The organism is Enterobacter sp. EGD-HP1 (assembly GCF_000733275.2).
Taxonomy (GTDB): Bacteria; Pseudomonadota; Gammaproteobacteria; order Enterobacterales; family Enterobacteriaceae; genus Enterobacter.
Genome location: NZ_AVOP01000037.1, coordinates 56,401 through 113,079, shown reverse-complemented (window position 1 = coordinate 113,079; position 56,679 = coordinate 56,401). Strand labels below are relative to the sequence as shown.

Annotated in this window: 56 protein-coding genes (1 of these 56 only partly in view); 33 read left to right on the top strand and 23 right to left on the bottom strand. The window is 55.2% G+C overall.

The genetic code is table 11. The annotated features are described in order from the left end of the window. Positions 1 to 1,171 carry the 3' portion of a glycoside hydrolase family 127 protein gene (locus N037_RS22965; protein WP_032643745.1) on the top strand. The gene continues 779 nt to the left of window position 1, outside the view, so the window shows 1,171 of its 1,950 coding nt (coding positions 780-1,950); its start codon lies beyond the left edge, outside the window; the stop codon is at positions 1,169 to 1,171. Between the two features lie 108 nt (positions 1,172 to 1,279). On the opposite strand, the gene N037_RS22960 is transcribed toward N037_RS22965, so the two are convergent. After that, entirely contained in the window at positions 1,280 to 2,020 is a 741-nt protein-coding gene (locus tag N037_RS22960; protein WP_032643744.1) for a MipA/OmpV family protein, read from the bottom strand. A 117-nt stretch (positions 2,021 to 2,137) separates the two neighbouring features. On the opposite strand from N037_RS22960, the gene N037_RS22955 reads away from it, so the two are divergent. After that, positions 2,138 to 3,103: a LysR family transcriptional regulator gene (locus tag N037_RS22955; protein ID WP_072164047.1), complete on the top strand. Its 966-nt coding sequence runs from the start codon at positions 2,138 to 2,140 to the stop codon at positions 3,101 to 3,103. On the opposite strand, the gene aldB is transcribed toward N037_RS22955, so the two are convergent. From aldB to N037_RS22920, 7 genes are all read right to left on the bottom strand, one after another. After that, positions 3,100 to 4,638, bottom strand: a complete 1,539-nt coding sequence (gene aldB / locus N037_RS22950) for an aldehyde dehydrogenase AldB (protein WP_023309928.1) — start codon at positions 4,636 to 4,638, stop codon at positions 3,100 to 3,102. The genes N037_RS22955 and aldB overlap by 4 nt on opposite strands. 86 nt (positions 4,639 to 4,724) lie before the next feature. Further along, positions 4,725 to 5,876 carry an L-threonine dehydrogenase gene (gene yiaY, locus N037_RS22945; RefSeq protein WP_032643742.1) on the bottom strand — a complete coding sequence of 384 codons (1,152 nt, stop codon included), beginning with the start codon at positions 5,874 to 5,876 and terminating at the stop codon, positions 4,725 to 4,727. A 157-nt stretch (positions 5,877 to 6,033) separates the two neighbouring features. Next, on the bottom strand, positions 6,034 to 7,899 hold the full coding sequence (gene selB, locus N037_RS22940; RefSeq protein ID WP_032643741.1) for a selenocysteine-specific translation elongation factor: 1,866 nt from the start codon (positions 7,897 to 7,899) through the stop codon (positions 6,034 to 6,036). Continuing rightward, entirely contained in the window at positions 7,896 to 9,281 is a 1,386-nt protein-coding gene (gene selA / locus N037_RS22935; protein ID WP_032643740.1) for an L-seryl-tRNA(Sec) selenium transferase, read from the bottom strand. The genes selB and selA overlap by 4 nt, the downstream gene beginning before the upstream one ends. Before the next feature lie 103 nt (positions 9,282 to 9,384). After that, the gene (locus N037_RS22930) at positions 9,385 to 9,993 is read right to left on the bottom strand and encodes a glutathione S-transferase (protein WP_023334048.1); all 609 of its coding nucleotides are present in this window, start codon (positions 9,991 to 9,993) and stop codon (positions 9,385 to 9,387) included. A 90-nt stretch (positions 9,994 to 10,083) separates the two neighbouring features. Beyond that, a complete protein-coding gene (locus N037_RS22925; protein ID WP_023334047.1) occupies positions 10,084 to 11,220 on the bottom strand; it encodes an HlyD family secretion protein in 1,137 nt (378 codons plus the stop codon). A 2-nt stretch (positions 11,221 to 11,222) separates the two neighbouring features. Then, on the bottom strand, positions 11,223 to 11,579 hold the full coding sequence (locus N037_RS22920) for a DUF3302 domain-containing protein (protein ID WP_023334046.1): 357 nt from the start codon (positions 11,577 to 11,579) through the stop codon (positions 11,223 to 11,225). 659 nt (positions 11,580 to 12,238) lie between these two features. On the opposite strand from N037_RS22920, the gene N037_RS22915 reads away from it, so the two are divergent. The 9 genes from N037_RS22915 to trmL all read left to right on the top strand — a co-directional run bounded on the left by N037_RS22915 (position 12,239) and on the right by trmL (position 22,320). Then, positions 12,239 to 14,146, top strand: a complete 1,908-nt coding sequence (locus N037_RS22915) for a PTS mannitol transporter subunit IICBA (protein WP_023334045.1) — start codon at positions 12,239 to 12,241, stop codon at positions 14,144 to 14,146. A gap of 97 nt (positions 14,147 to 14,243) precedes the next feature. Continuing rightward, on the top strand, positions 14,244 to 15,392 hold the full coding sequence (mtlD, locus tag N037_RS22910; RefSeq protein WP_032643739.1) for a mannitol-1-phosphate 5-dehydrogenase: 1,149 nt from the start codon (positions 14,244 to 14,246) through the stop codon (positions 15,390 to 15,392). Further along, positions 15,389 to 15,979 carry a mannitol operon repressor MtlR gene (mtlR, locus tag N037_RS22905; RefSeq protein ID WP_032643738.1) on the top strand — a complete coding sequence of 197 codons (591 nt, stop codon included), beginning with the start codon at positions 15,389 to 15,391 and terminating at the stop codon, positions 15,977 to 15,979. Before mtlD ends, mtlR begins: the two co-directional genes overlap by 4 nt. Before the next feature lie 58 nt (positions 15,980 to 16,037). Next, the gene (locus tag N037_RS22900; protein WP_023334044.1) at positions 16,038 to 16,400 is read left to right on the top strand and encodes a YibL family ribosome-associated protein; all 363 of its coding nucleotides are present in this window, start codon (positions 16,038 to 16,040) and stop codon (positions 16,398 to 16,400) included. Between the two features lie 272 nt (positions 16,401 to 16,672). Continuing rightward, entirely contained in the window at positions 16,673 to 18,328 is a 1,656-nt protein-coding gene (gene lldP / locus N037_RS22895) for an L-lactate permease (RefSeq protein WP_023309919.1), read from the top strand. After that, positions 18,325 to 19,098: a transcriptional regulator LldR gene (gene lldR / locus N037_RS22890; protein WP_023334043.1), complete on the top strand. Its 774-nt coding sequence runs from the start codon at positions 18,325 to 18,327 to the stop codon at positions 19,096 to 19,098. The genes lldP and lldR overlap by 4 nt, the downstream gene beginning before the upstream one ends. Further along, on the top strand, positions 19,095 to 20,282 hold the full coding sequence (gene lldD, locus N037_RS22885; protein ID WP_032643737.1) for a quinone-dependent L-lactate dehydrogenase: 1,188 nt from the start codon (positions 19,095 to 19,097) through the stop codon (positions 20,280 to 20,282). Before lldR ends, lldD begins: the two co-directional genes overlap by 4 nt. 181 nt (positions 20,283 to 20,463) lie before the next feature. Then, complete coding sequence (locus tag N037_RS22880; protein ID WP_032643736.1) at positions 20,464 to 21,804, top strand: MFS transporter; 1,341 nt, start codon at positions 20,464 to 20,466, stop codon at positions 21,802 to 21,804. A 45-nt stretch (positions 21,805 to 21,849) separates the two neighbouring features. Continuing rightward, positions 21,850 to 22,320 carry a tRNA (uridine(34)/cytosine(34)/5-carboxymethylaminomethyluridine(34)-2'-O)-methyltransferase TrmL gene (trmL, locus tag N037_RS22875; RefSeq protein WP_032643735.1) on the top strand — a complete coding sequence of 157 codons (471 nt, stop codon included), beginning with the start codon at positions 21,850 to 21,852 and terminating at the stop codon, positions 22,318 to 22,320. 32 nt (positions 22,321 to 22,352) lie between these two features. Here the strand turns inward: trmL and cysE are convergent, their stop codons facing one another. The 5 genes from cysE to N037_RS22850 all read right to left on the bottom strand — a co-directional run bounded on the left by cysE (position 22,353) and on the right by N037_RS22850 (position 25,462). Beyond that, complete coding sequence (gene cysE / locus N037_RS22870) at positions 22,353 to 23,174, bottom strand: serine O-acetyltransferase (protein WP_008502718.1); 822 nt, start codon at positions 23,172 to 23,174, stop codon at positions 22,353 to 22,355. 74 nt (positions 23,175 to 23,248) lie between these two features. Next, complete coding sequence (gene gpsA / locus N037_RS22865; RefSeq protein ID WP_023334039.1) at positions 23,249 to 24,268, bottom strand: NAD(P)H-dependent glycerol-3-phosphate dehydrogenase; 1,020 nt, start codon at positions 24,266 to 24,268, stop codon at positions 23,249 to 23,251. Continuing rightward, positions 24,268 to 24,735 (bottom strand): protein-export chaperone SecB, encoded by a 468-nt coding sequence (gene secB, locus N037_RS22860; protein WP_003860835.1) that lies wholly within the window; start codon positions 24,733 to 24,735, stop codon positions 24,268 to 24,270. The genes gpsA and secB overlap by 1 nt, the downstream gene beginning before the upstream one ends. Before the next feature lie 32 nt (positions 24,736 to 24,767). Continuing rightward, entirely contained in the window at positions 24,768 to 25,019 is a 252-nt protein-coding gene (gene grxC / locus N037_RS22855) for a glutaredoxin 3 (protein ID WP_023309914.1), read from the bottom strand. Positions 25,020 to 25,030: 11 nt separating this feature from the next. Further along, positions 25,031 to 25,462 carry a rhodanese-like domain-containing protein gene (locus N037_RS22850; protein ID WP_023309913.1) on the bottom strand — a complete coding sequence of 144 codons (432 nt, stop codon included), beginning with the start codon at positions 25,460 to 25,462 and terminating at the stop codon, positions 25,031 to 25,033. A 247-nt stretch (positions 25,463 to 25,709) separates the two neighbouring features. Here N037_RS22850 and gpmM point away from each other — a divergent pair, with 247 nt between their 5' ends. Genes gpmM through N037_RS22835 form a run of 3 tightly spaced genes read left to right on the top strand, consistent with a single transcriptional unit; the run spans position 25,710 to position 29,483 of the window. Continuing rightward, entirely contained in the window at positions 25,710 to 27,254 is a 1,545-nt protein-coding gene (gene gpmM / locus N037_RS22845) for a 2,3-bisphosphoglycerate-independent phosphoglycerate mutase (RefSeq protein ID WP_032643734.1), read from the top strand. 33 nt (positions 27,255 to 27,287) lie between these two features. Continuing rightward, the gene (gene envC / locus N037_RS22840; protein WP_229231479.1) at positions 27,288 to 28,547 is read left to right on the top strand and encodes a murein hydrolase activator EnvC; all 1,260 of its coding nucleotides are present in this window, start codon (positions 27,288 to 27,290) and stop codon (positions 28,545 to 28,547) included. A gap of 3 nt (positions 28,548 to 28,550) precedes the next feature. Further along, positions 28,551 to 29,483 (top strand): divergent polysaccharide deacetylase family protein, encoded by a 933-nt coding sequence (locus tag N037_RS22835; RefSeq protein ID WP_032643733.1) that lies wholly within the window; start codon positions 28,551 to 28,553, stop codon positions 29,481 to 29,483. Between the two features lie 3 nt (positions 29,484 to 29,486). Here N037_RS22835 and N037_RS22830 read toward each other — a convergent pair whose 3' ends face one another. After that, positions 29,487 to 30,287, bottom strand: a complete 801-nt coding sequence (locus N037_RS22830) for a glycosyltransferase family 2 protein (RefSeq protein WP_023334035.1) — start codon at positions 30,285 to 30,287, stop codon at positions 29,487 to 29,489. Between the two features lie 205 nt (positions 30,288 to 30,492). Between N037_RS22830 and N037_RS22825 the strand changes: the two genes are divergently transcribed. Together N037_RS22825 and N037_RS22820 are read left to right on the top strand one after the other, a co-directional pair. After that, on the top strand, positions 30,493 to 31,698 hold the full coding sequence (locus N037_RS22825; RefSeq protein ID WP_032643732.1) for a glycosyltransferase: 1,206 nt from the start codon (positions 30,493 to 30,495) through the stop codon (positions 31,696 to 31,698). 15 nt (positions 31,699 to 31,713) lie between these two features. Further along, positions 31,714 to 32,628: a hypothetical protein gene (locus N037_RS22820; protein WP_032643731.1), complete on the top strand. Its 915-nt coding sequence runs from the start codon at positions 31,714 to 31,716 to the stop codon at positions 32,626 to 32,628. Positions 32,629 to 32,655: 27 nt separating this feature from the next. Here N037_RS22820 and tdh read toward each other — a convergent pair whose 3' ends face one another. Further along, on the bottom strand, positions 32,656 to 33,684 hold the full coding sequence (tdh, locus tag N037_RS22815) for an L-threonine 3-dehydrogenase (RefSeq protein ID WP_023334032.1): 1,029 nt from the start codon (positions 33,682 to 33,684) through the stop codon (positions 32,656 to 32,658). 9 nt (positions 33,685 to 33,693) lie between these two features. After that, a complete protein-coding gene (kbl, locus tag N037_RS22810; protein ID WP_024906617.1) occupies positions 33,694 to 34,890 on the bottom strand; it encodes a glycine C-acetyltransferase in 1,197 nt (398 codons plus the stop codon). Between the two features lie 215 nt (positions 34,891 to 35,105). Here kbl and rfaD point away from each other — a divergent pair, with 215 nt between their 5' ends. The 6 genes from rfaD to N037_RS22780 are packed head-to-tail and all read left to right on the top strand — an operon-like array spanning position 35,106 to position 41,300. After that, the gene (rfaD, locus tag N037_RS22805) at positions 35,106 to 36,038 is read left to right on the top strand and encodes an ADP-glyceromanno-heptose 6-epimerase (protein WP_024906618.1); all 933 of its coding nucleotides are present in this window, start codon (positions 35,106 to 35,108) and stop codon (positions 36,036 to 36,038) included. A gap of 2 nt (positions 36,039 to 36,040) precedes the next feature. Next, positions 36,041 to 37,087 (top strand): ADP-heptose--LPS heptosyltransferase RfaF, encoded by a 1,047-nt coding sequence (rfaF, locus tag N037_RS22800; RefSeq protein ID WP_032643730.1) that lies wholly within the window; start codon positions 36,041 to 36,043, stop codon positions 37,085 to 37,087. 3 nt (positions 37,088 to 37,090) lie between these two features. Continuing rightward, on the top strand, positions 37,091 to 38,074 hold the full coding sequence (rfaC, locus tag N037_RS22795) for a lipopolysaccharide heptosyltransferase RfaC (protein ID WP_032643729.1): 984 nt from the start codon (positions 37,091 to 37,093) through the stop codon (positions 38,072 to 38,074). A 3-nt stretch (positions 38,075 to 38,077) separates the two neighbouring features. Beyond that, entirely contained in the window at positions 38,078 to 39,187 is a 1,110-nt protein-coding gene (locus N037_RS22790; RefSeq protein WP_023334028.1) for a glycosyltransferase family 9 protein, read from the top strand. Positions 39,188 to 39,192: 5 nt separating this feature from the next. Beyond that, entirely contained in the window at positions 39,193 to 40,101 is a 909-nt protein-coding gene (locus N037_RS22785; protein WP_032643728.1) for a glycosyltransferase family 2 protein, read from the top strand. Beyond that, entirely contained in the window at positions 40,089 to 41,300 is a 1,212-nt protein-coding gene (locus N037_RS22780; protein WP_023334026.1) for an O-antigen ligase family protein, read from the top strand. Before N037_RS22785 ends, N037_RS22780 begins: the two co-directional genes overlap by 13 nt. A 23-nt stretch (positions 41,301 to 41,323) precedes the next feature. Here the strand turns inward: N037_RS22780 and N037_RS22775 are convergent, their stop codons facing one another. After that, positions 41,324 to 42,280, bottom strand: a complete 957-nt coding sequence (locus N037_RS22775) for a polysaccharide deacetylase family protein (RefSeq protein ID WP_032643727.1) — start codon at positions 42,278 to 42,280, stop codon at positions 41,324 to 41,326. A 150-nt stretch (positions 42,281 to 42,430) separates the two neighbouring features. On the opposite strand from N037_RS22775, the gene rfaQ reads away from it, so the two are divergent. From rfaQ to coaD, 7 genes are all read left to right on the top strand, one after another. After that, on the top strand, positions 42,431 to 43,501 hold the full coding sequence (rfaQ, locus tag N037_RS22770; protein ID WP_023334024.1) for a putative lipopolysaccharide heptosyltransferase III: 1,071 nt from the start codon (positions 42,431 to 42,433) through the stop codon (positions 43,499 to 43,501). Further along, entirely contained in the window at positions 43,498 to 44,625 is a 1,128-nt protein-coding gene (locus tag N037_RS22765; RefSeq protein ID WP_032643726.1) for a glycosyltransferase family 4 protein, read from the top strand. Before rfaQ ends, N037_RS22765 begins: the two co-directional genes overlap by 4 nt. A 2-nt stretch (positions 44,626 to 44,627) precedes the next feature. Next, positions 44,628 to 45,728: a glycosyltransferase gene (locus tag N037_RS22760; protein ID WP_023334022.1), complete on the top strand. Its 1,101-nt coding sequence runs from the start codon at positions 44,628 to 44,630 to the stop codon at positions 45,726 to 45,728. Between the two features lie 11 nt (positions 45,729 to 45,739). Then, positions 45,740 to 46,729, top strand: a complete 990-nt coding sequence (locus N037_RS22755) for a glycosyltransferase (RefSeq protein ID WP_032643725.1) — start codon at positions 45,740 to 45,742, stop codon at positions 46,727 to 46,729. A 66-nt stretch (positions 46,730 to 46,795) separates the two neighbouring features. Further along, complete coding sequence (gene waaA, locus N037_RS22750; RefSeq protein WP_023334020.1) at positions 46,796 to 48,070, top strand: lipid IV(A) 3-deoxy-D-manno-octulosonic acid transferase; 1,275 nt, start codon at positions 46,796 to 46,798, stop codon at positions 48,068 to 48,070. Next, on the top strand, positions 48,070 to 48,840 hold the full coding sequence (locus tag N037_RS22745) for a glycosyltransferase family 2 protein (RefSeq protein WP_032643724.1): 771 nt from the start codon (positions 48,070 to 48,072) through the stop codon (positions 48,838 to 48,840). The genes waaA and N037_RS22745 overlap by 1 nt, the downstream gene beginning before the upstream one ends. A 3-nt stretch (positions 48,841 to 48,843) precedes the next feature. Then, positions 48,844 to 49,323 (top strand): pantetheine-phosphate adenylyltransferase, encoded by a 480-nt coding sequence (coaD, locus tag N037_RS22740; protein WP_024906627.1) that lies wholly within the window; start codon positions 48,844 to 48,846, stop codon positions 49,321 to 49,323. Positions 49,324 to 49,325: 2 nt separating this feature from the next. On the opposite strand, the gene mutM is transcribed toward coaD, so the two are convergent. From mutM to radC, 4 genes are all read right to left on the bottom strand, one after another. After that, on the bottom strand, positions 49,326 to 50,135 hold the full coding sequence (mutM, locus tag N037_RS22735; RefSeq protein WP_032643723.1) for a bifunctional DNA-formamidopyrimidine glycosylase/DNA-(apurinic or apyrimidinic site) lyase: 810 nt from the start codon (positions 50,133 to 50,135) through the stop codon (positions 49,326 to 49,328). 72 nt (positions 50,136 to 50,207) lie between these two features. After that, positions 50,208 to 50,375, bottom strand: coding sequence for a 50S ribosomal protein L33 (rpmG, locus tag N037_RS22730; protein WP_003024094.1), 168 nt, complete (start codon positions 50,373 to 50,375; stop codon positions 50,208 to 50,210). Between the two features lie 22 nt (positions 50,376 to 50,397). Continuing rightward, positions 50,398 to 50,634 (bottom strand): 50S ribosomal protein L28, encoded by a 237-nt coding sequence (gene rpmB, locus N037_RS22725; RefSeq protein ID WP_002436699.1) that lies wholly within the window; start codon positions 50,632 to 50,634, stop codon positions 50,398 to 50,400. A gap of 218 nt (positions 50,635 to 50,852) precedes the next feature. Then, entirely contained in the window at positions 50,853 to 51,521 is a 669-nt protein-coding gene (gene radC / locus N037_RS22720) for a RadC family protein (RefSeq protein ID WP_023334017.1), read from the bottom strand. Between the two features lie 172 nt (positions 51,522 to 51,693). Between radC and coaBC the strand changes: the two genes are divergently transcribed. The 3 genes from coaBC to slmA all read left to right on the top strand — a co-directional run bounded on the left by coaBC (position 51,694) and on the right by slmA (position 54,058). Further along, a complete protein-coding gene (gene coaBC / locus N037_RS22715; protein WP_155858069.1) occupies positions 51,694 to 52,905 on the top strand; it encodes a bifunctional phosphopantothenoylcysteine decarboxylase/phosphopantothenate--cysteine ligase CoaBC in 1,212 nt (403 codons plus the stop codon). Continuing rightward, complete coding sequence (gene dut, locus N037_RS22710; RefSeq protein WP_008502691.1) at positions 52,883 to 53,341, top strand: dUTP diphosphatase; 459 nt, start codon at positions 52,883 to 52,885, stop codon at positions 53,339 to 53,341. Before coaBC ends, dut begins: the two co-directional genes overlap by 23 nt. A gap of 120 nt (positions 53,342 to 53,461) precedes the next feature. Continuing rightward, a complete protein-coding gene (gene slmA, locus N037_RS22705) occupies positions 53,462 to 54,058 on the top strand; it encodes a nucleoid occlusion factor SlmA (protein ID WP_008502690.1) in 597 nt (198 codons plus the stop codon). A 40-nt stretch (positions 54,059 to 54,098) separates the two neighbouring features. Here slmA and pyrE read toward each other — a convergent pair whose 3' ends face one another. Together pyrE and rph are read right to left on the bottom strand one after the other, a co-directional pair. Continuing rightward, entirely contained in the window at positions 54,099 to 54,740 is a 642-nt protein-coding gene (gene pyrE, locus N037_RS22700) for an orotate phosphoribosyltransferase (protein WP_032643722.1), read from the bottom strand. Between the two features lie 67 nt (positions 54,741 to 54,807). Beyond that, the gene (rph, locus tag N037_RS22695; RefSeq protein ID WP_032643721.1) at positions 54,808 to 55,524 is read right to left on the bottom strand and encodes a ribonuclease PH; all 717 of its coding nucleotides are present in this window, start codon (positions 55,522 to 55,524) and stop codon (positions 54,808 to 54,810) included. 125 nt (positions 55,525 to 55,649) lie between these two features. Here rph and N037_RS22690 point away from each other — a divergent pair, with 125 nt between their 5' ends. Then, complete coding sequence (locus N037_RS22690) at positions 55,650 to 56,513, top strand: YicC/YloC family endoribonuclease (RefSeq protein ID WP_023309886.1); 864 nt, start codon at positions 55,650 to 55,652, stop codon at positions 56,511 to 56,513. Positions 56,514 to 56,679: the final 166 nt, after the last annotated feature.

Sequence of the window (56,679 nt, the reverse complement as noted above, 5' to 3'; positions counted from 1 at the left end):
ACAAACGGCCATCGGCCACGCGGTGCGTTTTGTCTACCTGATGGCGGGCATGGCGCATCTGGCTCGCCTGAGCCATGACGAGGGTAAACGGCAGGACTGTCTGCGGCTGTGGAAAAACATGGCGCAGCGCCAGTTGTATATTACCGGCGGGATCGGGTCGCAAAGCAGCGGCGAGGCGTTCAGCAGCGATTACGATCTGCCCAACGATACGGTCTACGCCGAAAGCTGCGCCTCCATCGGCCTGATGATGTTTGCCCGCCGGATGCTGGAAATGGAGGCCGACGGCCACTACGCCGACGTGATGGAGCGCGCGCTGTACAACACGGTGCTGGGCGGGATGGCGCTGGACGGTAAGCATTTCTTTTATGTGAATCCGCTGGAAGTACACCCGAAAACCCTGGCGTTCAACCATATCTACGATCACGTGAAACCCGTCCGCCAGCGCTGGTTTGGCTGCGCCTGTTGCCCACCGAATATCGCCCGCGTGCTGACTTCACTGGGGCACTACATTTATACCGTCCGCCAGGATGCGCTTTTTATTAACCTCTACGTGGGCAACGATGTCGCCATATCGGTTGGCGACGAAGCCCTGGCGCTGCGAATAAGCGGTAACTATCCGTGGCATGAACAGGTAAAAATCGAAATTACCTCGCCTGTTCCCGTCACGCATACGCTGGCCCTGCGGCTGCCGGACTGGTGCGCGGCACCTGACGTGTCGTTGAACGGTGAAGCCGTTGCGGGTGAAACATCCCGGGGATATCTCTTCCTGACCCGTACCTGGCAAGAAGCAGATGTCGTCACGCTGACGCTACCGATGCCGGTTCGGCGCGTATATGGGAACCCGCAGGTACGCCAGCAGGCGGGGAAGGTCGCCCTGCAGCGCGGGCCGCTGGTCTATTGCCTGGAAGAGGCCGATAACGGTGCCAATCTGCATCACCTTTCTCTGCGTGAAAACAGCGAGTTCAGGGTCTTTGAAGGAAAAGGGATTTTCGCGCACAAGATGCTGATACAGGCAGAGGGGATTGGGTGTCACGTGAAGGACACGGATGCGCTGTGGCAATACGACCGCTCGCCGGTACAACGTCAACCCCAGACGCTGACCTTTATTCCCTGGTTTAGCTGGGCTAACCGGGGAGAAGGAGAAATGCGGATATGGGTGGATGAAGCATAATTAACTGCGGTTAGCTGCCCGGTGGCGGCTTCGCCTTACCGGGCCTACGATGTGCCCCATGCCCCACGTAGGCCGGGTAAGGCAGAGCCGCCACCCGGCTTTACCGCATCAGAAACGCCAGGTCAGGCCGGTCATCAGCGCGAAGCTGTCGTCGCGGTCGATCATCGGGCTGTTCTTCACGTCATCAGGCAACACGGTGTAGACCGCGCTGGCGTTGAGGTACAGCTTTTGGGTTAACTGATATTTAGCCGCCAGGCCAACGTATGGCGTCCAGCTGTCACCGGCGGTGTATTCATCCAGACCTGAGCGGCGAGACTCGCTGCCAGATACGCCGTAGTAGTAGTCGTTATAGCTTTCGTCGCTGTAGAACACACCAACAGAAGGCGTCAGGGTCAGGCGCTCCATTCGGATCGGACGGAAGTAAGATACCTCTCCGATCACGCCGCCGCTTTCATCCGTGGCATCCCCCGAGACCGCCACTTTCAGTGAACCCCAGCTTTCATGGCGGTAGTACGCGCCGCCGAGGAAGGCTGACGCTTTACGCTCATCAAGCTGCTTCATCTGATGGTCGTCGTTGTCATCAGGATCGAAATGCAGCGGCATCCACGATGCGGTCAGGCTGAGTTCATTTTTTCCGTCTTTCCACAGGATCCATCCGCCCGTGGTCTGGCGAACGTAAAAGCGATCGCCTTCGTAGCTAATTAACGGTACTGCGGTAGTATTTTCGTTATAGCCTTTATAAGGAGACTCATTAAATACAGCCCCCGCTCCAAGTGAAAAGTCTCCGGCCATTGCTGAGGATGTTGCAAATAACGTGGCAGCGATGAGTAAATTGTATTTAATAGTCATTACATGTAATCCATTAAAATGCCAAACAAGCGAGGCGCATAATAATGGTTACAAATTTGCCAATGCAACGCTGCGGTTTATATAATATTATATATAAAATCATATAGATGGGTGCGCATGATGAATAAATTACAGCTAAAACCACGCGAATTAAAAATTATATCCGTCATCGCAGCCACCCACAGCATTGGTGATGCCGCCGCCCTGCTGGGCATGGCGCAGGCCAACGTCAGTAAATACCTGTCTGATTTTGAAACGCGGGTTGGACTGAAGGTTTTTGAACGCACCACGCGGCAACTGGCCCTGACCCAGTTTGGTGAAGCGTTACTCCCTTACGTTAATGCCACGCTGGATAAGAACAGTCAACTCGTTAATTTCATTGCTGATTATAAGCATGAAAAGCGCGGAAAGGTCACAATCTATGCCCCCACAGGTATTGTGACCTATCTCGCGCGCCACGTGATCCATCAAATAGAAGATATCGGTGACATTCGCATCTCCCTGAAAACCTACAACCTGGACCGGAATGAATTTTCAGAAGGCGTTTCCTTTCCTGATGACTGCGACATTTTAATTACCTATGCACAACCGAAAGACGAAAACCTGGTCGCCAGCGTTTTAACAAAATATTCCGTTACGGCATTCGCAACCGTTGAGTATTTAAATAAACACCCCTTAACGGGACCTGAAGATTTAATTAACCACTCCTGCATTCTCATTGACTCTATGCTGGTCGATGATGCAAACATCTGGCGTTTCCGCGTGCACGGCAGTGATAACGTGCACGACTACCGGGTGACCGGTAATTATATTTGCGACAATACGCAGACGGCCCTGGAGCTGGCAAGAAATAATCTCGGGATTGTTTTTGCGCCAAAAGAGAGTCTGAAGAAAGAACTAACGCAAGGAATGCTGGTCCCCTGCTTCCCGCATCAGGAAGAGTGGTGGCTCGATCTCACGGCCATCTTCCGCAAACGCGAATACCAGCCCTGGCGTGTGCAATACGTCCTGGACGGCGTTCTGAACTGCCTGCGCCAGCAAATTGCTCAGGCCGCCCATGGACGGCCTGAGCTGGGCGATTAGAACAGCCCCAGCGGTTTATCGGAGTAGCTGACCAGCAAACATTTCGTCTGCTGGTAATGCTCCAGCATCATCTTGTGGGTTTCACGCCCAATGCCCGACTGCTTATAACCGCCAAAGGCCGCGTGCGCCGGATAGGCGTGGTAGCAGTTGGTCCAGACGCGCCCGGCCTGAATGCCGCGGCCCATTTTATAGGCCAGATTACCGTTGCGGCTCCAGACGCCTGCCCCCAGGCCATACGGCGTGTCGTTGGCAATCTCCAGCGCCTCCTCCATCGTTTTGAAGGTGGTCACGGCCAGCACCGGTCCGAAAATTTCCTCCTGGAAGACGCGCATGTTGTTCTGACCGAACAGGATAGTCGGCTCAAGGTAATACCCTTCCTGCAGATCCCCGCCGAGCACTTTACGGCGACCGCCGGTCAGAATGTCCGCCCCTTCTTTCTTGCCGATGTCGATGTAGTTGAGGATAGTTTCCAGCTGTCCATGCGAAACCTGCGCGCCCATCTGCGTGACGTTATCGAGCGGGTTACCGCTGCGGATAGACTCAACGCGGCGAATAGCGCGCTCCATAAAGCGCTCATAGATGGACTCCTGCACCAGCGCGCGGCTTGGGCAGGTGCAGACTTCGCCCTGGTTAAACGCAAACAGCGCAAACCCTTCCAGAGCTTTATCGAAGAAGGCATCCTCCTCCTCCATCACGTCCGCGAAGAAGATGTTCGGGGATTTCCCGCCCAGTTCCAGGGTCACCGGAATGATGTTCTGCGTGGCGTACTGCATAATCTGCTGGCCCACTTCCGTCGACCCGGTAAACGCCACTTTAGCGATCCGTTTCGAGGTCGCCAGATATTCCCCTATCTCACCGCCCGCACCGTTGACCACGTTAATCACGCCCGGCGGCAGAAGATCGCCAACGATTTCCATCAAAAGCAGCACCGAGAGCGGGGTCAGACGCGCCGGTTTCAGTACAATGCAGTTCCCGGCCGCCAGCGCGGGCGCCATTTTCCAGCTCGCCATCAGCAGCGGGAAGTTCCATGGAATGATTTGCCCGACGACGCCCAGCGGTTCGTGGAAGTGATATGCCACGGTATCGCTGTCTACCTCACTAATTCCACCCTCCTGAGCGCGAATACAGGAGGCAAAATAGCGGAAGTGGTCGATTGCCAGCGGCACGTCTGCCGCCATTGTTTCCCGGATCGGCTTGCCGTTATCCCAGGTCTCCGCGGTCGCCAGCAGCTCCAGATTCTGCTCCATCCGGTCGGCGATTTTGAACAAAATGGCCGCGCGGTCCTGAACGGAGGTATGGCCCCATTTATCTTTCGCTTTGTGCGCCGCATCCAGCGCCAGATCGATATCGCGCTTGCCGGAGCTGGCTATCTCGCACAGCGGCTGGCCGGTAACGGGGGTCAGGTTGGAATAGTATTCGCCGTCGACGGGAGCCACCCAGTCGCCGCCAATGAAGTTGTCATAACGAGGCTTCAGCTTGAGGGGAAAACCATACTCGCCGGGCTGGATACGCGATGAGGGAGGATTATTTGTCATGACCGTCTCCTTGCTGTTGGTGTACAACAAGGGTAGTTCCGGCTGGCGATTTTCTCGCCAACCGGTAACGGCGTTTACGACGGGGGTCACATCGCGGCGCGATAAATCGCCACGATCTCATCATGGGTAGCCTGAACGGGGTTGGTGAACCCGCAAGCATCCTTGAGCGCATTGGTCGCAAGAACCGGAATATCTTCCTCTTTGACGTTCAGTTCACGGAGGCCAGATGGGATATTCACTTTACGAGCCAGGGCACGAATTTCTACGATGCACGCCTGTGCACCCTGCTCATCAGTCATCTTGCTAACATCTACGCCCATGGCTCCCGCACAGTCGCGCAAACGGGCTGCCGCCACTTTACTGTTGAACACCTGAACGTGCGGCAGCAGTACCGCATTACATACGCCGTGTGGAAGGTCGTAAAAACCACCCAACTGATGTGCCATCGCGTGTACGTAGCCTAAGGAAGCATTGTTAAACGCCATGCCCGCGAGGAATTGTGCATAGGCCATCGCCTCGCGTGCCTTCGCATTACTGCCTTCTTCAACAGCATGCACCAGATTTTCGCTGATCATCGTCACTGCTTTAAGTGCACAGGCATCCGTAATCGGTGTGGCTGCCACGGAGACATAGGCCTCAATCGCGTGGGTCAGGGCGTCCATACCGGTTGCCGCCGTTAGCGATGCAGGCATCCCTGCCATTAGAGAAGAATCGTTAACGGACAGAACCGGTGTGACATGTTTATCCACAATAGCCATTTTAATATGGCTCGCCTCATCGGTAATAATACAGAAGCGTGTCATTTCAGAGGCTGTACCGGCAGTGGTATTAATGGCAATCATTGGCAATTGCGGTTTTGCCGAGCGATCAACACCCTCATAGTCACGAATGTCGCCGCCATTAGCGGCCACCAGTGCAATACCTTTTGCACAGTCATGTGGCGACCCGCCACCCAGTGATATAACGCAGTCGCAGTGGTTGCTTTTTAATATTTCCAGACCAGCAGCAACGTTTGCCGTTGTTGGATTCGGATGTGTGCCATCGTAAATCACACTGGAAATATCGCGTTCCTTAAGCGCGTTTTGGATATCAGTAGCCATACCCAGTTTGCTCAGCATCGCGTCGGTGACAATCAGCGCGCGGCGCCACCCGTAGTCGCGCATGGTATCCATCGCGGAAGATAATGAATCAGAACCAATAATATTCACGGAAGGAATATAAAATACGGATGCAGCCATAATAAATCCTCAAAGAGATATAAACTCTCGGCAGCATACGGAAAATAGTATTTTAAAAATATGATCAAAAACCTGTTTTTGCGTACACCTTCGCAGGTTTAACAAATTACTGCCTGCGAAAGTGTTAATTAATATATAAATCTATTTCAATCTATTTTTATTTTGTATTCATCCCGGCTTTCGTTTCAGGAAATAATAACGAATCGCGTAATAAATGATCGTTACCGCGACGGCGGGTAAAGCCGATGCGGTTGAAATACTCCAGGATCTGAATCGCCAGCTTGCGGCCCACGTTCAGTCGGTCGCGGAAATCGGCTGCGCAGGTGGAGCCCCGCTCCTGATCCAGCTCGCGGATCAGGTTGGCAAACGCCACAATGCGATCGTTACGGTAATAACGATCTTTCACGATCGCGACTATCAGCCCCTGCTGCGCTGCATGCCGCAATACCTGACGCATCACCTGCTCGTCGGTATTCGTTTCGCGAGCCAGATCGCGAACCCACCACGGCTCATCGCCAAACAGCGGGGCCACTTTTTGCCATACTGCCTCTTGCTCTGCGGTGAACCCGGCCTTGTGATCCGGCAGATGCAGCCAGCCGTGGTGGCTTTTAATCACACCGCTTTCGCGCATGTTTTCAATCAGCAGCAGCACCAGCGCATCGTCTTCCATCGGCAGCGCCATGCGCCGCAGACGCTCACGGCCCGGGCCAGGCTCGTCCTGATGCTGTTCATGATACGTTGCCAGCGTGTTCAGTATTTTACGCTGCCAGCGTGCCGCAACCGGGGCATTAAGCAGACTGTTTCCAGCCTGAATAAAGCCCGGCTGCTGGGTGAGCTGGTTCAGGCCTTCCCCGCTCAGCTGGCGTGCCCATGCAAAATCACTCAGGCTCACCGCACCGCGATCGAGATGCACCCGCAGCGCGGCGTTATCATCGCTGGTCAGCGCCAGAGCAGCCAGCCACTGCAGATATTCAGGTTTACGCTTGCCGCGTCGCGGTGGATTCAGCGCGACGACCCGCGCCCCGGCCAGCGTTTCCCGCGCGGAAATATCACGCAGTACCAGACGATCGTTGTCTGCAAGCCAGAGCGGAGAATCGAATACCAGTTCGGCAAGGTCGTTTTCCAGCAGCGACACGCGCCCGGTGATATGGCTGGCCGCGTGGTGGATATGCAGCGGCTGCCATTGGGTCAGGGGCACGTTTGTCTGCAGGGAGACAATGACGCGTTCAGACGGTTCAGGTGGGGCATCGGCCAGCAGCCAGTCGCCGCGGTTAAGCTGCTCTTTTTCCGCATCCCCGGCAATGTTCAGCGCGATCCGCTGCCCGGCATGAGCACGCTCTGCGGGCTGGTTTTGCGCATGCAGGCCGCGCACGCGCATCGGTTTGTTAACGCCCGTCAGCCACAGGCTATCCCCCACTTTCACTTCACCGCTCAGCGCCGTACCGGTAACCACCAGACCCGCCCCTTTGACGGTAAACGCCCGGTCAATCGCCAGACGGAAGCGGTGATGGCTGGCGTGGTCACGCGACGAAAGCTGCTGTAAGTGGTGGCGAAGTTCATCGATACCGCGCCCTTCTGTCGCCACGGTGACAAAAAGCGGAGCATCGGCAAAACCATATTCCCGCAGGGTCGCCTGTACCGTTTCGCGCACCTCGCTGACGCGTGCGTCATCCACGCGATCGGCTTTGGTCAGCGCCACGGTCAGCTGCGGGTTGCCGGTCAGCTGCAGGATCGCCAGGTGCTCACGGGTTTGCGCCATAACGCCATCATCGCAGGCCACCACCAGCAGGGCATGATCGATGCCCCCCACGCCCGCCAGCATGTTAGACAGAAACTTTTCATGCCCCGGAACATCTATAAAACCCAGTACGCGCCCATCAGGCTGGGGCCAGTAGGCATAGCCCAGATCGATGGTCATGCCGCGCTTTTTCTCTTCCGGCAGGCGGTCGGCGTTTATGCCGGTAATCGCCTGCAGTAATGTGGTTTTTCCGTGGTCGACGTGACCGGCGGTGGCAATAATCATTTCAACAACATCTCCAGAAATCGCTCTTCATCTTCAAGGCAGCGCAGATCCAGCCACATTCGACCATCGTAAATCCGCCCGATGACCGGGGCAGGCAGGCCACGCCAGCGCGACGACAGGGCTTCAAGGTGGCTGCCTCGCCCGTCACGCGGGGTGAACGTGAGCGCTTCACTCGGCAACCTGTCCACCGGCAGCGAACCGCTGCCAATCTGCGACTGGCAGGGTTCAATGCGAACGTCAAAATCGGGATAGTGCGGGGCAATGCGCGGCAGCAGTAATTCGGCCTGGGCGCGAATCGAGGCGGCATCGCGGCTTAACAAACGCAGCGTGGGCAGGCGGTCGGCCAGTTTCTCCGGATGGAGATAAAGCCGCAGCGTCGCCTCCAGCGCGGCAAGCGTCATTTTATCGGCTCGCAGGGCGCGCTTGAGCGGATGCTGCTGCAGCTTCGCAATCAGCTCGCGCTTGCCGACAATAATCCCGGCCTGCGGCCCGCCCAGCAGTTTATCACCGGAAAAGCTGACCAGGCTGACGCCCGCCGCAATCATCTCTTGCGGCATCGGTTCTTTCGGCAGCCCGTATTGGCTCAGGTCCACCAGCGAGCCGCTGCCGAGATCGGCAATCACCGGTATTTTCAGTTCGCGGCCTATCGCCGCCAGCTCCGCCTCTTCGACCGTTTTGGTGAAGCCTTCAATATGGTAATTGCTGGTGTGAACCTTCATCAGCAGGGCGGTATTTTCATTCACCGCCGCGCGATAGTCTTTCGCATGGGTACGGTTGGTGGTGCCCACCTCATGCAGCGTACAGCCCGCCTGGCGCATCACGTCCGGAATGCGAAACGCCCCGCCAATCTCCACCAGCTCGCCGCGGGAAACCACCACCTCTTTGCCGCTGGCGGTGGCCGCCAGCATCAGCAGCACCGCCGCAGCGTTGTTATTCACAATGCAGGCATCTTCCGCGCCGGTCAGCTGGCACAGCAGGTCCGCCAGCGCGCGATCGCGATGCCCGCGTCCGGCACCGTCCAGATCGTACTCCAGCGTCACGGGCGCTCGCATGGCCTGCACAACCGCCGCGATAGCCTCATCCGCCTGCTGCGCGCGTCCCAGGTTGGTATGCAGGACGGTACCCGTCAGGTTAATCACCGGGCGTAACGCGCTTTGCGCTTTCTCGTCCAGACGGTGTTCGGCTTCCTGCTCCCATGCTGCGCACCAGTCGGGCAAGGCGTTTTCCGCCTGAATTACGCTTCGGGCTTCGTCCTGAAGCAGGCGTAACATCTCCACCGTCGCGGTATGGCCGAAGCGCTCAACAACAGCATGAATGCGGGGCTCGCGAAGGAGACGGTCGGTAGCGGGGATCTGGCTGTACAGCGAATGATGAGTAGTCATGAAAGCGCCTGGCGAGTAAATATCTTCCCCCCTCCCGACGGGAGAGGGAGTTAACATGTGGAGGGATTGTACCGCCTCCGATGCCTAAGTGTTATAACCCGCGTCAAGCCTTTGGCGGTTCGGTACGGGCAAAGCTCTCGCGGCTAAAAAGCGTGTCTGCCAGTTTCACCAGCAGCGGACGGTCGACGCACCAGCCAGGGGAAACGCGGCGGAAGTTGAGATAGCCGATGGCGCAGGCGATGGCGATGGTTGCCAGGTTCAGCTCGTCGGTTTGAATCTTTCCCTCCTGGATTAGCTGTTCGCATCTGTCCAGGCTGCGGCTGATTTTTTCCCGCTGGCGTAACAGTTCCGTTTCCGACTGCTGGGCGACGGGCCTTGCCTGCTCACGCACGGAGGTTAACGCCGCATCCATAATGCCATCGGCCAGGGCTTCGATTTGCTTCACTGCCAGCGCCGCTTTGGGGTCACCCGGCAGCATTGCCGGGGCAACGCCCAGCAGCTCGATATACTCCGCGATAATTGGGGAATCGAACCAGTATTCGCCCTCGTCCGTCACCAGCGCCGGGACTTTCCCCAGCGGGTTGTACTGCGCGACGCCGTTTTCAGCGTTGTAGGGCTGTTCATTGATGAATTCAAATTCAATCCCTTTCTCCAGCAGGAGAATCGAGATCTTTCGCACGAAGGGACTGGTGTAGCTACCGATGAGTTTCATTGCCTGATCCTTGATGCCGGAAAAAGGTCAGTATGGATCAAGCGATGAAAAAAGGGCAGGTATGCGTGTCGCATTCCTGCCCCGGAAGGATTAGTGATCGAGATAGAGGTAGTGCATCCAGCTGGTCATGCGCAGCAGTACTTTACGCATCACCGAGACGTGGGCGAAATGGTCCGAGTAGACCGCCACCTGGGCATAGATACCGTCCGGCAGCGCATCGACGTCCGCATTCGGATCCAGTTCGATAGTGCCCAACACGCCATCCGTTCCCGGCACCACCGTCAGCGACTGCAGCGCGCCCTGCGCCTGATAGGAACCGCCCGGCACCACCGGCAGAATGCTGGTGAGTTTACCGGTAAACACCTGGCCCGGCAGCGCGTTAAACACCACTTCCGCTTCATCGCCCGGCTTCAGACGCAGCAGCGAGTTCTGACGGAACTGGGCCACGATCTGACGCTTCTGTTCAGGAATAAAGACCATCACCGGACGCAGAGGCAGCGCGGCAGCGTACGTCCCCGGACGGATCAGCACCTGGGTGATGTAACCATCGCTTGGCGCACGGACCACGGTCTGATCCAGGTTGTATTTGGCTTCAGCAAGCTGCGCACGTAAGGAGGCAATCTGCGACTGTTCGCCGTTCACCATGCTATCCAGCTGGCTTTGAATCTGCGTCTGTTCAGCAACGGAGCCTTTTACCAGCGCATCCTGCGCGAGATAGTTCTGCCGCGCGTTGTCGATATCGCTTTCAGAGAACGGATTCACCTTCGCCTGACTGCCTTTCAGGTAGCGCTGATAATCTTTATACAGGCGGTCGCGCTCTGCGGAGACGCGCGTCGTATTGGCGACGGCCTCCACCAGCTGCGCTTTCAGATTGTCGATGTTGTGCGTCGCGGTCACCAGGTCAGCCTGCAGTCTGTCGACGCGCGCCTGATAGCGGCCCGGATCCAGTTTAAATAACACTTCGCCTTTTTTAATAAGCTGGTTATTTTTATCAGTCACTTCACTGACCACCCCGGTAACCTGCGGCGTAATCGGAATAGAAATAACCGCCTTTTGCGCCGTAAAGGTGTACGGATGGTTATAGTTCATTAACAGAATAAGTCCGGCAACAATAAACACCCCGCCTAATGTCGCGGTGGCAAGCGTCCACTGGTTTACCGGAATACGGAATATTTTAAAAATCACCCAGGCAAATGCCACATAGGTCAAAATAATCAACAGATCCATGATTAGCGCTCCAGCGTGTTTTTATCAGCAGCGGGCTGTACCGCGGCCAGCTTTTGTTCTAATTCGGCCACGCGTTTGGCCAGCGCATCCATGCCCGGAACCTCATCAGGCTTGGTGATGTGGTTTTGCATCCCCCAGCCGCGATCTTCACGGTACAGCGTGGCCCATATCCACAGGAACGGCCAGATGGCATGGAGCGTAAACAGGCTAATCCAGCCTGCCGTATGAATCGCATCGGCATGGGGATGGTTACGCTTTTTGGCCATATTATAAGGAATGTCATGGATGGCGATGATTCCATAAAAGAGAACCAGAAATACAAAAATCAATACGCCCAGCGCAAAATAGTTGAGAAACATATTCTCCTCACTTAAACAACGTCAACTCATTAAATTAATAAAACGGTACGCAACCTAATTAATTTATTTTAAAATACAAAAGGCATGCTGGTTATTTCAGAGCCGGGGAGTATCGGTTTTTATAATATCTCCATGCAAGTTTATAAGCGTGTCAAAATATATCCTGAATAATAATATACTTAACCTTACAATATGAGCGTAATCCACGTTTTAACTTTTCGCCATACCACACAACAAAAGTGGTTTTTTAGCTTATCGTGTCGTGCAATATCATCCTGGCGCTGAATCGCAAAGCAGAGTTTGCCGCCGATCACAGCCGGAGAAATCTGCATAAAAATATTTTGTGAAATCAGTCACAATCCAGAAACAAACCCACAAAATCAAATCGTGATACTCATCACAGAAAAGGGTGGTTTTTGTCGTTTTTCTCGCCATCGTATTTTTTTTGTCCATTCGTTTTGTGATTCAGATCACCTCATTGATGTCCGCACCCCCTACATTTACGTGATGCGTGTCACACAAATTTCCACCGTCTGGACAGTTGAACGATTCAGTGCCAGATTTCACAGCATCAGAACAGGGTCCGGCTACCTCTGCCGCCTCATTAACAACAAACCTCGGGCCGCAAGCCTAAGCGCAAACAGAAGAAGGGGTGTTTTATGTCATCCGATTTCAAGATCAAAGTTCAAAGCTTTGGTCGTTTCCTCAGCAACATGGTGATGCCAAATATCGGCGCGTTTATCGCGTGGGGTATCATCACCGCATTGTTCATTCCGACAGGGTGGTTGCCTAACGAAACGCTGGCGAAACTTGTTGGCCCAATGATTACCTATCTCCTGCCGCTGCTCATCGGTTTCACCGGGGGCCGTCTGGTGGGCGGTGACCGTGGTGGTGTCGTGGGTGCCATCACGACCATGGGTGTTATCGTCGGTGCGGATATGCCGATGTTCCTCGGTGCGATGATTGCCGGTCCTCTGGGCGGCTGGGCGATTAAGAAATTCGACGTCTGGGTTGATGGTAAGATCAAATCCGGCTTCGAAATGCTGGTGAACAACTTCTCTGCGGGCATCATCGGGATGATCCTCGCGATTCTGGCGTTCCTCGGCATTGGCCCTGCGGTTGAAGTGCTGTCCAAAATTCTGGCGGCAGGCGTTAACTTCATGGTTGCGCACGACATGCTGCCGCTAGCGTCTATCTTCGTAGAGCCGGCAAAAATCCTGTTCCTGAACAACGCCATCAACCACGGTATCTTCTCGCCGCTGGGTATTCAGCAGTCACACGATCTCGGCAAGTCTATCTTCTTCCTGATTGAAGCTAACCCGGGTCCGGGTATGGGCGTTCTGCTGGCGTACATGTTCTTTGGTCGCGGCAGCGCGAAGCAGTCTGCTGGCGGTGCGGCAATCATTCACTTCCTGGGTGGTATTCACGAAATTTACTTCCCGTACGTGCTGATGAACCCACGTCTGATCCTGGCCGTTATCCTCGGCGGTATGACCGGCGTGTTCACCCTGAGCGTGCTGGGCGGCGGTCTGGTGTCTCCGGCTTCTCCGGGTTCCATCCTGGCGGTACTGGCGATGACGCCGAAAGGGGCGTACTTCGCGAACATCGCGGCGATCTGTGCGGCGATGGCGGTCTCCTTCGTGGTCTCTTCTATCCTGCTGAAAACCAGCAAAGTGAAAGAAGACGACGATATCGAAGCGGCAACCCGTCGTATGCACGACATGAAAGCCGAATCCAAAGGCGCGACCCCGCTGGCGGCTGGCGATGTCTCTAACGACCTGAGCCATGTGCGTAAAATCATCGTTGCCTGTGACGCCGGTATGGGTTCCAGCGCAATGGGTGCAGGCGTACTGCGTAAGAAAGTGCAGGATGCGGGCCTGACCAACATCTCCGTCACCAACAGCGCCATTAACAGCCTGCCGCCGGACGTTGACCTGGTCATCACGCACCGCGACCTGACCGAACGCGCCATGCGCCAGGTGCCGCAGGCACAGCACATCTCGCTGACTAACTTCCTCGACAGCGGCCTGTACACCAGCCTGACCGAACGTCTGGTTGCCGCGCAGCGTCACGAAGACAACGAAGTGAAAGTGCGCTCCAGCCTGCAGGACAGCTTTGACGAGAGCAACGCCCACCTGTTCAAACTGGGCGCGGAAAACATCTTCCTCGGCCGCACTGCTGCGACCAAAGAAGAAGCGATTCGCTTTGCCGGTGAGCAGCTGGTGAAAGGCGGCTACGTTCAGCCTGAGTATGTCGACGCAATGCTGGAACGCGAAAAACTGACGCCAACCTACCTGGGTGAATCCATCGCGGTGCCGCACGGTACGGTTGAAGCGAAAGATCGCGTCCTGAAAACCGGCGTCGTATTCTGTCAGTATCCGCAGGGCGTACGCTTCGGTGAAGAAGAAGACGACATCGCCCGTCTGGTGATTGGTATCGCCGCTCGCAACAACGAGCACATTCAGGTGATTACCAGCCTGACCAACGCGCTGGACGATGAGTCTGTCATCGAGCGTCTGGCCAGCACCACCAGCGTGGAAGAAGTCCTGGCACTGCTTAACAAATAAGTTCTCTTCCCTCTCCCCCCGGGGAGAGGGCTAGGGTGAGGGGAAACGTTCCTCACCCCAGCCCTCTCGGGTAAAAACATTGATGAAGGTTAACACTATGAAAGCATTACATTTTGGCGCAGGTAACATTGGCCGTGGTTTTATCGGCAAACTGCTGGCAGACGCGGGCATTAAGCTGACGTTTGCCGATGTGAATCAGGTGGTCCTGGATGCCCTGAATGCCCGTCATAGCTATCAGGTCCATGTGGTCGGTGAAAACGAGCAGGTTGAGACGGTATCTGGCGTCAACGCGGTCAGCAGCATCGGTGAAGACGTTATCGACCTGATCGCCAGCGTCGATCTGGTCACCACGGCGGTAGGCCCGGTGGTGCTTGAGCGCATCGCCCCTGCTGTCGCAAAAGGCCTGGCAAAACGTAAAGCGCAGGGCATCGACACCCCGCTGAACATCATCGCCTGTGAAAACATGGTGCGCGGCACCACGCAGCTGAAAGGCCACGTGCTCAACGCTGTAGCAGACGAAGACAAAGCCTGGGTTGAAGCGCACGTCGGGTTTGTGGATTCCGCCGTGGATCGCATCGTTCCGCCGTCTGAATCCGCCACCAACGACCCGCTGGAAGTGACCGTGGAAACCTTCAGCGAGTGGATCGTGGATAAAACCCAGTTTAAAGGCGCCCTGCCGACCATTCCGGGAATGGAATTAACCGATAACCTGATGGCATTTGTCGAACGCAAACTCTTCACGCTGAACACCGGGCATGCTATAACCGCGTACCTCGGAAAATTGGCCGGTCATCAGACCATTCGTGACGCGATCCTCGATGAGAAGATCCGCGCGGTGGTAAAAGGGGCAATGGAAGAGAGCGGCGCGGTGCTGATCAAACGCTACGGTTTTGATGCTGATAAACACGCAGCATACATTCAGAAAATCCTCGGTCGCTTTGAAAACCCGTATCTGAAAGATGACGTTGAGCGCGTGGGCCGTCAGCCTCTGCGCAAACTGAGCGCGGGCGACCGCCTGATTAAGCCGCTGCTGGGCACGCTGGAATACGGCCTGCCGCACGCCAACCTGGTGAAAGGGATTGCCGCTGCGATGCACTACCGCAGCGAGCAGGATCCACAGGCGCAGGAACTGGCTCAGCTGATTGATGACAAAGGCGCGCAGGCTGCGCTGGCGCAGATTTCCGGTCTGGACGCCAACAGCGACGTGGTTGTGGAGGCGGTTAACGCATACAACGCAACCAAATGATGCACAGTGCGGCGCAGGTTAACCTGCGCCCAGATAATAGATTGTCAGATATGCAGGCAATAATGGAACAAACCCAGGCCTTTGAAAATCGTGTGCTTGAGCGTCTGAATGCTGGCAAAACCGTACGAAGTTTCCTGATTGCCGCCGTCGATCTGTTAACCGAGGCGGTGAACATTCTGGTGCTTCAGGTGTTTCGCAAAGACGACTACGCGGTAAAATATGCTGTAGAACCGTTACTGGACGGAGACGGACCGCTGGGCGATCTCTCCGTGCGTCTGAAGCTGATTTATGGTCTTGGCGTGCTGAACCGGCAGGAGTATGAAGATGCGGAGCTGTTAATGGCGCTGCGCGAAGAACTCAATCATGACGGTAATGAGTACACCTTTACCGATGATGAGATCCTGGGGCCTTTCGGCGAGCTGCACTGCGTCACCGCGCTGCCCCCTGCTCCCCATTTTGATAACAGCGACCCTGAGCTTTACGCGATGCAAAAGCTGCGTTATCAACAGGTTGTCCGTTCCACGATGGTTCTCTCCCTGACTGAGCTGATTTCCCGAATCAGCTTAAAAAAAGCGTTTCAGAAGTAAGCCTGCTCACATTGGTGTATCCTTCCCTGTAAATTCCCCGTTTTCAGAGTTATTTGTCATGAAAGAAGTCGAAAAGAACGAAATTAAACGCCTGAGCGACCGCCTGGATCTGATCCGCCACCAGATGGCTGGCCTGTCCCTGGTCGAGTCCGCCGAGAAGTATGCCGAGCTGGAAAAAGAGGCCGCCACGCTGGAAACAGAAATCGAGCGCCTGCGCGAAGTCAAAGGTCAGAAGCTGAGCAAAGAAGCGCAGAAGCTGATGGCCATGCCGCACCGCCGTGCGATCACTAAGAAAGAGCAGGCCGATATGGGCAAGCTGAAGAAAAGCGTCCGCGGTCTGGTGGTGGTACACCCGATGACCGAGCTTGGCCGCGAAATGGGCCTGAAAGAGATGACGGGCTTTTGTAAGACCGCGTTCTGATTTCATGCCGGGTGGCGCTGCGCTTACCCGGCCTACTCTTTTCCCCCTTCGCGTGAATTGGTCCAACCAATAGCGCAATCAATCCTCCCCCGGTTCACAATTCCATTATTTTCGCTCACAAAACCATTGCTAGCTCATAACATCTGGTTAACCATTCATTGTCATTAACCCTACAACACAACATTGGCAGGACCACTTTTACACAACCTGTGACGCAGAGTTGAGCGGAGACTCACCCGCAGCGCAGGCTGTATGGTCCCCAGGAGACCTGCATGAGCCTCTGGCAACAAAACTACGACCCGGCCGGTAATATCTGGCTGTCGAGCCTGATCGCATCGCTTCCGATCCTGTTCTTCTTCTTTGCGCTGATTAAGCTCAAGCTGAAGGGCTACCTCGCCGCGACGTATACCGTTGCTATCGCCCTGATGGTGGCGCTGTTCTTCTACAAAATGCCGGTCGATCGCGCGCTGGCCTCTGTCGTCTACGGTTTCTTCTACGGCCTGTGGCCGATTGCGTGGATCATCATCGCGGCGGTCTTTGTCTATAAAATTTCGGTGAAAACCGGGCAGTTCGACATCATTCGCTCGTCGATTCTCTCCATCACGCCGGACCAGCGCCTGCAGATGCTGATTGTCGGCTTCTCCTTCGGGGCGTTTCTGGAGGGGGCGGCAGGATTTGGCGCACCGGTGGCGATCACCGCCGCGCTGCTGGTGGGTCTGGGCTTTAACCCGCTCTATGCTGCGGGCCTGTGCCTGATTGTGAACACCGCGCCGGTGGCGTTTGGCGCGATGGGTATTCCGATTCTGGTAGCCGGACAGGTCACCGGGCTGGACAGCTTCGAGATCGGCCAGATGGTCGGCCGTCAACTGCCCTTCCTGACCATTATCGTCCTGTTCTGGATCATGGCGATTATGGACGGCTGGCGCGGCGTGAAGGAGACATGGCCTGCGGTGATGGTAGCGGGCGGTTCGTTCGCCATTGCCCAGTACCTCAGCTCGAACTTCCTCGGCCCGGAGCTGCCGGACATCATCTCCTCGCTGGTGTCGCTGGTCTGTCTGACGCTGTTCCTGAAACGCTGGCAGCCGGTGCGTATTTTCCGCTTCGCCGACATGGGCGCCTCGCAGGTTGATCAAACCCTGGCGCGTACGGGCTATACGGCAGGACAGGTGATCCGCGCCTGGTCGCCGTTCCTGTTCCTGACCGCAACGGTCACCCTGTGGAGCATCCCGCCGTTTAAAGCCCTGTTTGCCCCAGGCGGGGCGCTGTACGACATGGTGATTAATATTTCCGTACCGTTCCTCGACAAAATGGTCGCCCGTATGCCGCCGGTGGTGCACGCCGCCACGCCGTATGCTGCGGTCTATAAATTCGACTGGTTCTCCGCCACCGGTACCGCCATCCTGTTTGCCGCTATTCTTTCCGTGGTGTGGCTGCGCATGAAGCCTGCGGCCGCGGTGCAGACCTTTGCGGCGACCGTTAAAGAGCTGATGCTGCCGATTTACTCCATCGGCATGGTGCTGGCGTTCGCGTTTATCTCGAACTACTCCGGCCTGTCGTCGACGCTGGCACTGGCGCTGGCCCATACCAGCCACGCCTTCACCTTCTTCTCGCCGTTCCTCGGCTGGCTGGGGGTGTTCCTGACCGGTTCCGATACCTCGTCTAACGCCCTGTTTGCCGCGCTGCAGGCAACGGCAGCCCAGCAGATTGGCGTGTCGGACGTCCTGCTGGTGGCCGCGAATACCACCGGCGGCGTGACCGGGAAAATGATCTCACCACAATCCATCGCCATTGCCTGTGCAGCGGTGGGACTGGTCGGTAAAGAGTCGGATCTGTTCCGCTTTACCGTGAAACACAGCCTGATATTCACCTGCATGGTCGGGGTGATCACCACCCTGCAGGCCTATGTCTTAACCTGGATGATCCCATGATAGTGATGCCCAGACGCCTGTCCGACGAGATTGCCTCTCGCGTGCGGGCGCTGATTGAAGAACAACAGCTGGAAGCGGGCATGAAGTTGCCCGCCGAACGCCAGCTCGCCGCCCAGCTTGGCGTATCGCGCAATTCACTGCGCGAGGCGCTGGCGACGCTTGTCAGCGAAGGAGTGCTGCTGAGCCGTCGCGGCGGCGGCACTTTCGTGCGCTGGCAGCATGACGACTGGTCCGAGCAAAACATCGTTCAGCCGCTGAAGACGCTGATGGAGAACGACCCGGACTACAGCTTCGACATCCTTGAAGCGCGTCACGCCATCGAAACCAGTACCGCCTGGCACGCGGCCATGCGGGCAACCGACGCCGACAAAGAGAAACTCATCGCCTGCTTTGAGGCCACGCAAAGCCGCGACCCGGATATCGCCTCCCAGGCGGACGTCCGTTTTCACCTGGCGATTGCCGAGGCGTCGCACAACGTGGTGCTGCTCCAGACCATGCGCGGGTTCTTCGACCTGCTGCAATCCTCGGTTAAACAGAGCCGCCAGCGCATGTATCTGGTTCCGCCGGTGTTTGCCCAGCTGACCGAACAACACGAGGCGGTGCTCAACGCCATTCTGGCCGGTGATGCCGAGGCCGCACGCAAAGCGATGATGGCGCATCTCGGTTTCGTGCACACCACCATTAAACGATTCGATGAAGACCAGGCCCGACAGGCGCGTATTACCCGTCTGCCTGGCGACAGTGATATTTCCAGGGAGAACAAAGCATGATTATTTCAGCAGCCAGTGACTATCGCGCCGCGGCGCAACGCATTTTGCCGCCGTTCCTGTTCCACTATATCGACGGCGGAGCGTATGCCGAATACACCCTGCGCCGCAACGTGGAAGATCTGTCGGAGGTGGCTCTGCGCCAGCGCGTGCTGAAGAATATGTCTGATCTGAGCCTTGAGACAAAGCTGTTCAACGAGACGCTCTCCATGCCGGTAGCGCTCGCACCTGTAGGCTTATGCGGCATGTATGCCCGCCGGGGTGAAGTGCAGGCCGCCGCCGCGGCGGATGCCAAAGGCATTCCGTTTACCCTTTCCACCGTATCCGTCTGCCCGATTGAAGAGGTCGCCCCGACCATCAAGCGCCCGATGTGGTTCCAGCTGTACGTCCTGCGGGATCGCGGCTTTATGCGTAACGCGCTGGAGCGCGCCAAGGCGGCGGGCTGCTCGACGCTGGTCTTTACCGTCGATATGCCGACCCCCGGCGCACGCTACCGTGATGCGCACTCCGGCATGAGCGGCCCGAATGCTGCGCTACGCCGCTACTGGCAGGCCGTGACCCACCCGCAGTGGGCGTGGGATGTCGGCCTGAACGGTCGTCCGCACGATCTGGGCAATATCTCTGCTTACCTCGGTAAACCGACCGGGCTGGAAGATTACATCGGCTGGCTGGCGAACAATTTCGATCCGTCGATCTCGTGGAAAGACCTGGAGTGGATCCGCGAGTTCTGGGACGGCCCAATGGTGATCAAAGGGATCCTCGATCCGGAAGATGCCCGCGACGCGGTACGCTTTGGCGCAGACGGGATTGTGGTCTCTAACCACGGCGGACGCCAGCTTGACGGGGTGCTCTCTTCCGCACGCGCTCTGCCGGCCATCGCTGATGCGGTGAAAGGCGATATTGCCATCCTCGCCGACAGCGGCATCCGCAACGGGCTGGACGTGGTGCGTATGATTGCGCTGGGCGCCGACAGCGTGCTGCTGGGGCGCGCGTATCTGTATGCGCTGGCGACGGCGGGCCAGGCAGGCGTGGCGAATCTGCTCAACCTGATCGAAAAAGAGATGAAGGTGGCGATGACGCTGACAGGTGCAAAAACGATTAGCGAAATCAGCAAAGATTCCCTGGTGCAGGAGTTAAGCAAATTACCGGCGGCGCTGGCTCCCCTTACTCAGGGAAACGCAGCCTGACCTTTTCCGGTTAACCCTCCTTTCTCACGCGCCCGATTTCCCCCTCGGGCGCTTTTTTATGTAAAAAATAACATCCAGATAACATATTAGATAAGAAAATTTGACATCCATCTGCCGTCCGCAATTGTATAGACAAGCAAATACAAGAACACAAAAACAACATCAGATCGGAGTGGAGCGTATGGCGTATTCAGGTAAGGTGGATATTCAGCAGGTGATCGATGAGAGTCCCTTTTCAGGGTTTCACTGGCTGCTCATTGTGCTGGGCTTTCTGGTTCTGGCGATCGATGGTTTTGATACGGCAGCGATGGGTTACATCGCGCCTACGCTGTCGACAGAATGGGGAATACACAAACAGGATCTCGGGCCGGTGCTGAGCGCTGCGCTGCTCGGACTGTCGCTGGGCGCGCTGATCGCCGGTCCGGTATCGGATCGGATGGGGCGCAAGCGCGTGCTGGTCTTCTCCTGCCTGTTCTTCGGCCTCGCGAGCCTGGGGACGGCCTGGGCGCAAAGTCTGAATACCCTGACGCTGTGGCGCTTTCTGACGGGCCTGGGCCTCGGCGCCGCAATGCCTAACGCCATCACGCTTATCTCCGAATTTGCCCCCCAGCGCTGTCGCGCCATGGCGATCAATACCATGTACTGCGGCTTCCCCCTGGGTGCGGCGGGCGGCGGCGCGATCTCTTCCTGGCTTATCCCCCACCACGGCTGGCGAAGCGTGCTGCTGACCGGGGCGATTGCTCCGCTGGTTTTAACGCTGCTGCTGGCGCTGTTTTTACCGGAGTCGGTGAAATTTCTGGTGCAGCGCGGGAAAGACGTCATGCAGGTCCGCCGTATCGCCAGCCGGTTCGCCCGCAGCACGCTGGATAGCGTCACGGGTTTTTTCCTGGCGGAGGAGAAAGTCGCGTCTAAAAAAGGGAGCGTGTCGCAGCTGTTTTCCATGCCCTGGCTGCCCGGCACCCTGATGCTGTGGGTGACCTATTTTATGGGCCTGGTCATTTACTACGTCCTGCTGAGCTGGATGCCAACGCTGATGCAGGGGATGGGTTATGCCCTGGCGGAATCCGCCTGGCTCACCTCGCTGTTCACCTTCGGCGGCACCGCAGGCATTCTACTCGCGGGCTGGATGATGGACCGCTGGGAAGCACATAAAGTCGTCGCGGGCGGGTTTATCCTGACGATGGGGCTGATCCTGCTGCTCGGCATGGAGCATAATCATATCGCCCTGTTTGGCGGGCTGATCTTCCTGATGGGGATCGCGATGAACGGTGCGCAATCGGGCATGCAAACCCTGGCCGCTACCTTTTACCCTACCGAGTGCCGCGCGACGGGCATCGCCTGGATGCAGGGGATCGGCCGCTTTGGCGGCGTAGCGGGCACCATGACCAGCGCCCAGCTTCTTTCCATGCAGTGGCAGGCAGACAGTATTTTAATGATCCTCAGCGTGCCCGCTCTGGTGGCCGCTGCGGCAACCGTCTACAAAATGCTGTACAGCCGCTCGCAGGAACCCGGCGTCGCGTAGTTCCTCTCTTTTCTGCTATTCTGCCCCCGCAATTAAGGGGGCAGCATGCTTAACATCGTTTTATTCGAACCAGAAATTCCGCCGAATACCGGCAATATCATCCGCCTGTGTGCCAACACCGGTTTTCGTCTGCATATCATTGAGCCGATGGGCTTTACGTGGGACGACAAACGTCTGCGTCGCGCAGGGCTGGATTATCATGAATTTACCGCCGTCGTTCGCCATCACGATTACGCCGCGTTTCTGGAAGCAGAGAAGCCGCAGCGCATGTTCGCCCTGACCACCAAAGGCACGCCAGCGCATAGCGCCGTGAGCTATCAGGCAGGTGACTATCTGATGTTTGGCCCAGAAACCCGCGGCCTGCCGGCCACGATCCTGGATGCCCTGCCCGCCGAGCAGAAAATCCGTATTCCGATGATGCCGGACAGCCGCAGCATGAACCTGTCGAACGCGGTGTCGGTGGTGGTGTATGAAGCCTGGCGCCAGCTGGGTTACCCGGGCGCCATATTAAGGTAGGCCCGGTAAGCGCAGCGCCACCGGGCAAAATCTCAGATGCCGTCACCATACTCAAAGGTATGGTGAATGCCGTTGAAGTGCTGATCCATGTCCATGGACGGCTTATCGCTGTCTGGTTTACCGACGATGCGCGCTGGTACGCCAGCGGCGGTGGTATGCGGTGGCACAGGCTGGAGCACCACGGAGCCTGCGCCGATCTTCGCGCCGCGCCCGACTTCGATATTGCCGAGGATCTTGGCACCCGCGCCAATCATCACCCCTTCACGAATTTTCGGATGGCGATCGCCGCTGGTTTTACCGGTACCGCCCAGGGTAACCGACTGCAGGATCGAGACGTCATCTTCAATGACCGCCGTTTCCCCGACGACAATCCCGGTGGCGTGGTCAAGCATGATCCCGCGGCCAATCTTTGCCGCCGGATGAATATCGACCTGGAACGTCACGGAAACCTGGTTTTGCAGGAAGATCGCCAGCGCGCGGCGGCCTTCATTCCACAGCCAGTGGCCGATGCGGTAAGCCTGCAGGGCGTGGAAGCCTTTCAGGTACAGCAGCGGCGTAGAGTATTTATCGACCGCCGGGTCACGCGTGCGCACGGCCTGGATATCGCAGGCGGCAGAAGCGATCATTTCCGGGTCTGCGGCGTAAGCCTCTTCCACCACTTCACGGATGGCAATAGCAGGCATGATCGAGGAAGCGAGCTTGTTGGCGAGCATATAGCTCAGCGCGCTGCCAAGATTTTCGTGCTTGAGTAGCGTCGCGTGGTAGAAACTGGCCAGCATAGGCTCGCAGTCGGCCAGCGCCCGGGCTTCGGCTTTAATATTGTTCCAGACGATATCCAGTTCTTCACACGGCATTGCTTACTCCAGACGATAGTTAATGACCAGCCAGTTCTGCGCTGGCTGGGTCATTCAGGTAACAACGGTTCCGACTAGTTACTGCTGCGCTCGTCCTTGCGCGCACGACCTAATAAGGTCAATGCTGCCTCGCGCGCATTTTTTCCGCAATACAATACCTGATAAATTTCCTCGGTTATTGGCATTTCGACACCGAAACGGTGCGCCAACTCGCGGACTTCTTTGGTATTGCGGTAGCCTTCAACCACCTGACCAATCTTCTCCTGCGCGCCTTTTACATCGCTGCCCTGTCCGAGCATCATGCCAAAGCGGCGGTTACGAGACTGGTTGTCGGTACAGGTCAGCACCAGGTCGCCCAGGCCAGCCATCCCCATAAAGGTGGCCGGATCGGCACCCAGCGCTTCGCCCAGGCGGGACATTTCGGTCAGCCCTCGGGTGATCAGCGCCGTACGCGCATTGGCACCAAAACCAATGCCGTCTGACATCCCGGCACCAATCGCAATCACGTTCTTCACCGCGCCGCCCAGCTGCACGCCGATAAAATCGGGGTTGCTGTAGACGCGGAAGCTCTTGCCGCAGTGCAGCAGCTGTTGAAGATCGTCGGAGAAGGCCTGATCGGTAGAGGCCAGCGAAATCGCCGTCGGCAGGCCAGCGGCCAGCTCTTTGGCAAAGGTCGGGCCGGAGATGACCGCCAGCGGGATCGCATCACCCAGCGCTTCGCGGGCAACGTCCTGCAGCAGGCGTCCGGTTTCGGCTTCCAGTCCTTTTGTCGCCCAGACAATGCGCGCATCCGGGCGCATCAGCGGCTTAATCTGACGAAGCACGTCACCAAATACATGGCTCGGGACCACAATCAGAATGTTGCGGCTGGCCGCCAGCGCGGTCGCAAGGTCGCTTTCAAGGTGCAGGGAGTCAGGGAACGGAACGTCCGGGAGAAACGCGACGTTGCAACGGTCGCGCTGCAGCGTGGCGATATGTTTTGGGTCGTGGCCCCAGAGAACCACTTCGTGACCATTTCTTGCCAGCGTGATGGCAAGAGCGGTGCCGTATGAGCCGGCACCGATCACAGTCATTGACGCATTAACAGTGCTCATCAGGCATCCTGATGTTGTTCAGCACCTTCGCCAGCCTGCTGCTGCAGATAGTTCATGAACAGCGCATCAAAGTTAACTGGTGCAAGGTTCAGTTGCGGGAATGTACCGCGAGAAACCAGGCTGGTGATGCATTCACGTGCATACGGGAACAGAATGTTCGGGCAGTACGCACCCAGGCAATGCGCCATCTGGTTGCCTTCGATACCGCCGATAGAGAAGATGCCGCCCTGCTGTACTTCACACAGGAATGCAGTTTCTTCGCCCAGAGACGCGGTAACGGTCACACGCAGCACGACTTCATACACGTCATCTGCCAGCTGGGTAGATGCGGTATCCAGATCAAGTTTAACCTCTGGCTGCCAATCTTTCTGGAAAACATGTGGCGCATTTGGCGCTTCGAAAGAGACGTCCTTGGTGTAGATACGCTGGATCTGGAAAGTCATTTCGGTGTTGTTTTGTTCTGACATGGAAATACCCTTTTTAATTGTCCTAAAGTCTCTTAGCTCAGCAGCGGATCGAGTCCACCACGGGCGTCGAGCGCATACAAGTCATCACAGCCGCCAATGTGCTGCGCATCAATAAAAATCTGCGGAACCGTCGTACGACCACTACGTTTGATCATCTCTTCGCGTTTAATCGCGTCACCGTCAATCGGCAGTTCCTGGAACGTGACGCCTTTGCTGTTCAGCAGCGCTTTCGCACGATGACAGAACGGGCACGTCGCTTTGGTATAGATCTCAATATTGGCCATGACTGAACTCCTTATTTACCGCGTACCAAAGGAAGATTTTCCCCGCTCCAGCCGGAAATACCTTCTTTCAGCACCGTTACGTTTTCGAAGCCTGCTTTATGAAGCGCGCTGGCAGATTCCTGTGCCTGCATGCCGGTCGCATCAACAACGATAATCGGCTGGGCTTTATGTTTCTCAAGCTCGCCGACGTTGTTCGCTTTGATTTCCGCTGGCAGCAGGTTGATTGCGCCCGCAATGTGACCTTTACGGAAATCGTCACGCTGACGCAGATCGACCACGACGGCATCTTCTTTGTTGATCAGACGCGTCGCTTCACCACGGGTGATAACCTTAATTTTAGACGTCAGGCTCTTAAATGTGGTGAACAGCACAGCAGCCAGCAGGCCAATCCACGCGATGCTCAGAACCGGATGGCGGCTAACGAATTGCATAATTTCTTGCATGGAGGGTAACTACTCCCGACTAAGTGATAAAAAAAACCAGGACAGGAGTATACCTGTGCGTTCTGGCAAATACAGCCAGCGACCATAACCTAATCCATTTTCTGCGGCATGCCACCTAAAAAAATGCCTCAAAATGGTCTGGTCAGCACCTTGCCCCTGCGCTTTCTTTGATCTTCTGCGGCTATTTGATCGATTCAGCTGTAGTAAAATTACGCAAATTTTGACTCTTGAGCATGAGGTTGTCGCAATGTCGGTTTCTAAAAAACCTATGGTACTGGTGATTCTGGATGGCTATGGCTACCGTGAAGATAGCCAGGATAACGCTATTTTCAACGCCAAAACCCCGGTCATGGATGCCCTGTGGGCGAAACGTCCGCATACGCTAATTGACGCGTCTGGCCTGGAAGTGGGCCTGCCGGACCGCCAGATGGGCAACTCCGAAGTCGGTCACGTAAACCTGGGCGCCGGGCGTATTGTGTATCAGGATCTGACGCGTCTGGACGTTGAAATCAAAGAACGCACCTTCTTCTCCAACCCAACGCTGTCTGGCGCGGTCGATAAAGCCGTTGCCGCTGGCAAGGCCGTACACATCATGGGCCTGCTCTCTGCGGGTGGCGTTCATAGCCACGAAGATCACATCATGGCGATGGTTGAACTGGCAGCCGAGCGCGGTGCGGAAAAAATCTATCTGCACGCCTTCCTGGACGGTCGCGATACGCCACCACGCAGCGCAAAAGGCTCTCTGCAAGCCTTCGAAGAGAAATTCGCCGCGCTGGGTAAAGGCCGCGTAGCGTCCATCATTGGCCGTTACTACGCCATGGACCGAGACAACCGCTGGGATCGCGTTGAACAGGCTTATGACCTGATGACCCTGGCCAAAGGTGAGTTCCAGTTCGCGACCGCCGTTGAAGCCCTGGAAGCCGCATACGCACGTGATGAAAACGACGAATTCGTGAAAGCGTCCGTGATCCGTGCTGAAGGCCAGGCTGATGCCGCCATGGAAGATGGCGACGCGCTGATCTTCATGAACTTCCGCGCTGACCGCGCGCGCGAAATCACCCGTGCGTTCGTCAACAGCGACTTCGACGGTTTTGCCCGCAAGAAAGTGGTAAAACTGGACTTCATCCAGCTGACCGAATACGCGGCAGACATCAAAGCGCCTTGCGCGTATCCACCAGCATCGCTGGCCAACACCTTCGGTGAGTGGATGGCGAAGAACGATAAAACGCAGCTGCGTATTTCCGAAACTGAAAAATATGCACACGTGACCTTCTTCTTTAACGGCGGCGTTGAAGAGCCGTTCAAAGGCGAAGACCGCATTCTGATCAACTCTCCGAAAGTGGCCACCTACGATCTGCAGCCAGAAATGAGCTCTGCCGAACTGACGGAAAAACTGGTTGCGGCCATCGAGAGCGGTAAGTACGACACCATCATCTGTAACTACCCGAACGGCGATATGGTGGGGCATACCGGGGTGATGGAAGCGGCAGTGAAAGCGGTTGAAGCGCTGGACAACTGCGTTGAGCAGGTAGCAAAAGCGGTTGAATCCGTTGGCGGCCAGCTGCTGATCACCGCTGACCATGGTAACGCTGAACAGATGCGCGACCCGGCGACCGGCCAGGCGCACACGGCCCATACCAACCTGCCTGTGCCGCTGATTTATGTAGGTGATAAATCACTGAAAGCAGTGGAAGGCGGCAAGCTTTCTGACATCGCGCCAACCATGCTGTCGCTGATGGGTATGCCGATCCCTGAAGAGATGACTGGTAAGCCGCTGTTCATCGTGGAATAATCGCTCCCCATGAGGGGAAAGGCGATTTTTTCAATCACATGGGTCGTGAAGCCGCTTAGGTTATCAGTCAGACCTCTGTTTTACGCCAGCGCACTCAGCGCTGGCGTATTGCTGTGCGCCGCATCCGCCCACGCGGATGATCGCGACCAGCTGAAATCCATTCAGGCCGATATCGCCGCCAAAGAGCGTGCGGTACGCCAGCAGCAGCAGCAGCGCTCCGCCCTGCTCGCCCAGCTTAAGCAGCAGGAAGAGGCGATCTCCGCCGCCACGCGTAAACTCCGTGAAACGCAAAACACCCTCGCCCAGTTGAATAAACAGATCGACGAGATGAACGCGTCGATTGCAAAACTGGAGCGCCAGCGTGATGCGCAGGAGCGCAATCTTGCCGCACAGCTTGATGCCGCATTCCGCCAGGGTGAACATACCGGACTCCAGCTGATCCTCAGCGGCGAAGAGAGCCAGCGCGGCCAGCGCCTGCAGGCCTACTTTGGCTATCTCAACCAGGCGCGTCAGGAGACGATCGCGCAGCTGAAGCAGACGCGCGAAGAAGTCTCCACGCAAAAAGCCGAGCTGGAAGAGAAGCAGAGCCAGCAGCAGACGCTGCTTTACGATCAGCAGGCCCAGCAGGCGAAGCTTGAGCAGGCTCGCAACGAGCGTAAGAAAACCCTTTCCGGCCTTGAATCCTCCATTCAGGAAGGTCAAAGCCAGCTGAGCGAAATGCGCGCCAACGAATCAAAACTGCGTAACAGCATCGCCCGTGCGGAGGCGGCGGCGAAAGCGCGCGCCGAAAAAGAGGCGCGCGAGGCGCAGGCCGTTCGCGACAAGCAGCAGGAAGCGTCCCGCAAAGGGACTACCTACAAGCCAAGCGAGAGCGAACGTTCCCTGATGTCGCGTACCGGCGGTTTGGGCTCTCCTCGCGGTCAGGCTTTCTGGCCCGTTCGCGGTTCAATTCTGCATCGCTATGGCGAACAGCTGCAGGGTGAGCTACGTTGGAAAGGGATCGTTATCGGTGCGTCTGAAGGTAGCGAAGTGAAAGCCATCGCCGATGGCCGCGTGATTCTGGCCGACTGGCTGCAGGGTTACGGACTGGTGGTGGTGGTCGAACACGGTAAAGGTGACATGAGCCTTTACGGCTACAACCAGAGCGCGCTGGTCAGCGTCGGCACGCAGGTGCGCGCAGGCCAACCCATCGCCCTTGTGGGCAGCAGTGGCGGTCAGGGCCGCCCGTCACTCTATTTCGAAATTCGTCGCCAGGGTCAGGCGGTCAATCCACAGCCGTGGTTGGGAAGATAAGTTTTGCTTCAATTTCGTCGATTGGTTTTCTCCGTCGTCAGCGCGCTGGCGCTGGCTGCACCGGTATATGCAGGTAAACTCGCTATCGTGATTGATGACTTCGGTTATCGTCCACACTATGAAAATCAGGTGCTGGCGATGCCGTCGGCCATCTCTGTCGCCGTCCTTCCGAATGCCCCCCACGCGCGCGAGATGGCGACCAAAGCCCACAATACTGGCCATCAGGTTCTTATCCACCTGCCGATGGCACCGCTCAGCAAGCAGCCGCTGGAAAAAGACACCCTCCGCCCGGATATGAGCAGTGAGGAGATCGAGCGCATCATCCGCGACGCATACAACAAAGTGCCGTATGCCGTAGGGCTGAACAACCATATGGGCAGCGCGATGACATCGAGCCTGTACGGGATGCTGAAGGTAATGCAGGCGCTGGAGCGCTACAACCTCTACTTCCTCGACAGCATGACCATCGGCAACAGCCAGGCGATGCGTGCCGCTCAGGGAACGGGCGTAAAAGTCATTAAGCGCAAGGTGTTCCTGGATGATACCCAGAACGACGCCGATATTCGCGTACAGTTCAATCGCGCGGTACAGCTGGCCCGGCGTAATGGCTCAGCCATTGCCATCGGTCACCCGCACCCGTCTACCGTTCGCGTCCTGCAGCAGATGCTGCCGACCTTGCCTTCCGATATCACGCTGGTGCGTCCGAGCGATCTGCTGAACGAGCCGCAGGTGGATACCTCCACACCGAACTCTGCGCAGCCCGTCCCGACTGCACCGCGTAATCCGTTCCGCGGCGTGAAGCGCTGCGCACCGAAGCAACCGCTTGAGCCGGTCTATGCGACCCGCTTCTTCTCCGTCATCGGAGACAGCATCAGTAACAGTACGCTGGTGAAATACGTCCAGCAGCAGTGGCAGGGTTGGGGTAAGAAAGCCTGACGCTTATTTCGCAATCTGAGAGTCCGTCTGCTCGTTAGCAACGGGCTCTTTTTTCTCCTGATGCTGATACCAGGATTTGAAATACTTCAAAAAGCTATAGGCTGTAGCATACAGTCCTGTTGCCACCCCCACTTTGCCCTGACGCCAGGCACCGCTAAACAGATACCATTTGAAAAAAGCACCGATGGCGCTGATTACGCCGCGTCCGATAGAGGGCCGTATTTTTTGATGTTGGACCAGGCGGGTTGAATAACAGTTTAATTTGTTAAAAAGTTCATGCAGCGTGGGAAACGTATCATGCTTTACATAGCCCGGAATACGCGCACAACGGAGAAAACCTTCGACCTGATCGTCTACCGGTCGGTTATTAAACCGGGACTGTTTACGGTTAAAAAGACGCACAGGATAATCGGGGGATGAAACAGGATAGATCGTCCGGACTTCTTCACCCAGAACAAACCAGTGGCGGCATATTCGCCATGCCATGCCGGCGTCTGGCTCATCGCCTGCTTTTAACGTTAAAATGGCATCAACCGTTTCCTGGTCAAGAATTTCGTCGCTGTCGATGCACAGGACCCAGTCATTGCTGGCTAAGGATATGGCATGGTTCATCTGCTCGCCATGCCAGCCAAATTTTTTATAGACGGGTAGTAGTCCAAAGCTTTCACAAATATATCGTGTTTTGTCCGTACTGCCTGAATCGACCACAACAACCTCATCCGCTATTTTTAAAAGAGGCGGGATAACGTCGTGCAATAATCTTTCAGAATTAAACGTTAATAAGCAGACCGTTATTTTAAACATTTTTCCACTCTCAATAGCAGCCTAAATTAATATTATTAATACTATATAAATGAGTAGAGTCGATTAAAGTCCTGAATCACACTTTTCAAATAAGCACGTTTGAATATTTGTCTAATCCTGAAGCGCAATAAAATAGAAAAATCTATTTTATTTCAACAGATTCTTTATAATGCAGTCAGATGAAGGGTAGCACACGGATTCAGACATGCCGCACAAAAGTAAAATTCTCCTCCTGGACACGGGTAAAGAATGGGGGGGAGGCACCAACAGTATGCTTGAGCTCCTGAAGCGAATCAATCGCGATAAATTCGATATTACCTGTTGTTTTTACAGTGATTATAGTCGTGCTGAAGGTGAGACAATTGGCCAGGTGCTCAACGGCATCGGGATCCCGCTCATTGTGATCCCTCAACGTCAGCAGCCGGTCTGGGCCAAATTGCTGAAGGAAGCGGGACGTAGCCTGCTGTTTTTCTCACGCGGCGCCCGCAAGGCATTGACGCGTCATGTGGATATTTTGTGGCGCATCCGGCCTAACGTCAGCAAAATCGAAACCCTTTTCACCCGGGGTGGTTTCGATACGCTCTATATGAATAACCAACCGGGCTCAAATGAGGAAGGCTATCTCGCGGCGGCAAAACTGCAGGCGCGGTTGATTCAGCACTGCCGCATTGAACCTGTTTTGACCCCACCGCTGGTGAAGCTGGTTAATGCCCATGCCACTAAAATCATCGCCGTCTCGCACGGCGTTGAACGCGTGTTGCTTCAGCATGGCGTCCGGCCCGAACTGTGTACGACGGTCAATAATGCCATCGACATCAACCAGCCTTTACCTGACCGACGCGCGATGCGCCAGCGCCTGAACATCGATGACGACACGTTTGTGTTCGGCAGTATTGGGTCGTTAATCCCTCGCAAAGCCAACCACCACACGCTGGAGGCGCTGGCGCAGTTCAGCCAGAAGCATCCCCAGGCGAAATGGAAAATGGTGCTGGTCGGCGAAGGTGCCGAACGCCGCGCGTTAGCGGAACAGGCCCAAGCGCTGGGAATTGAATCCCGCGTCATCTTCACCGGTTTTCAGAATACCCCGTTTGATTACCTCGCTACGTTTGACGCCTTTATTCTGGCCTCAAAAAGCGAGGGGCTGCCGCGCGTGGTGCTGGAAGCGATGCTTCTCAATATCCCCGTTATTGGCTCTCAGGTGACCGGCACGGCGGAGTTGATTGACCATGATTCGACAGGGCTGCTCTTCCCCTGGAGCGATGTTTCACAGCTTGCCCGGCATCTGGACAATATCTGGGCAGATGCGGATCTGCGGGCGCGACTGGCTGCGGCTGCATACCAGAACGTCTGTCATACCTATGCCATCGAAAACTATGTCAGCGGTGTCGAAGCCGTGCTTGGCGCGCACTAACCAAACGAGATAACTATGTTTAAATTTCTTAATGCTCGCTATCGTCATATCACCGGGCGACACAACATTCCTTATAGCTCTCTGCCCGTGACGGGCGCACTTGCTGCGGTGGATTCTATTGTGATTCCGTGTACCGGCGCAGATTTCGTCGAAGAGGCATTACTCTCTGCCACCTTCGCGGAACGTTATGCCACCGGGGTGAGCGAAATCGTCATCGTCAGCGATCAGCCTGAATCCGCTTTTGGGGTACTGCCGCCTAAAACCCGCGTCGTGACGCTTAATCTTCCGGTTCGTGAGGAAGGTTACCGCTATAAGCAGATCTACCTCAGCCGTCTGGTGAAGCTTAACGCCCCGCTGCAGGCGCGCGGTGAAGGCATATTGATGATCGATTCCGATCTCAACCTGCTCAAGATGCCCGAGATCAATATGGCCGATATGCACATCTACTCCAGCTTCCGTCAGGGCAAAATGATTGCCAAGCTGAACGGTGCGCCAGCGGAGAAAGTTCCGGCGTATTACAAAGAGACGGTACGCCCGTATCTGGTCGATCACGTTAACGGCGCGTTTCTTGCGGCAACCAAAAAAACCTGGCGCCGTATCTGCCCGCTGTGGCTGACGCTGTTCCAGGATACCTGGGAGCTGATGGACGATACGCAGCCGCCGACCGATCAATTACCCCTCGCCGCACTGCTGGACATGCTGGATTTAAAAACGGTTAACCTGGGTGACTGGATGAACTGGCCGGTCTCCAAGAAGATTGGCGGTCAGGAAGCCGTTGTACCGAAAGAGGTGATTGGCGCGCACGGCGGTTTCCCACTCTCCGAATGGCAGAAGTATCTTGAATCGCCGGATAACAAACTGTTGTTCAAAGGTCAGGACTACACCCGCAAGGTGCGTTACCTGACGGATGAAGAGAAAAAGAATCAATGAAAAAAGGGGCCTCAGGCCCCTTTTTGATTATTTATCCCAGCTCAGGATCACTTTCCCTGACTGGCCGGAACGCATCGCGTCAAAGCCCTGCTGGAACTCATCAATGGAGAAACGATGAGTAATAATCGGGGACAGATCCAGACCGGACTGGATCAGCGCCGCCATCTTGTACCAGGTCTCGAACATCTCGCGGCCATAAATGCCCTTGATGAACAGCCCTTTGAAGATGACTTTGTTCCAGTCGATAGACATATCTGACGGCGGGATACCCAGCATCGCGATACGGCCGCCGTGGTTCATGGTGTCGAGCATGGTGCGGAACGCCGGTGGCGCGCCGGACATCTCCAGACCCACGTCAAAGCCTTCGGTCATGCCCAGCTCTTCCATTACATCGCTCAGGCTCTCTTTCGAGACATCTACCGCGCGGGTGACGCCCATTTTGCGCGCCAGCGACAGACGGTATTCGTTCACGTCGGTAATCACAACGTTGCGCGCACCCACGTGTTTCGCCACGGCAGCGGCCATAATGCCGATTGGGCCCGCGCCGGAGACCAGCACATCTTCACCAACCAGGTCGAAGGAGAGCGCCGTGTGCACCGCGTTGCCGAACGGGTCAAAAATGGAGGCCAGATCGTCAGAGATATTGTCGGGGATTTTGAACGCGTTAAACGCCGGGATCACCAGGTATTCCGCGAAGCAGCCCGGACGGTTTACGCCCACGCCAACGGTATTACGGCACAGGTGCGTACGTCCGCCGCGGCAGTTACGGCAGTGACCGCAGGTAATATGGCCTTCACCGGAGACGCGGTCGCCAATTTTGAAGCCTTTGACTTCCTGGCCGATACCCACCACTTCGCCGACATATTCGTGACCGACAACCATCGGTACCGGAATGGTTTTCTGCGACCACTGGTCCCAGTTATAGATGTGAACGTCAGTACCGCAGATAGCCGTTTTACGAATTTTGATCAGCAGATCGTTATGACCGACTTCCGGTTCCGGCACGTCGGTCATCCAAATCCCTTCTTCCGCTTTCAGTTTGGATAACGCTTTCATCATACGTCCTCAGGCAATGACGCCCAGCTGTTTACCGATGCGGGTAAAGGCTTCCACCGCACGTTCAATTTGTTCAGGCGTATGCGCCGCAGACATCTGGGTGCGGATACGCGCCTGACCTTTTGGCACCACCGGGAAGAAGAACCCGGTGACGTAAATCCCTTCTTTCTGCAGTTCGCGGGCAAATTGCTGCGCCACGACCGCATCGCCCAGCATCACCGGGATGATCGCGTGGTCAGCACCGGCCAGGGTGAAGCCTGCGGCGCTCATTTTTTCACGGAACAGACGGGCGTTGGACCACAGGCGGTCGCGCAGCTCAGCGCCGGACTCCACCATCTCCAGCACTTTGATGGAGGCGGCAACAATCGCCGGTGCCAGGGAGTTAGAGAACAGATACGGGCGAGAGCGCTGGCGCAGCCACTCAACCACCTCTTTACGCGCGGCGGTATAGCCGCCGGACGCGCCGCCGAGCGCTTTGCCCAGCGTACCGGTGATGATGTCCACGCGGCCCATCACGTCACAGTATTCGTGGGAACCGCGGCCGTTTTCGCCGACAAAACCGACCGCGTGAGAGTCATCGACCATCACCAGCGCGTCGTATTTATCCGCCAGGTCGCACACGCCCTTCAGGTTGGCGATCACGCCGTCCATGGAGAACACGCCGTCGGTGGCGATCAGCACGTGGCGAGCGCCCGCTTCACGGGCCTCTTTCAGGCGCGCTTCCAGCTCGACCATGTCGTTGTTGGCGTAGCGGAAACGCTTCGCTTTGCACAGGCGTACGCCGTCGATGATGGAGGCGTGGTTCAGGGCGTCGGAGATAATCGCATCTTCTGCGCCAAGCAGGGTCTCAAACAGACCGCCGTTGGCGTCAAAGCAGGAGGAGTACAGAATCGCGTCTTCCATTCCGAGGAAGCTCGCCAGCTTTTGCTCAAGCTGCTTGTGGCTGTCCTGCGTACCGCAGATAAAGCGTACGGAGGCCATGCCGAAACCGTGGGTATCCATGCCGTTTTTTGCGGCGGCAATAAGCTCAGGGTGATTCGCAAGACCTAAGTAGTTGTTCGCACAAAAGTTGATCACATGGCTGCCGTCGGCAACGGTGATGTCCGCCTGCTGGGCAGACGTGATAATACGCTCTTCCTTGAACAACCCTTCCGCACGTGCGGTGTCGAGGTCGCTGTTTAACTGTTTGTAAAAATCACCACGCATTGCAATTCTCCAGACTCGGCAAATTTCGGGACATATTACCCAAACCTATAGTTCATGACGAGATGACACGTCATCTCTTGTCGTTTTTGCAGCATAAATCACGCGTACCCCTGCGCTGTGAAGGTGAATGGCTGAAGGGCAGCCATACTAATGATATGATAGAGACATTAGCGTCCGGGATTGTCCCCGGGCTCCACACTTCAAAGGTTACAGTTATGATCATCGTTACCGGCGGCGCGGGCTTTATCGGCAGCAATATTGTTAAGGCTCTCAATGACAAAGGCATCACCGACATCCTGGTGGTTGACAACCTGAAAGACGGCACCAAGTTCGTTAACCTGGTGGATCTGAACATCGCTGACTACATGGATAAAGAAGACTTCCTTATCCAGATTATGGCAGGCGAAGAGTTCGGCGAGATCGAAGCCATCTTCCACGAAGGTGCGTGCTCTTCCACCACCGAGTGGGACGGCAAGTACATGATGGACAACAACTATCAGTACTCTAAAGAGATCCTGCACTACTGCCTGGAGCGTGAAATTCCGTTCCTGTACGCCTCCTCCGCGGCAACCTACGGCGGCCGCACCTCGGACTTCATCGAGTCCCGCGAATATGAGCAGCCGCTGAACGTCTACGGTTATTCTAAGTTCCTGTTTGACGAATACGTGCGTCAGGTTCTGCCAGAAGCGAACTCGCAGATCGTCGGCTTCCGCTACTTCAACGTCTACGGACCGCGCGAAGGCCACAAAGGCAGCATGGCAAGCGTAGCGTTCCACCTGAACACCCAGTTGAACAACGGCGAAAGTCCAAAACTGTTCGAAGGCAGCGACGGCTTTAAGCGCGACTTCGTTTACGTGGGCGATGTTGCCGCAGTGAACCTGTGGTTCTGGGAAAATGGCGTATCCGGCATCTTCAACCTCGGTACCGGCCGCGCGGAATCCTTCCAGGCGGTGGCAGACGCAACGCTGGCATATCACAAAAAAGGCAGCATTGAGTACATCCCGTTCCCTGAAAAACTGAAAGGCCGTTATCAGGCGTTCACGCAGGCCGATCTGACCAACCTGCGCGCCGCGGGCTACGACAAGCCGTTCAAGACCGTTGCCGAAGGCGTAACGGAATATATGGCCTGGCTGAACCGCGACGCATAAGTATGAAGATTCTGGTGATCGGCCCGTCATGGGTGGGCGACATGATGATGTCGCAAAGTCTCTATCGCACGCTCAAGGCGCGCTATCCCCAGGCGATAATCGACGTGATGGCACCCGCATGGTGCCGTCCGCTGTTGTCGCGAATGCCGGAAGTGAATGAAGCCATCCCGATGCCGCTTGGCCACGGGGCGCTGGAAATCGGCGAACGCCGCAAGCTCGGTCATAGCCTGCGCGATAAGCGCTACGATCGGGCGTATGTCCTGCCCAACTCCTTTAAATCCGCCCTGGTGCCCTTTTTTGCGGGCATCCCACATCGCACCGGCTGGCGCGGCGAAATGCGCTACGGCCTGCTGAACGATGCGCGGGTGCTGGATAAAGCGGCCTGGCCGCTGATGGTGGAGCGCTACGTGGCGCTGGCCTACGACAAAGGCGTGATGCGCAGTGCGAAAGACCTGCCGCAGCCGCTGCTCTGGCCACAGCTTCAGGTTAACGACGGTGAAAAATCCCAGACCTGCAGCGCGTTTGGTCTTTCGTCTGAACGTCCGATGATAGGCTTCTGCCCCGGCGCCGAGTTCGGCCCGGCAAAACGCTGGCCGCACTACCACTACGCGGAGCTGGCGAAACAGCTGATTGACGAAGGCTACCAGATTGTCCTGTTCGGTTCGGCAAAAGACCACGAGGCTGGCAACGAAATTCTCGCGACGCTGAGTAATGAACAGCAGGCCTGGTGCCGCAACCTGGCGGGAGAAACGCAGCTTGAACAGGCGGTTATTCTGATTGCGGCCTGTAAGGCTGTGGTCAGCAACGACTCTGGCCTGATGCACGTCGCTGCCGCGCTCAACCGCCCGCTGGTGGCGCTATATGGCCCAAGTAGCCCGGACTTCACGCCCCCGCTGTCTCATAAAGCGCGCGTCATCCGCCTGATCACCGGCTACCACAAGGTGCGCAAAGGCGATGCTGCAGAAGGCTATCATCAGAGCCTGATCGACATTACGCCAGCACGCGTGCTCGAAGAACTCAACGCACTGCTGTTGAGCGAAGAAGGATAACGAATGCGGGTACTGATCGTTAAAACCTCTTCGATGGGCGATGTTCTGCATACGCTGCCGTCACTGACGGATGCCATGCGGGCCGTTCCCGGCATTCGTTTTGACTGGGTGGTGGAAGAAGGCTTCGCGCAAATCCCCACCTGGCATGAAGCGGTTGACCGCGTGATCCCGGTGGCGATACGCCGCTGGCGCAAAGCATGGTTCTCCGCGCCGATTAAAGCCGAACGCAAAGCCTTCCGCGAGGCGGTGCAGGCACAGCGTTACGACGCGATTATCGACGCCCAGGGGCTGGTGAAAAGCGCCGCGCTGGTCACGCGTCTGGCACACGGCGTAAAGCACGGCATGGACTGGCACACCGCCCGCGAACCGCTGGCCAGCCTGTTCTATAACCGCCGCCACCACATCGCAAAGCAGCAGCACGCCGTCGAACGTACCCGCGAGCTCTTTGCAAAAAGCCTGGGCTATGCGAAACCGGAAACCCAGGGCGACTACGCCATCGCGCAGCACTTTTTGCGCAATACAGATCCCTGCGCTCAGCCTTATCTTGTCTTCCTGCATGCCACAACGCGCGACGATAAACACTGGCCGGAAACGCACTGGCGAAGCCTGATTGAACTAATGCAACCCACCGGCATCCATATTAAACTGCCCTGGGGCGCTGAACATGAGCGGCAGCGAGCAGAGCGTCTGGCTGCAGGCTTTGCGCACGTCGAGGTATTGCCGAAACTCACGCTGGCGGAAGTTGCAGCGCAGTTGGCGGGGGCGAATGCTGTTGTTTCCGTTGATACAGGCTTAAGTCATTTAACCGCGGCGCTGGATCGTCCGAATATTACGATTTTTGGTCCGACCGATCCTGGATTGATCGGGGGTTACGGTAAAAACCAGCATCAGATGGTCAGCCCGACCCAGCAAACGAAGGATATCAGCGCAGATGCTATTTTTTCATTTTTACAGGGCAGCCGTTGGCTTTCCAACAGGGATATCTAACGCATGAGTTACGTATTTCTGCTGATTTTACTCTTTCCGGTGAAACTTATCCGGAAGCTGTTCCGCAAAGAGACAGGTAAAAACCTGGTCATTCAGACGGCAAAAATCGGCGATTTTGTTAATGCCACGCCCCTCCTGGCATACCTGCAAAAAAGCGACGTGCTCGTCAGTCGTAGCGTGGGTGCATTGGCGAAGCATGATGAGACGATCGACGAGATTTTTTTTATCGAGCAGCATAAGCGTAACCTGTGGCGAAAGCTGGTCTTTGCCTGCCGGATCATGAACCGCTATGACAATGTCTATCTTCTGCAGCCTAACAGCGTGAACCTCTTTTTTGCCTCCGTTTGTAATGCTAAAAACAAACAATTTTTAAGCATTTACACGCGCAGATGGTATCACGGGATTTTCTATGCAACGGCAGACGGTACTGTTGAACACGGTAGAAAGACGCTGTCAGTCACGAACTATCTAAAACTGGCCGACCGCAACTTAACCTGGCAGGACTCGCCAAAGCACGCCACAAAGCCACTGTTCAAACCCGCGACCTATCCGGCAATCCTCGATAAACCCGGCGTGATCCGCATTGGCATCAGCGTAGCCGCCGGGAACAAAGCGAAAACCGTTCCGCCGGTCATCTGGAAGCAAATTGCCGATCGTCTCGCGGACCTGCCCTGCGAATTTTATGTCTTTGGCGCCCCGAATGAACAATCGTGGATGGATGATATCACCCGCGATTATGGTGAACTGCCCAACTTTATTAATATGATTGGCAAAATCTCGCTCGAAGAGTTGCCGTGGGCCATTTCTAAAATGGATTGCTATATCGCATCTGATTCGGGGAATGTCTACATTGCCGATGCAGTCGGGGTGCCGGTGATCTTACTGTTCGGGCCTTGCTGCCACTATGAACAGCGTCCGCTGGGCAACGTATTGCTGATTGGTAATGATGCCAACATTTGCTCATATGTTTTTGAAACACGATATTACTTCTCACAGAGCCGGGAAGAACTCTTCGCTGTAACAGACGAATCGCTACGTGACCTCAAACATTTCATTTGCGAGTTGCCAGCAATTAACGCAACCGCAAATACCTTTGATGCTCTGGGAAACTAATTATTATGGCTTTTCTAAGCATCATTATTGCCGCGCATAACGCCAAAGATACGCTACATGCAACCCTGGAAAGCCTGCAAAACGCGATTGATGATGCGGGCGATGATGTAGAGATCATTATCTTTAATGACAGTTCCGATGACTCAACACAGGATATTATTGAGTCATGGCTGCCAGCGTTTCCGAATGCGCAATCCCGATACGTTGAGTACCGTAACGTTGGTCATGTTAGAAACAGTGCCGTCTCGCTGGCCTCAGGTGAATACATTACCATGCTGGATAGCGATGACCGAATGAAACCGGGCAGCATCCGGGACGCCGTGGCATACCTCCAAACAGAGCGCCCTGATATGCTACTGACGCGCCTGCTGGAAATTCGTGATACCCAAAAAATCACCGCCGACTGGCAGGGGTTCTCTCCTGTTGCTTTGTCACAACATGAGGCAATAAAGCGGTTCCTGCAGCACAAAGATTTTCAGGCACATCTCATCGGGCAGTTCATTCATCGGAAATTGTACGTAAGCAACCCGATTCCTTCGATGGTCTGCTATGAAGATTTCGCCGTATTTCCCGACATGTTGATGCAATCGAGTAAAATAGTCTATCAGCGTCAGGGACACTATTATTACATCAAACGTAGCGACAGTTTATCGAGCCGACTCGATGCCACCAAAATCGCGACGTTGATTGATTGCACATTACATATGGAAAAAACATTCCCTGGTTCTTTTAAGCATCTTGTTCATTGTCACTGGTTTGACATCTACAGTAATCACCGGCAGCATCTGACCGACCTGCAACTAAAACTGGTGAAACAGCGGGTAAACGCACTTTATTGTTTCTCTTTCTTCTTCTCCAGAGATGTACGTTTCAGCTACAAAAAAAGGGTCATTGAAGCATTATGGAAAAAGTAAAACTGCGGCTTTATCAGCTTACGCTGGTTTTGAGCCTTATTGCGCTTGCGCTGGCGCTGCTGAGTTCAGGTAAGCAACGGGAGTTTTTCTATATTGCAATTTATGCCAGTATTATCGGTTTAGCTTGCGAATATAAAAAAATCACACTGCGTCCCTTTTCTATCGCATTACCCATTTTGCTGGTAGGGTTGCTCAACCTTATCTGGTATATGGTGTATGAATATCATAGCGAAGGTTTAAACGCTTATAGCGATTATCTTGGTGCCAGTAAGAAACTGATTTTAGCGAGCATTCTCGTTTTCTACCTTGACCGGTTTAAAAGTTACGTCGATAAAACCTCTTTCCAGAAGTATTTCCTGTTTGCGGTAAGTGCGGGGTTTGTCCTCGCCACAGGTTATGGCTTGTGGCAGGCGACGCAGGGTGTGGATCGTGTTGAGATGGCCATAAATCGCCCTACCGTTTCGGCCTATGTTTACTCTGTACTGTCACTGGCGCTGGTATACAGTCTTTATCTTCAAAAAAACAGAAAATTGTATGTTGTCGCGGGTCTCACCATCTTAATTTCCTGGTTTGTCATCCTTTTTACAGGAACACGCGCCGCAATGGGGCTATATTTGCTTCTGGCGATTGTGCTGACACTTTACCACTTCAGAAGAATTCATCTTAAATCGATGCTAATTTTCTCATGTATCGTGGCGGGTATTGTTATTGTTAGTTACAAACCCTTGATCTCGCCAAAGATAGATCAAACGCAGATGGAACTGGAAAGATACCAAAAAGGCTACGACGCCACGTCACTTGGCGCGCGTTTTTCCATGTGGATAGTCGGTATTCAGAACGGACTTTCTCACCCGCTAGGGCAGTCAATTGAAGATCGCGAGGTTTGGACACAGCATTATGTTAAAGAGGGACATCCCCACCTGGTCTCCGCACTCGGATTTCTTAGGATACATCTGCACAATGAGTTTATCGAAAAATATTCTCTGCAGGGGATCCCAGGGCTAGCGATATTATTCTTTTTCTATATTTCGATGATCGCTTACGCGCTTAAAAACAGAAATGGCCTGCTGCTGACGACCATGCTTCTTTTATTACTCTATGGCCTGACGGACGTCATACTATTGAGCTCAGAAGCCTTAATTTTCTTTGTCACAGTGTTTGCACTGAGTACACCTTTTTCGCAAACCAGGCAACGTTAATGATAATGCCCGCCTCGCGGGCATTATTTTTTCTTGTATTGATAAAACTCCGCCAGCGTCATCCCCACCGTCTTATCGGATAACCAGCTAAAGAGCTTTTCTAAATCCTGATACAAGCCTTCAATCGTCGCCTCATCTTTAAACGTGGGGCTTCCGCCAGGCATAAATTCCGACGAATGAAGCATAAACTCCACGTACTCACTTCCCTGAGAGAGGCATTGCTGTGCGACCTGAATCATTTGTGCCGCATTCCCACCGGACGGTCTTAGCCAGTTCACAGAGGGGGAGCGGTATTTACCGCGAAGCCGATCGTAACCCTGTTTGATCGTGTTCAACCAGGCCGGGTGTTTATACTGAATGCTCATCGGCACTTCGAGTAATGGGCTATTGCCCGCCCGGGAAATATTATCTAAATCCATAAAATAGGCGTGGTCGGGGAAATGCTGATAATTCGTTCCGCCATTACCCTGCGGGGCGCCTTTCGCATTGCGCCAGTTCACCCGCGGCGTCACGGAACAATCTACCTGATAACCCAGTTCAACGAGCAATTTTGCATAGCGGCTATCAAATGCCCAACGCCCGGCACGGTGGCTTAACATTTTGGTCTGGAATGTCTCTTCCAGCAGGTGGGTCATGAACAACACTTTCTCACGCATAACCTCATCCGAAAACTCAATCAAATAAGGCTGCCAGCGCCAGTCATCTCCTGTGAGATCGTGTTCCGGCGGGCTATTCCATGCGTGAAGGTGCATCCCCACCTCCCCTTGACCGCGGGCGATCACGTCCCTGGCGAATTCAATGAAAATGGGTTCGATCGCCATCTCGTAATTGGTCAGCCACACGGGCTTAAAGCCGAAACGCTCACAAAGCGTCTGGAACCGCGCCAGATAGCGCGCGTTTTCCGTTTTAATGGCGCGGTGATTTTGCCAGAGATTATCGCCCTCAGTATCAATTGTGATGATAAACGCTGGTTTGTTCATAATGAGTCCGCAAGACAGGAAAGTTAGCGCTATGTTACGCACTCTCCAAAGCATGAGTAAACCCTTCCTGGGAAATTACTGAGATTATGGAGAAAGAGTGCAAGTCGCTATCAGGTCTATTAGAATTGCCATCAGTACAACGCCGATAAGATGATGATGAATAACTTACCTGACACACCTGATTTGCGCATTTTACTTATCAAACTCCGCCATCATGGCGACATGTTGCTGACCACTCCCGTCATTGATTCGTTACGTCAAAAATGGCCCCAGGCGCAGATCGATGTCCTGCTGTATGAAGAAACACGCGATATGCTCGCCGCGCATCCGGCGATCGGTACAATTTATGGAATCGATCGTAAATGGAAGCAGCTGGGCACGCTGAAGCATCTTCAAAAAGAGTGGCAGTTGCTGTGTGCGTTAAGAAATCAGCATTATCATCTGGTCATTAACCTGGCCGATCAATGGCGTAGCGCGATCGTAACCCGTTTCACCGGTGCCCCCGTTCGCCTCGGATTCGCATTTAACAAACGCAAAAGTGCATTCTGGCGTTTTTGCCATACCGATCTGGTCTCTGTCGACGGCCATAAATCCCTGCATACGGTCGAACAAAATCTCTCCATTTTGGCGCCATTACCGGTCGCGCCGCAGCCTGCCGTCACCATGGCCTACGCCGCGGAAGACTGGGATTATGCCCGTCAAAGACTGACGCAGTCGGGTGTAGGCGAGCGCTATATCGTGATCCAGCCGACGTCCCGCTGGTTCTTTAAATGCTGGAGCGAAGACAAAATGGCGCAAACCATTACTGCACTGCAGCAGGATGGTCATACGGTTGTGCTCACCGCGGGGCCGGATAAAAAAGAGCTGGCGATGATCGATCGTATTCTCGCTGCTGCACCGAAAACCGGTGTCGTTTCGCTGGCGGGCCAGTTGACGCTGCGTCAACTGGCGTCGCTTATCGATCACGCCTCACTATTTATTGGTGTCGACTCCGTGCCGATGCATATGGCCGCCGCGCTGCAAACGCCCTGTGTGGCATTGTTTGGCCCATCAAAACTGACGTTCTGGTCACCGTGGCAGGTTAAAGGGGAAGTGATCTGGGCCGGCGATTACGGCCCGCTCCCCGATCCGGATGCCGTTGATACCAAAACGAAAGAGCGCTATCTCGACGCCATTCCCGTTGATGCTGTCGTCTCCGCCGCAAGGAGATATCTGTCATGAAACACCATCGTCTGGCCATTGTTCGCCAAAAGTATCGTCCTGATGGCGGAGCGGAACGCTTCGTTTCGCGTGCTCTCACCGCGCTGAGCAATCAGAACCTTGAACTCAACGTCATCACCCGCGAATGGCAGGGCGAGAAGCAGGACGACTGGCATATCCATATTTGTGACCCGCGCAAATGGGGGCGAATTAGCCGCGAACGCGGGTTTGCCCATGCTGCCCGTGCGCTCTGGCAACAACAGCAGTTTGATATTGTGCAAAGCCACGAGCGTATTCCGGGCTGTGACATTTACCGCGCTGGCGATGGCGTCCATCAACGCTGGCTGCTGCAGCGCGCGCGCATTCTGCCCACCTGGCGCGCGAAAATGTTGATGCTCGACCGTTATCACCGCTACGTGATGCATGCCGAACGTGAAATGTACCAGGCGCCCGAGTTAAAAGCGGTGATTTGTAATGCGGAGATGATCAAACGCGAAATCGTTGAAGACTTTGATATTGACGCAAAAAAAATACATGTGATTTATAATTCAATAGACTCCGCCCGCTTCGTTCCGGCTGAAGAGTCGCAGCGTTTTGCACTACGCCAGCAGTTTGGCTTGCCAACCGATGCCGTAATATTCTGCTTCGTAGGCTCAGGGTTTGAACGAAAAGGATTGACCAGCGCCATACGCGCTATCGCGGGAACATCAGCCTGGCTGATTGTCGTTGGACAAGATAAAGCAGAAAGCCGTTATCGCGACCTCGCCCGTTCGTTAGGCTGCGAGGGGCAAATCCGTTTCCTGGGGGTGCAAAAAGAAACTCTGCCTTTTTATCAGCTATCCGATGGTTTACTGTTGCCAACGCTGTATGATCCCTTTCCTAACGTCATTCTTGAAGCGATGGCCTGCGGCTTGCCCGTCATTACTTCAGAAAGTTGCGGTGGTGCAGAATTTATTCAACAAGGCCAGAACGGATTTTACTGTGACGCACTTGATATCAGTACATTGAAGGAAGCGGTAGCAGCCATCCCTTCTCTGGAAAAAAATAACAATATGGGACGAGCGGCACGTGAACGTGTAAAAGACGCCACGCCTGAAAAACTGTCAAGTCAGCTTATTTCGCTTTATCAAAAATTACTGGATTAAAAATGCGCATCCTAATGATTATTGATGGTTTACCCGGTGGAGGAGCTGAAAAAACGGTTCTTACACTCTCCCGTGGGTTAATAGAAATGGGGCATCAGGTCTCTCTATTCTCTCTGCGGAAAGTGTGCGACTACGCCATCCCGGAAGGCATCGATTATCAGGTTGTTCAGGACACATGTAAAAAACCGTGGCGAAAGCTGACGGAGATCCCACGCCGCGCCCGCCTGCTGGATCAGGCGATTGAACGGGCTGAGCGCAGCGGCAAATTTGATGTGGTTTTCTCTCATTTGCACAAAACAGATCGCATTGTGGCGCACTGCCGCGCGCTGGAACGTGACAAAGTCTGGTTCTGCGTGCACGGCATGTTCTCGTTCTCCTATCTTCGCCATCGCCGCGGACTTTCACGCTGGTTTAAACACCTTAAAATTCGTCATACCTACGAAAACCGTAACGTTGTCGCCGTCTCAGGCGCCGTGTTGAAAGATCTTTCCGAGACGCTGGCACTCAATCTTCGACGCAAAGCGGTTATCCATAATCCTTTCGATATTCCTGAAATTCAGCGTCTGGCGGATGCTCCCTTCGAGATGCAGGGCAAGGATTACATCATTCATGTTGGCCGCTTCCATGAGCACAAACGCCACGACCGCCTTTTACGTGCGTTCGCCCTGAGTAAAATTGACACAACGCTGGTCATGATGGGCAATGGTTCGGAAGCGCAAATTCAAAAACTCAAGCAGCTGGCTGTCGAGCTGGGGATTGAAAACAAAACGGTTTTCCGCCCGTTCGATTCCAATCCCTATCCCTGGATTAAAGGGGCACGGCTTTTAGTGTTAAGTTCTGACTGCGAAGGTTTTGGTAATGTGCTGGTCGAAGCCATTATCTGCCAGACGCCACCGGTCAGTACAAATTGCCCCGGTGGCCCCGCCGAAATCCTTACCGGACCCTTAGCGCGCGGGCTGGCAGAGTTAAATGACGCGTCACTGGCAAAAACGCTGGCGGAGATTTATACCGCCCCGCCGGTCGTTGGCGATGCAACCATCGCGTCGTTTGGTATCAGTGCCATTTGCCAGCAATATATTGCTCTGGTCGACAATCAAAAATAATCAGGTTTCTTATGCAAAATTCAGCCCCATTGTTGAGCGTGGTGGTTGCCGTTTATAACGGTGAAGCTTTCCTGGATCAGTTCTTTACCTGCCTTGTGAATCAACGCATCGACAGCATGGAAGTCATCATTGTCAATGATGGCTCTACTGACCGCTCGATGGAGATCGTCGAAAACTGGCGAGAAAAACTGCCGCAGCTGCAGGTTATAGAACAGCAAAACCAGGGCGTATCCATCGCGCGTAACACCGGTCTGGCCGTTGCGACGGGTCAATATCTCTCTTTCCCGGATATTGATGATGTCTTTAAACCCGGCATGTACCAGCGCCTGCTGGATATGGCCGTCACGCAGGATCTGGATGTCGCCACCTGTAACGGGAACTACGTCTGGGAGAACAACAAGAAACCCTCACGCCCGATCTTCCCTGAAGACAAGCTGGCTTCGACAGGGGTCATGGCTGGCCCGGCGTGGTTAAAAATGGCGCTGGATTCGCGTAAATTCCTTCACGTCACCTGGTTGAACATCTACCGCCACGACTTTATCCGTAAACACAGTTTCCATTTCGAACCCGGCCTGCGCCATCAGGATATCCCGTGGACCACCGAAGTGCTGCTCGCAGCAGAGCGGGTTCAGTACACCAGCGAGCGTTATTACGACTACTATATTCACTCTGCATCGGTGTCCCATATGCCGGACAATGACGACACGCTGATTCGCTCCGCGCGTCACTACATGAAAATCCTGCAGCTGCTCGATGCCATCAATCAGCGTTACCCGGATAAAGTGAAAGGGATCCCTGCCTGCCACTGGCAAATTGCCAAAGAGGGGCTGGGAATTATTCACACCTTCGACAACATGAAGGATGAGAAGAAGAAATCAATGATTATCAAAGAGTTCTTCGAAACAGGCATCTGGAAACTCATCTGGAAAAGTGCAAAAAGTCCGCGTCTGCGCTGGCGGCTGGGTCGACGTTATTTCCGTTTGAAACGGTATCTGGCATAAGAGATAGCTTTACCTGGCCTAAATGCTTAGAATTTGCCCGCCGAAACTAAAAAAACGGATAATCGCTTGGAATTGTTGTATACCGCTCTGCTCTACATCATTCAGCCACTGGTGTGGCTGAGACTGTTGCTTCGTAGCCGGAAAGCGCCTGCGTATCGTAAACGCTGGGCTGAACGCTATGGCTTCTGCCGCAATAAAGTCACACCGGACGGTATTTTGCTGCATTCCGTTTCTGTCGGTGAAACGCTGGCGGCGATCCCGCTGGTTCGCGCCCTGCGTCACCGCTATCCGTCGCTGCCCATCACCGTCACGACGATGACGCCGACCGGCTCTGAGCGCGCGTTATCCGCTTTCGGCAAAGACGTGCAGCACGTCTATCTGCCTTACGATCTGCCCTGCGCCATGAATCGTTTCCTCAACACCGTGCGCCCGAAGCTGGTAATCGTGATGGAAACCGAACTGTGGCCGAACATGATTTCCGCCCTGCACGCCCGTAAAATTCCGCTGGTCATTGCCAACGCCCGCCTGTCAGAGCGCTCGGCGAAAGGTTACGGCAAGCTGGGTAAATTTATGCGCCGCCTGCTCAGCAAGATCACGCTGATTGCCGCGCAGAACGAAGAGGACGCGGCGCGCTTCATCGCACTGGGTCTGAAACGCAATCAGCTTGCGGTAACGGGGAGCCTGAAATTTGATATTTCCGTTACCCCTGAGCTCGCCGCCCGTGCGATCACACTGCGTCGCCAGTGGGCCCCGCGTCGTCAGGTCTGGATTGCAACCAGTACGCATGATGGCGAAGAAGAGATCATCCTGCAGGCTCACCGTAAGCTGCTGGAAAAATTCCCTGATTTACTGCTGATCCTCGTGCCTCGCCATCCGGAGCGTTTTAAAGATGCCCGTGAAATGGTCCAGAAAGGCGGCTTCAGCTTCACGCTGCGCAGCAGCGGCGAAATCCCTTCTGGCAGCACCCAGGTGGTGATTGGCGATACGATGGGCGAGCTGATGCTGCTCTACGGCATTGCTGACCTCGCGTTTGTCGGTGGCAGTCTGGTCGAGCGCGGCGGTCATAACCCGCTGGAGCCAGCAGCCCACGCCATTCCGGTGCTGATGGGGCCGCACACGTTTAACTTCAAAGATATCTGTGCAAAATTACAGCAGGCCGATGGTTTAATTACCGTGACCGATGCAGATTCAGTGGTCAAAGAGGTATCGACCCTTCTGACGGACGAAGATTATCGCCTGTGGTACGGGCGTCATGCCGTCGAAGTGCTGCACCAGAACCAGGGCGCACTGACCCGACTGCTGCAGCTTCTGCAACCTTATCTGCCCCAGCGGAGCCACTAATGTCAACGCGTCTGTCGGTCGTAATGATCGCCAAAAACGCCGCCGACCTCCTTCCGGATTGCCTGGCGTCGGTTGCCTGGGCTGACGAGATAGTCATTCTTGATTCCGGAAGTACGGACAACACCGTGGACGTCGCCCGGGCAGCGGGTGCAAAAGTCTTTACCGATACAGACTGGCAAGGCTATGGCATCCAGCGCCAGCGCGCGCAGGGGTATGCCACCGGTGATTATGTCCTGATGCTCGACACCGACGAGCGCATTACGCCGGAGCTTCAGCAGGCCATTCAGGCGGTGCTTGCCTCGCCCCAGCCTGGCGCCGTATACAGCATTGCTCGCCGCAACTACTTCCTTGGCCGTTTTATGCGCCACAGCGGCTGGTATCCTGACCGCGTGATGCGCCTCTACGAGCGCGAGCGGTATCAGTACAACGACAATCTGGTCCATGAATCCCTGAGCTGCAATAGCGCCCAGGTCATCCCCCTGACGGGCGATTTGCTGCACCTGACCTGCCGTGATTTTGCGAGCTTCCAGCGTAAACAGCTCAACTATGCCACCGCATGGGCGCAGGAGCGTCACCAGCGCGGCAAGAAGGCCTCGCTGACGGGTATCTTCACCCATACGCTGGGCGCGTTCCTGAAAACGCTGCTGCTGCGTGGTGGCGTACTGGACGGTAAGCAGGGCTGGTTACTCGCGGTAGTGAATGCCCAGTATACTTTCAACAAATACACCCAGCTGTGGGCGCTCTGCCGCGGCTACTCAGAGAAAACGTGAGCCATGAGCACAAAAGCGATTTATCCGGGTACCTTCGATCCGATCACCAACGGTCATCTTGATATCATCACCCGTGCGGCGTGCATGTTCGACAAGGTGATCCTGGCCATTGCCGCCAGCCCCAGCAAAAAGCCGATGTTTGACCTCAACGAGCGCGTACAGCTCGCCACCGATGCCATTTCGCACCTGCCGAATGTTGAGGTGGTCGGGTTTAGCGACCTGATGGCTAACTTCGCCCGCGCTCAGCAGGCCAATATTCTGATCCGTGGTTTACGCGCTGTGGCAGACTTCGAGTATGAGATGCAGCTGGCGCACATGAACCGCCACCTGATGCCGGAGCTGGAGAGCGTGTTCCTGATGCCCTCCAAAGAGTGGTCGTTTATCTCGTCCACGCTGGTAAAAGAGGTGGCGCGTCATCACGGGGACGTTACCCATTTCCTGCCGGTTAACGTCCACCAGGCGTTGATGGAAAAGCTAAAGTAGCCCTATTTCTGGCACTGACGGCAGTAGAACGTGGCGCGCTGGGCGTGCTTCGTGGCAATAACTGGCGTGCCGCAGACTCTGCACGGTTCGCCCTTACGGCCATACACCTGAAGCTCCTGGGCAAAATAGCCCGGCTTGCCGTCACTTTGCAGGAAGTCCTTCAGCGTTGTCCCGCCCTGCTCAATCGAGCGAAGTAATACAGCTTTAATCACCCGAACCAGCAGCTCACACTCCTGCGCAGACAGCGAAGAGGCTAGCCGATCGGGATGGATCCCGGCGGCAAACAGCGATTCGCTGGCATAAATATTCCCCACGCCGACCACCAGCTTGTTATCCATCAGCCAGGGCTTAATCGGGCTTTTCTTCTTCGCGCACTTCGCCTTAAGATATTCCGCGTTAAACGCGTCTGAAAGCGGCTCCGGGCCCAAATGCGCCAGCACGTTATGTCCTTCCAGCTCCTTCGTCCACAGCCACGCGCCAAAGCGCCGTGGGTCAGTGTAACGGAGCACTTTGCCGTTGCTCATCACCAGATCGACGTGGTCGTGCTTTTCAGCAGGCAGCTCTTCGGTAAGAATGCGCAGGCTCCCGGACATCCCCAGGTGGATAATGATCCAGCCGTCGGGCAGTTCCAGCAGCAGGTATTTCGCGCGGCGCTGCACGCTAAGGACGGGTTGATCGCTCAGGGCATGGATCTCATCGGACACCGGCCAGCGCAGACGTCCGTTACGGACCACCGCGTGAAGAATCGTCGCGCCGACCAGATGGGGCTCAATGCCGCGACGGCTGGTTTCTACCTCAGGTAATTCAGGCATGGTTCCTCCGTTGAGATACAGAATGCAAAAAACCCCGCAGTTGCGGGGTTTTTCGATACAAGGAGACTAAAATTATTTGATTTTAGCTTCTTTGTACAGTACGTGCTGGCGTACAACTGGATCGAACTTTTTCAGTTCCAGTTTTTCCGGCTTAGTACGTTTGTTCTTCGTGGTGGTGTAGAAGTGACCTGTACCAGCAGAAGAAACCAGCTTGATTTTCTCGCGAATACCTTTAGCCATGATTTATTTCCTCTTTAAGTACTTAGTACTTTTCGCCACGGGCACGCAGTTCTGACAGAACTGTATCGATGCCTTTCTTATCGATTACACGCATACCTTTAGCAGATACGCGCAGGGTGACAAAACGCTTCTCGCTCTCAACCCAGAAACGGTGAGAGTGCAGGTTCGGCAGGAAACGGCGTTTAGTCGCGTTCAGTGCGTGGGAACGGTTGTTACCGGTCACCGGACGCTTGCCAGTAACTTGGCAGACTCGGGACATGTCTATTCTCCAAAAATCAAATTAGCTCGAGCTTCGTATGGGGTATCGGCGCCTCGTCAGGCTTTACAGCCCGGTCATCGCATAGTTCTAAGTGAACTCTCGATTGCCAGGCCCAAATGCCAAACCCGAGATTCTCAAAGGTGGCGTAGTATACGCTGACTCGGCGGTGTGCTCAAGTCCCGAACAGACAAAGATCCCGATGGATCGCGAGAAATAGCCTAAATCCAGCCATGTTCTGCGAAAGAAATGTACTCACCGCGGCCAATTATCAAATGGTCCAGCACACGAATGTCCATGAATTGACAGCATTTGATAATGCGTTCGGTGATTTCTTTGTCCGCTCTGCTCGGTTCTGCACAGCCAGAGGGGTGATTATGCGCGAGGATCACGCCCGCTGCATTCACTTTTATCGCTTCCCGCACAATTTCACGCGGATGCACCTCAACGTGGCTCAACGTCCCCGCAAAGAGACAGCTATGTTTCAGCACCCGATTTCTGTTATCGACAAAGATCACCATAAAGATCTCGCGTTCGATATCGGTTAACTGGCTTTGCAGGAATTCGCGCGTCATCGCGGGCGTCAGGATCGGATCCTCCTTCTCCATGCGGACGTTGTAAAAACGGCGGGCGAGTTCAGCAATGCCTCTCAGCTGAGCATATTTCGCCACGCCAATCCCCTCAACGTGCTTAAACTGCGCCAGATCGGCGGTCAGTAAACCGTACAGCGAACCGAAATGTGCTATCAGCTCTTTTGCCAGCGTAAATACCGTTTTTCCGGGCGTGCCGGTACGTAAAAAGAGCGCCAGCAGTTCATCGTCTTTTAACAGGGTGACGCCATAGCGCAGCAGTTTTTCGCGCGGCAGCAGCTGCTCATCCTCTTCTTCCATGCTCTTTCTCCCTTTTTTAACCTCATGCTGCCACAGGCTAATTCGTCGCTCGACGGCCACATTGCGTTCTTGCGTAGCGCCTCGCAAAGCGGTCGAAGGACAAAATCACCCCGCTTTGGGGATTGTGATAAAATGCCCGCACTCTGGTGAAACCCAACAGGAAAGAATCATGATGAGCCTGGCCGGTAAAAAAATCGTTCTTGGCGTGAGCGGCGGTATTGCCGCCTATAAAGCGCCGGAGCTGGTGCGTCGTCTGCGCGAGCGCGGGGCAGATGTACGGGTCGCGATAACGGAAGGCGGTAAAGCCTTTATCACCCCTCTGAGCCTGCAGGCGGTTTCAGGTTACCCGGTATCTGACAGCCTGCTCGATCCCGCAGCTGAAGCCGCGATGGGCCACATTGAGCTGGGTAAGTGGGCAGACCTGGTTATTCTTGCCCCTGCAACGGCAGATTTAATCGCTCGGGTGGCGGCAGGTATGGCAAACGACCTGGTCTCTACCATTTGTCTGGCTACGCCTGCGCCTGTTGCCGTCGTTCCTGCCATGAACCAGCAGATGTACCGTAACGCCGCCACCCAGCACAACCTGGAGACGCTGGCCTCGCGTGGCCTGCTTATCTGGGGTCCGGACAGCGGCAGCCAGGCCTGCGGCGATGTTGGCCCGGGTCGCATGCTCGATCCGCTGACGATTGTTGATATGGCCGCAGCCCATTTTTCGCCTGTCAACGATCTGCAACATCTCAACATCATGATTACCGCGGGCCCCACGCGCGAGCCGCTGGATCCGGTGCGCTACATCACCAACCACAGCTCCGGCAAAATGGGCTTTGCGATTGCCGCCGCCGCCGCAAAGCGTGGTGCGCACGTCACGCTGGTGAGCGGCCCGGTATCGCTGCCTACCCCTGCGTTTGTGAAGCGAATTGACGTTACCACCGCGCTGGAGATGGAAGCCGCCGTTCAGGCCCATGCGCAAAGCCAGCAGATTTTTATCGGTTGTGCGGCCGTGGCTGACTATCGAGCCGAGACCATCGCCGAGTCTAAAATCAAAAAGCAAGGCGATGAATTAACACTAAAAATGGTGAAAAACCCGGACATCGTTGCCGGTGTCGCCGCATTAAAAAGCCATCGTCCTTACGTTGTTGGGTTTGCCGCAGAAACGAATAATGTGGAAGAATATGCCCGGCAAAAACGTACCCGCAAAAACCTCGATTTAATTTGCGCGAACGACGTATCGCTGGCCACGCAAGGATTTAACAGCGACAGCAACGCACTGCACCTTTTCTGGCAGGATGGAGATAAAATCTTACCGCTTGAGCGCAAGGAACTCCTGGGCCAACAATTACTGGACGAGATCGTTACCCGTTATGATGAAAAAAATCGACGTTAAGATTCTGGACCCGCGTGTTGGCGAGCAATTCCCGCTGCCAACCTATGCCACCTCCGGCTCTGCTGGACTTGACCTGCGCGCCTGTCTCGATGACGCCGTAGAACTGGCTCCGGGTGCCACTACCCTGGTTCCAACGGGCCTGGCAATTCACATTGCTGACCCGTCGCTTGCAGCGGTGATCCTGCCGCGCTCCGGCCTGGGCCATAAGCACGGCGTTGTGCTGGGTAATCTGGTCGGCCTGATCGACTCCGACTATCAGGGGCAGCTGATGGTATCCGTCTGGAACCGTGGTCAGGACAGCTTCACCATTGAACCGGGCGAACGTATCGCACAAATGGTCTTTGTACCGGTGGTTCAGGCAGAATTTAACCTGGTGGCAGACTTTGATGCCACCGACCGTGGCGAAGGCGGCTTCGGCCATTCCGGGCGCAAATAACGGCCCGAAAGATACGTATCTCACAGCGTCATAATGCAATAACAAACCGCAAACGCCAGTTTGCGGTCGCTGTGTGGATGCCAGCCTGGCAAGTGCTTATTTTCAGGGGTATTTTGTAACATGGCAGAAAAACAAACCGCGAAAAGGAATCGTCGCGAAGAAATACTTCAGTCTCTGGCTCTGATGCTTGAATCCAGCGATGGCAGTCAACGCATCACCACCGCTAAACTGGCCGCCTCTGTAGGCGTGTCTGAGGCGGCGCTGTACCGTCATTTTCCGAGCAAAACCCGGATGTTCGACAGCCTGATCGAATTTATCGAAGACAGCCTGATCACGCGCATCAACCTGATTCTGAAAGACGAAAAAGACACCACCGCGCGTCTGCGTCTGATTGTGCTGTTAATCCTGGGCTTCGGTGAACGCAATCCGGGCTTAACCCGTATCCTCACCGGCCACGCGCTGATGTTTGAACAGGACAGACTGCAGGGCCGCATTAACCAGCTTTTCGAACGTATTGAAGCGCAGCTGCGCCAGGTACTGCGCGAAAAGAAAATGCGTGAAGGCGAAGGTTACAGCATTGATGAAACGCTGCTGGCGAGCCAGATTCTGGCGTTTTGTGAAGGGATGCTCTCCCGCTTTGTGCGCAGCGAATTCAAATACCGTCCAACGGACGATTTTGACGCCCGCTGGCCGTTAGTGGCTGCTCAGTTGCAGTAATCCGTAAGCCCGGTAAGCGTCGTGCCGCCGGGCAATTTAACTACACCCCGAACTCTTCCCGATACGCACGTACCGCCGCCAGATGGTCCGCCATCTCAGGCTTCTCTTCCAGATACGCAATCAGGTCTTTCAGGGTGATGATGGAAGTCACTTTGCAGGCATAATCACGCTCCACTTCCTGAATAGCGGAAATGTCGCCGCGACCACGCTCCTGACGATCCAGAGAAATCAGCACGCCAGCCAGCGTCGCGCCGTTGGCCTGAATAATCTCCATCGATTCGCGGATCGCCGTACCTGCGGTGATCACATCGTCGACCAGCATGACGCGGCCCTGCAGCGCGCTGCCGACCAGATTCCCGCCTTCACCGTGGGTTTTAGTCTCTTTGCGGTTAAAGCAGTACGGCACGTCGCGGTCATGGTGTTCCGCCAGCGCCACCGCGGTGGTGGTCGCAATCGGAATCCCTTTATAAGCCGGGCCAAACAGCAGATCAAAATCAATCCCGGAATCCACCAGCGCTTCGGCATAGAAACGGCCTAACAGTGCCAGATCGCGCCCGGTATTAAACAGCCCGGCGTTGAAGAAATAGGGACTCTTACGCCCGGATTTCAGCGTAAATTCGCCAAACTTAAGTACCTGCTTGTTAAGCGCAAACTCAATAAACTGGCGCTGATACGATTTCATGGATTTGCTCCTTTGGTTTTTCTGTCTTACAGGCAAAAAAAAGGCGACTCATTGGTCGCCTTTAAAATCAATTTTCTAACGCCGCTTTCTGCGTCGCTACAATGGATTCGATTCCCCCTCGGGCCAACGCCAACAGGGAGAGAAGCTCTTCGTGAGTGAACGGCTCGCCTTCTGCCGTACCCTGTACTTCAATGATGCGGCCATCTTCGGTCATCACCACGTTCATGTCGGTTTCGGCTGCGGAATCTTCAACGTATTCCAGATCGCAAAGTGCTTCACCGTTAACGATACCCACGGAAACCGCCGCAACCATGCCTTTCATTGGGTTGGTTTTCAGCTTACCGGCCGCAACCAGCTTATTCAGGGCATCGGCCAGCGCCACGCAGGCACCGGTAATGGACGCCGTACGCGTACCGCCGTCTGCCTGAATCACGTCGCAGTCCAGCGTGATGGTGAATTCGCCGAGGATTTTCAGGTCAACGGCGGCGCGCAGCGCACGCGCGATCAGGCGCTGAATCTCCATGGTACGACCGCCCTGCTTACCCTTTGCCGCTTCGCGGGCATTACGGGTATGGGTCGCACGCGGCAACATGCCATACTCAGCGGTGATCCAGCCCTGGCCCTGACCTTTCAGGAAGCGCGGAACGCCTTCTTCGATGGAGGCGGTGCACAGCACTTTAGTGTCACCAAACTCAACCAGCACGGAGCCTTCAGCGTGTTTTGTATAGTTACGGGTCAGGGTGACGGGACGCACCTGGTTGGCGCTACGACCTGATGGACGCATGATGGATTCTCCGGCTTGAAACGAATGTGGCTGCGCATTATACGGATAAAGGACGCTTATTCCTATCCTGAGAAGCCCCCGAAAGCTATAATCCCCCCATCTCTCCTTTAAAAACGGGAATGTCTATGATCCGCAGTATGACCGCCTACGCCCGGCGTGAAATCAAGGGTAGCTGGGGCAGCGCCACATGGGAAATGCGCTCAGTAAACCAGCGTTACCTGGAAACGTATTTCCGTATGCCGGAGCAGTTCCGCAGCCTTGAGCCTGTCGTACGTGAACGCATCCGTACGCGCCTGACGCGCGGGAAAGTGGAATGCAACCTGCGCTTTGAGCCCGATGCCAGCGCACAGGGTGAGCTCATCCTCAACGAAAAACTGGCGAAACAGCTCGTGAATGCGGCGAACTGGGTCAAAATGCAGAGCGATGAAGGCGAAATCAACCCGGTTGATATTCTGCGCTGGCCTGGCGTCATGGCCGCCGGTGAGCAGGATCTGGACGCCATTGCCGCTGAAATCCTGGCAGCCCTCGACGGCACGCTTGACGACTTTATCGTTGCCCGCGAAACCGAAGGTCAGGCGCTGAAAGCGATGATTGAGCAGCGTCTTGAAGGCGTGAGCACCGAAGTAGCCAAAGTCCGCACCCATATGCCAGAAGTGCTGCAATGGCAGCGCGAGCGTCTTGTCGCCAAACTGGAAGAAGCGGAAGTTCAGTTGGAAAACACCCGTCTGGAACAAGAGCTGGTGCTGATGGCGCAGCGTATTGATGTCGCTGAAGAGCTGGACCGTCTGGAAGCGCACGTTAAAGAAACCTACAACATTCTGAAGAAGAAAGAAGCTGTGGGCCGCCGTCTGGACTTTATGATGCAGGAGTTCAACCGCGAGTCGAACACCCTGGCGTCTAAGTCGATCAATGCAGAAGTGACGAATTCAGCGATTGAGCTGAAAGTGCTGATTGAGCAGATGCGCGAGCAGATCCAGAATATCGAGTAATGCCTTTCGGGTGGTGTCGACCGCACCACCCATTACAATTTCTAATCCATATCCACGTCCGTTTTTACGCTTTACCGCCTGTCATCAAGCCAGCCCAACATAACGTGATAAAAATTTATAGGGCAAACTGACTCGCCTTAGAAAATCTCAATCGTGATCGTGCGCA

Excerpts from the sequence above, each read along its gene's own strand:
- mtlR (WP_032643738.1), top strand. The coding sequence starts at position 15,389 with ATGATGCACAGTGCGGCGCAGGTTAACCTGCGCCCAGATAATAGATTG.
- rfaQ (WP_023334024.1), top strand. The coding sequence starts at position 42,431 with ATGATGATGAATAACTTACCTGACACACCTGATTTGCGCATTTTACTT.
- coaBC (WP_155858069.1), top strand. The coding sequence starts at position 51,694 with ATGAGCCTGGCCGGTAAAAAAATCGTTCTTGGCGTGAGCGGCGGTATT.
- lldR (WP_023334043.1), top strand. The coding sequence starts at position 18,325 with ATGATAGTGATGCCCAGACGCCTGTCCGACGAGATTGCCTCTCGCGTG.
- N037_RS22850 (WP_023309913.1), bottom strand. The coding sequence starts at position 25,462 with ATGCAAGAAATTATGCAATTCGTTAGCCGCCATCCGGTTCTGAGCATC.
- mutM (WP_032643723.1), bottom strand. The coding sequence starts at position 50,135 with ATGCCTGAATTACCTGAGGTAGAAACCAGCCGTCGCGGCATTGAGCCC.
- tdh (WP_023334032.1), bottom strand. The coding sequence starts at position 33,684 with ATGAAAGCGTTATCCAAACTGAAAGCGGAAGAAGGGATTTGGATGACC.
- N037_RS22785 (WP_032643728.1), top strand. The coding sequence starts at position 39,193 with ATGGCTTTTCTAAGCATCATTATTGCCGCGCATAACGCCAAAGATACG.
- N037_RS22915 (WP_023334045.1), top strand. The coding sequence starts at position 12,239 with ATGTCATCCGATTTCAAGATCAAAGTTCAAAGCTTTGGTCGTTTCCTC.
- N037_RS22960 (WP_032643744.1), bottom strand. The coding sequence starts at position 2,020 with ATGACTATTAAATACAATTTACTCATCGCTGCCACGTTATTTGCAACA.
- rpmB (WP_002436699.1), bottom strand. The coding sequence starts at position 50,634 with ATGTCCCGAGTCTGCCAAGTTACTGGCAAGCGTCCGGTGACCGGTAAC.
- N037_RS22900 (WP_023334044.1), top strand. The coding sequence starts at position 16,038 with ATGAAAGAAGTCGAAAAGAACGAAATTAAACGCCTGAGCGACCGCCTG.
- N037_RS22780 (WP_023334026.1), top strand. The coding sequence starts at position 40,089 with ATGGAAAAAGTAAAACTGCGGCTTTATCAGCTTACGCTGGTTTTGAGC.
- pyrE (WP_032643722.1), bottom strand. The coding sequence starts at position 54,740 with ATGAAATCGTATCAGCGCCAGTTTATTGAGTTTGCGCTTAACAAGCAG.
- N037_RS22755 (WP_032643725.1), top strand. The coding sequence starts at position 45,740 with ATGCAAAATTCAGCCCCATTGTTGAGCGTGGTGGTTGCCGTTTATAAC.
- gpsA (WP_023334039.1), bottom strand. The coding sequence starts at position 24,268 with ATGAGCACTGTTAATGCGTCAATGACTGTGATCGGTGCCGGCTCATAC.
- aldB (WP_023309928.1), bottom strand. The coding sequence starts at position 4,638 with ATGACAAATAATCCTCCCTCATCGCGTATCCAGCCCGGCGAGTATGGT.
- N037_RS22820 (WP_032643731.1), top strand. The coding sequence starts at position 31,714 with ATGTTTAAATTTCTTAATGCTCGCTATCGTCATATCACCGGGCGACAC.
- N037_RS22745 (WP_032643724.1), top strand. The coding sequence starts at position 48,070 with ATGTCAACGCGTCTGTCGGTCGTAATGATCGCCAAAAACGCCGCCGAC.
- rfaC (WP_032643729.1), top strand. The coding sequence starts at position 37,091 with ATGCGGGTACTGATCGTTAAAACCTCTTCGATGGGCGATGTTCTGCAT.
- slmA (WP_008502690.1), top strand. The coding sequence starts at position 53,462 with ATGGCAGAAAAACAAACCGCGAAAAGGAATCGTCGCGAAGAAATACTT.
- N037_RS22925 (WP_023334047.1), bottom strand. The coding sequence starts at position 11,220 with ATGGATCTGTTGATTATTTTGACCTATGTGGCATTTGCCTGGGTGATT.
- selA (WP_032643740.1), bottom strand. The coding sequence starts at position 9,281 with ATGACTACTCATCATTCGCTGTACAGCCAGATCCCCGCTACCGACCGT.
- cysE (WP_008502718.1), bottom strand. The coding sequence starts at position 23,174 with ATGCCGTGTGAAGAACTGGATATCGTCTGGAACAATATTAAAGCCGAA.
- N037_RS22790 (WP_023334028.1), top strand. The coding sequence starts at position 38,078 with ATGAGTTACGTATTTCTGCTGATTTTACTCTTTCCGGTGAAACTTATC.
- trmL (WP_032643735.1), top strand. The coding sequence starts at position 21,850 with ATGCTTAACATCGTTTTATTCGAACCAGAAATTCCGCCGAATACCGGC.
- grxC (WP_023309914.1), bottom strand. The coding sequence starts at position 25,019 with ATGGCCAATATTGAGATCTATACCAAAGCGACGTGCCCGTTCTGTCAT.
- N037_RS22880 (WP_032643736.1), top strand. The coding sequence starts at position 20,464 with ATGGCGTATTCAGGTAAGGTGGATATTCAGCAGGTGATCGATGAGAGT.
- N037_RS22760 (WP_023334022.1), top strand. The coding sequence starts at position 44,628 with ATGCGCATCCTAATGATTATTGATGGTTTACCCGGTGGAGGAGCTGAA.
- dut (WP_008502691.1), top strand. The coding sequence starts at position 52,883 with ATGATGAAAAAAATCGACGTTAAGATTCTGGACCCGCGTGTTGGCGAG.
- N037_RS22825 (WP_032643732.1), top strand. The coding sequence starts at position 30,493 with ATGCCGCACAAAAGTAAAATTCTCCTCCTGGACACGGGTAAAGAATGG.
- N037_RS22765 (WP_032643726.1), top strand. The coding sequence starts at position 43,498 with ATGAAACACCATCGTCTGGCCATTGTTCGCCAAAAGTATCGTCCTGAT.
- rph (WP_032643721.1), bottom strand. The coding sequence starts at position 55,524 with ATGCGTCCATCAGGTCGTAGCGCCAACCAGGTGCGTCCCGTCACCCTG.
- lldP (WP_023309919.1), top strand. The coding sequence starts at position 16,673 with ATGAGCCTCTGGCAACAAAACTACGACCCGGCCGGTAATATCTGGCTG.
- N037_RS22690 (WP_023309886.1), top strand. The coding sequence starts at position 55,650 with ATGATCCGCAGTATGACCGCCTACGCCCGGCGTGAAATCAAGGGTAGC.
- N037_RS22830 (WP_023334035.1), bottom strand. The coding sequence starts at position 30,287 with ATGTTTAAAATAACGGTCTGCTTATTAACGTTTAATTCTGAAAGATTA.
- N037_RS22920 (WP_023334046.1), bottom strand. The coding sequence starts at position 11,579 with ATGTTTCTCAACTATTTTGCGCTGGGCGTATTGATTTTTGTATTTCTG.
- rfaD (WP_024906618.1), top strand. The coding sequence starts at position 35,106 with ATGATCATCGTTACCGGCGGCGCGGGCTTTATCGGCAGCAATATTGTT.
- coaD (WP_024906627.1), top strand. The coding sequence starts at position 48,844 with ATGAGCACAAAAGCGATTTATCCGGGTACCTTCGATCCGATCACCAAC.
- selB (WP_032643741.1), bottom strand. The coding sequence starts at position 7,899 with ATGATTATTGCCACCGCCGGTCACGTCGACCACGGAAAAACCACATTA.
- N037_RS22930 (WP_023334048.1), bottom strand. The coding sequence starts at position 9,993 with ATGAAACTCATCGGTAGCTACACCAGTCCCTTCGTGCGAAAGATCTCG.
- rpmG (WP_003024094.1), bottom strand. The coding sequence starts at position 50,375 with ATGGCTAAAGGTATTCGCGAGAAAATCAAGCTGGTTTCTTCTGCTGGT.
- radC (WP_023334017.1), bottom strand. The coding sequence starts at position 51,521 with ATGGAAGAAGAGGATGAGCAGCTGCTGCCGCGCGAAAAACTGCTGCGC.
- N037_RS22775 (WP_032643727.1), bottom strand. The coding sequence starts at position 42,280 with ATGAACAAACCAGCGTTTATCATCACAATTGATACTGAGGGCGATAAT.
- yiaY (WP_032643742.1), bottom strand. The coding sequence starts at position 5,876 with ATGGCTGCATCCGTATTTTATATTCCTTCCGTGAATATTATTGGTTCT.
- kbl (WP_024906617.1), bottom strand. The coding sequence starts at position 34,890 with ATGCGTGGTGATTTTTACAAACAGTTAAACAGCGACCTCGACACCGCA.
- rfaF (WP_032643730.1), top strand. The coding sequence starts at position 36,041 with ATGAAGATTCTGGTGATCGGCCCGTCATGGGTGGGCGACATGATGATG.
- lldD (WP_032643737.1), top strand. The coding sequence starts at position 19,095 with ATGATTATTTCAGCAGCCAGTGACTATCGCGCCGCGGCGCAACGCATT.
- gpmM (WP_032643734.1), top strand. The coding sequence starts at position 25,710 with ATGTCGGTTTCTAAAAAACCTATGGTACTGGTGATTCTGGATGGCTAT.
- secB (WP_003860835.1), bottom strand. The coding sequence starts at position 24,735 with ATGTCAGAACAAAACAACACCGAAATGACTTTCCAGATCCAGCGTATC.
- mtlD (WP_032643739.1), top strand. The coding sequence starts at position 14,244 with ATGAAAGCATTACATTTTGGCGCAGGTAACATTGGCCGTGGTTTTATC.
- N037_RS22955 (WP_072164047.1), top strand. The coding sequence starts at position 2,138 with ATGATGAATAAATTACAGCTAAAACCACGCGAATTAAAAATTATATCC.